Annotated in this window: 51 protein-coding genes (2 of these 51 running past the window's edge); 36 read left to right on the top strand and 15 right to left on the bottom strand. The window is 70.5% G+C overall.

Going from position 1 to position 56,396, the window contains the following annotated elements; genetic code table 11:
- The 19 genes from rpsB to AAFN86_RS13380 all read left to right on the top strand — a co-directional run.
- On the top strand, window positions 1–667 hold the 3' portion of the coding sequence (rpsB, locus tag AAFN86_RS13470) for a 30S ribosomal protein S2 (RefSeq protein WP_347543858.1). The gene continues 131 nt to the left of window position 1, outside the view; 667 of the gene's 798 nt are visible here — the last part of the coding sequence; its start codon lies beyond the left edge, outside the window; the stop codon is at window positions 665–667.
- A 74-nt stretch (window positions 668–741) separates the two neighbouring features.
- Complete coding sequence (gene tsf, locus AAFN86_RS13465) at window positions 742–1,680, top strand: translation elongation factor Ts (RefSeq protein WP_347543857.1); 939 nt, start codon at window positions 742–744, stop codon at window positions 1,678–1,680.
- Between the two features lie 133 nt (window positions 1,681–1,813).
- The gene (gene corA, locus AAFN86_RS13460) at window positions 1,814–2,797 is read left to right on the top strand and encodes a magnesium/cobalt transporter CorA (RefSeq protein ID WP_347543856.1); all 984 of its coding nucleotides are present in this window, start codon (window positions 1,814–1,816) and stop codon (window positions 2,795–2,797) included.
- 211 nt (window positions 2,798–3,008) lie between these two features.
- Complete coding sequence (gene pyrH, locus AAFN86_RS13455; RefSeq protein ID WP_347543855.1) at window positions 3,009–3,734, top strand: UMP kinase; 726 nt, start codon at window positions 3,009–3,011, stop codon at window positions 3,732–3,734.
- A gap of 13 nt (window positions 3,735–3,747) precedes the next feature.
- A complete protein-coding gene (gene frr / locus AAFN86_RS13450) occupies window positions 3,748–4,314 on the top strand; it encodes a ribosome recycling factor (protein WP_347543854.1) in 567 nt (188 codons plus the stop codon).
- Window positions 4,315–4,394: 80 nt separating this feature from the next.
- Window positions 4,395–5,138, top strand: a complete 744-nt coding sequence (gene uppS, locus AAFN86_RS13445; RefSeq protein WP_347543853.1) for a polyprenyl diphosphate synthase — start codon at window positions 4,395–4,397, stop codon at window positions 5,136–5,138.
- A gap of 14 nt (window positions 5,139–5,152) precedes the next feature.
- On the top strand, window positions 5,153–5,992 hold the full coding sequence (locus AAFN86_RS13440) for a phosphatidate cytidylyltransferase (protein ID WP_347543852.1): 840 nt from the start codon (window positions 5,153–5,155) through the stop codon (window positions 5,990–5,992).
- A gap of 91 nt (window positions 5,993–6,083) precedes the next feature.
- Complete coding sequence (gene dxr / locus AAFN86_RS13435; protein WP_347543851.1) at window positions 6,084–7,265, top strand: 1-deoxy-D-xylulose-5-phosphate reductoisomerase; 1,182 nt, start codon at window positions 6,084–6,086, stop codon at window positions 7,263–7,265.
- 27 nt (window positions 7,266–7,292) lie between these two features.
- Entirely contained in the window at window positions 7,293–8,393 is a 1,101-nt protein-coding gene (gene rseP, locus AAFN86_RS13430; RefSeq protein ID WP_347543850.1) for an RIP metalloprotease RseP, read from the top strand.
- Between the two features lie 449 nt (window positions 8,394–8,842).
- Entirely contained in the window at window positions 8,843–11,155 is a 2,313-nt protein-coding gene (gene bamA, locus AAFN86_RS13425) for an outer membrane protein assembly factor BamA (RefSeq protein ID WP_347543849.1), read from the top strand.
- Window positions 11,156–11,173: 18 nt separating this feature from the next.
- The gene (locus AAFN86_RS13420; protein WP_347543848.1) at window positions 11,174–11,989 is read left to right on the top strand and encodes an OmpH family outer membrane protein; all 816 of its coding nucleotides are present in this window, start codon (window positions 11,174–11,176) and stop codon (window positions 11,987–11,989) included.
- Between the two features lie 5 nt (window positions 11,990–11,994).
- On the top strand, window positions 11,995–13,038 hold the full coding sequence (gene lpxD / locus AAFN86_RS13415; RefSeq protein ID WP_347543847.1) for a UDP-3-O-(3-hydroxymyristoyl)glucosamine N-acyltransferase: 1,044 nt from the start codon (window positions 11,995–11,997) through the stop codon (window positions 13,036–13,038).
- Entirely contained in the window at window positions 13,035–13,517 is a 483-nt protein-coding gene (fabZ, locus tag AAFN86_RS13410) for a 3-hydroxyacyl-ACP dehydratase FabZ (RefSeq protein WP_347543846.1), read from the top strand. Before lpxD ends, fabZ begins: the two co-directional genes overlap by 4 nt.
- Before the next feature lie 4 nt (window positions 13,518–13,521).
- The gene (lpxA, locus tag AAFN86_RS13405; RefSeq protein WP_347543845.1) at window positions 13,522–14,364 is read left to right on the top strand and encodes an acyl-ACP--UDP-N-acetylglucosamine O-acyltransferase; all 843 of its coding nucleotides are present in this window, start codon (window positions 13,522–13,524) and stop codon (window positions 14,362–14,364) included.
- Window positions 14,361–15,215: a UDP-2,3-diacylglucosamine diphosphatase LpxI domain-containing protein gene (locus AAFN86_RS13400; RefSeq protein WP_347543844.1), complete on the top strand. Its 855-nt coding sequence runs from the start codon at window positions 14,361–14,363 to the stop codon at window positions 15,213–15,215. The genes lpxA and AAFN86_RS13400 overlap by 4 nt, the downstream gene beginning before the upstream one ends.
- Window positions 15,212–15,607, top strand: coding sequence for a lactoylglutathione lyase (gene gloA / locus AAFN86_RS13395; RefSeq protein WP_347543843.1), 396 nt, complete (start codon window positions 15,212–15,214; stop codon window positions 15,605–15,607). The genes AAFN86_RS13400 and gloA overlap by 4 nt, the downstream gene beginning before the upstream one ends.
- Window positions 15,608–15,694: 87 nt before the next feature.
- Window positions 15,695–16,057 carry a lipocalin-like domain-containing protein gene (locus tag AAFN86_RS13390; protein WP_347543842.1) on the top strand — a complete coding sequence of 121 codons (363 nt, stop codon included), beginning with the start codon at window positions 15,695–15,697 and terminating at the stop codon, window positions 16,055–16,057.
- 26 nt (window positions 16,058–16,083) lie between these two features.
- Window positions 16,084–17,472: a YcjX family protein gene (locus AAFN86_RS13385; protein WP_347543841.1), complete on the top strand. Its 1,389-nt coding sequence runs from the start codon at window positions 16,084–16,086 to the stop codon at window positions 17,470–17,472.
- Window positions 17,469–18,332 (top strand): DUF697 domain-containing protein, encoded by an 864-nt coding sequence (locus AAFN86_RS13380; RefSeq protein WP_347543840.1) that lies wholly within the window; start codon window positions 17,469–17,471, stop codon window positions 18,330–18,332. Before AAFN86_RS13385 ends, AAFN86_RS13380 begins: the two co-directional genes overlap by 4 nt.
- A gap of 299 nt (window positions 18,333–18,631) precedes the next feature.
- On the opposite strand, the gene AAFN86_RS13375 is transcribed toward AAFN86_RS13380, so the two are convergent.
- The 3 genes from AAFN86_RS13375 to AAFN86_RS13365 form a co-directional block, all read right to left on the bottom strand.
- Window positions 18,632–20,086: an alkaline phosphatase family protein gene (locus AAFN86_RS13375; RefSeq protein WP_347543839.1), complete on the bottom strand. Its 1,455-nt coding sequence runs from the start codon at window positions 20,084–20,086 to the stop codon at window positions 18,632–18,634.
- Window positions 20,087–20,204: 118 nt separating this feature from the next.
- The gene (locus AAFN86_RS13370; protein WP_347543838.1) at window positions 20,205–21,224 is read right to left on the bottom strand and encodes an amidohydrolase family protein; all 1,020 of its coding nucleotides are present in this window, start codon (window positions 21,222–21,224) and stop codon (window positions 20,205–20,207) included.
- Window positions 21,221–22,468 carry a flavin-dependent oxidoreductase gene (locus AAFN86_RS13365; protein WP_347543837.1) on the bottom strand — a complete coding sequence of 416 codons (1,248 nt, stop codon included), beginning with the start codon at window positions 22,466–22,468 and terminating at the stop codon, window positions 21,221–21,223. The genes AAFN86_RS13370 and AAFN86_RS13365 overlap by 4 nt, the downstream gene beginning before the upstream one ends.
- 101 nt (window positions 22,469–22,569) lie before the next feature.
- Here AAFN86_RS13365 and AAFN86_RS13360 point away from each other — a divergent pair, with 101 nt between their 5' ends.
- Window positions 22,570–23,376 carry an SDR family oxidoreductase gene (locus tag AAFN86_RS13360; protein WP_347543836.1) on the top strand — a complete coding sequence of 269 codons (807 nt, stop codon included), beginning with the start codon at window positions 22,570–22,572 and terminating at the stop codon, window positions 23,374–23,376.
- On the opposite strand, the gene AAFN86_RS13355 is transcribed toward AAFN86_RS13360, so the two are convergent.
- Window positions 23,362–24,462 (bottom strand): isocitrate/isopropylmalate family dehydrogenase, encoded by a 1,101-nt coding sequence (locus AAFN86_RS13355; protein ID WP_347543835.1) that lies wholly within the window; start codon window positions 24,460–24,462, stop codon window positions 23,362–23,364. The genes AAFN86_RS13360 and AAFN86_RS13355 overlap by 15 nt on opposite strands.
- Window positions 24,463–24,563: 101 nt before the next feature.
- Here AAFN86_RS13355 and AAFN86_RS13350 point away from each other — a divergent pair, with 101 nt between their 5' ends.
- Together AAFN86_RS13350 and AAFN86_RS13345 are read left to right on the top strand one after the other, a co-directional pair.
- Complete coding sequence (locus AAFN86_RS13350; RefSeq protein WP_347543834.1) at window positions 24,564–24,953, top strand: hypothetical protein; 390 nt, start codon at window positions 24,564–24,566, stop codon at window positions 24,951–24,953.
- Between the two features lie 23 nt (window positions 24,954–24,976).
- Window positions 24,977–25,960, top strand: a complete 984-nt coding sequence (locus AAFN86_RS13345) for a tripartite tricarboxylate transporter substrate binding protein (protein WP_347543833.1) — start codon at window positions 24,977–24,979, stop codon at window positions 25,958–25,960.
- Between the two features lie 390 nt (window positions 25,961–26,350).
- Here AAFN86_RS13345 and AAFN86_RS13340 read toward each other — a convergent pair whose 3' ends face one another.
- Window positions 26,351–27,988 carry a mechanosensitive ion channel domain-containing protein gene (locus tag AAFN86_RS13340; protein ID WP_347543832.1) on the bottom strand — a complete coding sequence of 546 codons (1,638 nt, stop codon included), beginning with the start codon at window positions 27,986–27,988 and terminating at the stop codon, window positions 26,351–26,353.
- 163 nt (window positions 27,989–28,151) lie between these two features.
- A complete protein-coding gene (locus AAFN86_RS13335; RefSeq protein ID WP_347543831.1) occupies window positions 28,152–29,228 on the bottom strand; it encodes a mandelate racemase/muconate lactonizing enzyme family protein in 1,077 nt (358 codons plus the stop codon).
- An 83-nt stretch (window positions 29,229–29,311) separates the two neighbouring features.
- On the opposite strand from AAFN86_RS13335, the gene AAFN86_RS13330 reads away from it, so the two are divergent.
- The gene (locus tag AAFN86_RS13330; RefSeq protein ID WP_347543830.1) at window positions 29,312–30,319 is read left to right on the top strand and encodes a hypothetical protein; all 1,008 of its coding nucleotides are present in this window, start codon (window positions 29,312–29,314) and stop codon (window positions 30,317–30,319) included.
- Window positions 30,320–30,331: 12 nt separating this feature from the next.
- Here the strand turns inward: AAFN86_RS13330 and gltX are convergent, their stop codons facing one another.
- Entirely contained in the window at window positions 30,332–31,726 is a 1,395-nt protein-coding gene (gltX, locus tag AAFN86_RS13325) for a glutamate--tRNA ligase (RefSeq protein ID WP_347543829.1), read from the bottom strand.
- Between the two features lie 204 nt (window positions 31,727–31,930).
- On the opposite strand from gltX, the gene AAFN86_RS13320 reads away from it, so the two are divergent.
- A complete protein-coding gene (locus tag AAFN86_RS13320) occupies window positions 31,931–34,114 on the top strand; it encodes a ComEC/Rec2 family competence protein (RefSeq protein WP_347543828.1) in 2,184 nt (727 codons plus the stop codon).
- Between the two features lie 45 nt (window positions 34,115–34,159).
- On the opposite strand, the gene AAFN86_RS13315 is transcribed toward AAFN86_RS13320, so the two are convergent.
- A complete protein-coding gene (locus AAFN86_RS13315; protein ID WP_347543827.1) occupies window positions 34,160–37,210 on the bottom strand; it encodes a calcium-binding protein in 3,051 nt (1,016 codons plus the stop codon).
- 119 nt (window positions 37,211–37,329) lie between these two features.
- Window positions 37,330–38,052: a transcriptional repressor LexA gene (gene lexA, locus AAFN86_RS13310; RefSeq protein WP_347543826.1), complete on the bottom strand. Its 723-nt coding sequence runs from the start codon at window positions 38,050–38,052 to the stop codon at window positions 37,330–37,332.
- Window positions 38,053–38,232: 180 nt separating this feature from the next.
- Between lexA and AAFN86_RS13305 the strand changes: the two genes are divergently transcribed.
- Window positions 38,233–39,075, top strand: a complete 843-nt coding sequence (locus AAFN86_RS13305) for a hypothetical protein (protein WP_347543825.1) — start codon at window positions 38,233–38,235, stop codon at window positions 39,073–39,075.
- Window positions 39,076–39,122: 47 nt separating this feature from the next.
- On the opposite strand, the gene AAFN86_RS13300 is transcribed toward AAFN86_RS13305, so the two are convergent.
- Window positions 39,123–39,323 (bottom strand): hypothetical protein, encoded by a 201-nt coding sequence (locus AAFN86_RS13300; protein WP_347543824.1) that lies wholly within the window; start codon window positions 39,321–39,323, stop codon window positions 39,123–39,125.
- Between the two features lie 200 nt (window positions 39,324–39,523).
- Between AAFN86_RS13300 and rpsD the strand changes: the two genes are divergently transcribed.
- The 7 genes from rpsD to AAFN86_RS13265 all read left to right on the top strand — a co-directional run bounded on the left by rpsD (window position 39,524) and on the right by AAFN86_RS13265 (window position 46,262).
- On the top strand, window positions 39,524–40,141 hold the full coding sequence (gene rpsD / locus AAFN86_RS13295) for a 30S ribosomal protein S4 (RefSeq protein WP_347543823.1): 618 nt from the start codon (window positions 39,524–39,526) through the stop codon (window positions 40,139–40,141).
- 164 nt (window positions 40,142–40,305) lie between these two features.
- Window positions 40,306–40,953, top strand: coding sequence for a class I SAM-dependent methyltransferase (locus AAFN86_RS13290; protein WP_347543822.1), 648 nt, complete (start codon window positions 40,306–40,308; stop codon window positions 40,951–40,953).
- 501 nt (window positions 40,954–41,454) lie between these two features.
- A complete protein-coding gene (locus tag AAFN86_RS13285; protein ID WP_347543821.1) occupies window positions 41,455–41,976 on the top strand; it encodes a cysteine dioxygenase family protein in 522 nt (173 codons plus the stop codon).
- Window positions 41,977–42,255: 279 nt separating this feature from the next.
- Window positions 42,256–43,146: a DMT family transporter gene (locus AAFN86_RS13280; RefSeq protein ID WP_347543820.1), complete on the top strand. Its 891-nt coding sequence runs from the start codon at window positions 42,256–42,258 to the stop codon at window positions 43,144–43,146.
- Window positions 43,143–44,441, top strand: coding sequence for an FAD-binding oxidoreductase (locus tag AAFN86_RS13275; RefSeq protein WP_347543819.1), 1,299 nt, complete (start codon window positions 43,143–43,145; stop codon window positions 44,439–44,441). Before AAFN86_RS13280 ends, AAFN86_RS13275 begins: the two co-directional genes overlap by 4 nt.
- The gene (locus AAFN86_RS13270) at window positions 44,434–45,285 is read left to right on the top strand and encodes a hypothetical protein (RefSeq protein WP_347543818.1); all 852 of its coding nucleotides are present in this window, start codon (window positions 44,434–44,436) and stop codon (window positions 45,283–45,285) included. The genes AAFN86_RS13275 and AAFN86_RS13270 overlap by 8 nt, the downstream gene beginning before the upstream one ends.
- A gap of 5 nt (window positions 45,286–45,290) precedes the next feature.
- Window positions 45,291–46,262 carry a hypothetical protein gene (locus AAFN86_RS13265; protein ID WP_347543817.1) on the top strand — a complete coding sequence of 324 codons (972 nt, stop codon included), beginning with the start codon at window positions 45,291–45,293 and terminating at the stop codon, window positions 46,260–46,262.
- 355 nt (window positions 46,263–46,617) lie between these two features.
- Here AAFN86_RS13265 and cysN read toward each other — a convergent pair whose 3' ends face one another.
- On the bottom strand, window positions 46,618–48,483 hold the full coding sequence (gene cysN, locus AAFN86_RS13260; protein ID WP_347543816.1) for a sulfate adenylyltransferase subunit CysN: 1,866 nt from the start codon (window positions 48,481–48,483) through the stop codon (window positions 46,618–46,620).
- A gap of 1 nt (window position 48,484) precedes the next feature.
- Window positions 48,485–49,459 carry a sulfate adenylyltransferase subunit CysD gene (gene cysD / locus AAFN86_RS13255; RefSeq protein ID WP_347543815.1) on the bottom strand — a complete coding sequence of 325 codons (975 nt, stop codon included), beginning with the start codon at window positions 49,457–49,459 and terminating at the stop codon, window positions 48,485–48,487.
- A gap of 70 nt (window positions 49,460–49,529) precedes the next feature.
- Here cysD and cysQ point away from each other — a divergent pair, with 70 nt between their 5' ends.
- Entirely contained in the window at window positions 49,530–50,303 is a 774-nt protein-coding gene (cysQ, locus tag AAFN86_RS13250; protein ID WP_347544010.1) for a 3'(2'),5'-bisphosphate nucleotidase CysQ, read from the top strand.
- Here cysQ and AAFN86_RS13245 read toward each other — a convergent pair.
- Window positions 50,275–50,712, bottom strand: coding sequence for a PaaI family thioesterase (locus AAFN86_RS13245; protein WP_347543814.1), 438 nt, complete (start codon window positions 50,710–50,712; stop codon window positions 50,275–50,277). The genes cysQ and AAFN86_RS13245 overlap by 29 nt on opposite strands.
- A gap of 114 nt (window positions 50,713–50,826) precedes the next feature.
- Here AAFN86_RS13245 and AAFN86_RS13240 point away from each other — a divergent pair, with 114 nt between their 5' ends.
- From AAFN86_RS13240 to AAFN86_RS13230, 3 genes are all read left to right on the top strand, one after another.
- Window positions 50,827–51,576, top strand: coding sequence for an SDR family NAD(P)-dependent oxidoreductase (locus tag AAFN86_RS13240; protein ID WP_347543813.1), 750 nt, complete (start codon window positions 50,827–50,829; stop codon window positions 51,574–51,576).
- Window positions 51,573–52,421 (top strand): GNAT family N-acetyltransferase, encoded by an 849-nt coding sequence (locus tag AAFN86_RS13235; RefSeq protein ID WP_347543812.1) that lies wholly within the window; start codon window positions 51,573–51,575, stop codon window positions 52,419–52,421. Before AAFN86_RS13240 ends, AAFN86_RS13235 begins: the two co-directional genes overlap by 4 nt.
- Before the next feature lie 354 nt (window positions 52,422–52,775).
- A complete protein-coding gene (locus AAFN86_RS13230; RefSeq protein WP_347543811.1) occupies window positions 52,776–54,281 on the top strand; it encodes a hypothetical protein in 1,506 nt (501 codons plus the stop codon).
- A gap of 671 nt (window positions 54,282–54,952) precedes the next feature.
- Here AAFN86_RS13230 and mscL read toward each other — a convergent pair.
- Window positions 54,953–55,453, bottom strand: a complete 501-nt coding sequence (mscL, locus tag AAFN86_RS13225; protein ID WP_347543810.1) for a large conductance mechanosensitive channel protein MscL — start codon at window positions 55,451–55,453, stop codon at window positions 54,953–54,955.
- Between the two features lie 128 nt (window positions 55,454–55,581).
- Window positions 55,582–56,396: the 3' portion of a TAXI family TRAP transporter solute-binding subunit gene (locus AAFN86_RS13220; RefSeq protein ID WP_347543809.1), read on the bottom strand. 559 nt of this gene lie beyond the right edge of the window; the window shows 815 of its 1,374 coding nt (coding positions 560–1,374); its start codon lies beyond the right edge, outside the window; its stop codon occupies window positions 55,582–55,584.

The following is a 56,396-nucleotide window of genomic DNA, read 5'->3' as shown; positions in this document are numbered from 1 at the left end:
CCTGCAGCAGACCGTGCCGATGATGGAGCGTGCGCTGAAGGCCGTGCGCGACACCGTCGCCGCCGGCGGGCGCGTGCTGTTCGTCGGAACCAAGAAGGCGGCCGCCGACTACGTCGCCGAATCCGCGACGCGCTGCGGCCAATACTACGTCAACCATCGCTGGCTCGGCGGCATGCTGACCAACTGGAAGACCATCACGGGCTCGATCAAGCGCCTGAAGCAGATGGACGATCGTCTGGGCAACGACACCAGTGGCCTGACGAAGAAGGAAGTCCTGATGCTGACGCGCGACAAGGAGAAGCTTGAGCGCGCGCTTGGCGGCATCAAGGAGATGGGCGGCCTGCCCGACATCATCTTCGTGATCGACACCGTGAAGGAAAAGCTGGCGATCGAGGAGGCCAACAAGCTCGGCATCCCCGTCATCGCCGTGGTCGATTCCAACGCCGACCCGGAAGGCGTGACCTTCCCGATCCCGGGCAATGACGACGCGATCCGCGCCATCACCCTGTATTGCGACAGCATCGCCTCGGCCGTGCTGGACGGCATCTCGGCCGAGATGCAGGCCTCGGGCGTCGATATCGGCGGTGCCGAGGAACTCGCCCCCGAGGAACTGCCGGAAGCCCTGCCGGAAGCCCCGGTGGAAGCGCCCGCCGAGGCTCAGCCCTAGGCCTGAACCTGACCTGCCGGGGCCCGCGAGGCCCCGGTTCCTCCTTTTCCACCTGGCAACCACGGAGCATTCCGATGGCCGAGATCACTGCGGCACTGGTGCGCGACCTGCGCGAGAAGACCGGCGCGGGCATGATGGACTGCAAGAAGGCGCTCGTTGAGGCGGGCGGCGACATGGAGGCCGCGATCGACTGGCTGCGCAAGAAGGGCCTTTCGGCCGCAGCCAAGAAGTCCGGCCGCGTCGCCGCGGAAGGGCTGGTGGCGGTTGCCTCCGCCCCGCGCACCGCGGCGATGGTCGAGATCAACGCCGAGACGGACTTCGTCGCCCGCAACGAGCACTTCCAGGCGTTCTGCGCCGCGGTGGCCGAGCTGGCGCTGACCGTCGGCGACGACATCGAGGCGCTGAAGAACGCCCGCTATCCGGGTTCGATGGACCTGGTCGAGGGCGGCACGACCCACCGCACGGTGGCCGAGCAGCTGACGCACCTGATCGCCACGATCGGCGAGAACATGTCGATCCGCCGCGCCAAGCGCCTGCATGTGTCCGACGGCACCGTCGCCACCTATGTCCACTCGGCGGTGAAGCCCGGCATGGGCAAGATCGGCGTGCTGGTGGCGCTCGAAGGCGCTTCCGAGGCAGCGGTCATGGAGACGCTCGGCCGCCAGATCGGCATGCATGTCGCCGCGGCGCGCCCCGAGGCGCTCGATGTCTCCTTCGTGGAGCCCTCGGCGCTCGAGCGCGAGAAGGCGGTGCTGACCGAGCAGGCCAAGGCTTCGGGCAAGCCGGATGCCGTGATCCAGAAGATGGTCGATGGCCGCATCCGCAAGTACTACGAGGAAGTCGTGCTGCTCGAGCAGGTATGGGTGCATGACGGCGAGACCCGCGTGAAGGAAGTGGTGAAGAAGGCCGGCATGACGCTGTCCGGTTTCGCCCGCTTCCAGCTCGGCGAGGGCATCGACAAGCAGACCTCCGACTTCGCGGCCGAGGTCGCGGCGGCCGCCGGCCAGGGCTAACCAGCCCCGGCCCCACGGGCCTGTATTGCGGGAGCGGGCAGGCGGTCATCGCCTGCCCGCTTCGCGTTTGTGGAGGTGACACCGGCCCGCTCCGCGATGGTAGCCTGACCGTCACAGGGAAGCGGAGGCCGCCATGGGCTCGGTGGTCGGCAGCGCGGTCTATCAATCCGGCCGCCGCGTCGAGGATGTCGAAATCGAACGGCTCGACATTGCGTGCGAGGCCGTGCCACCCGAGCCCGGACGCTTCGTCTGGATCGGCCTGTTCGAACCCGACGAGGGCGTGCTCGCCAAGGTGCAGCGCCGATTCGGGCTGCATGATCTGGCGATCGAGGATGCGCACAACGCGCATCAGCGTCCCAAGCTCGAAGCCTATGGCGATTCCCTGTTCCTGGTGCTGCGCACGGCCCAGCTGCTGGACGGGCATGTCCGCTTCGGCGAGACGCACATCTTCGCCGGTCGCGGCCATGTCGTGACGGTGCGCCACGGCTCCTCGACCTCCTATGCCGAGGTGCGCGGGCGTTGCGAGCGGACCCCGCGCATGCTGGCGCTCGGGGAGATCTTCGTCGTCTATTCGGTGATGGACTTCATCGTCGACAACTACTTCCCGGTGCTGCACGTGCTGGAGACCGAAATCGACGAGCTCGAGGACCGCGTCTTCAAGCAGCGCACCACCCTTGCCGACATCGAGCGCATCTACGAACTGCGCCATGAACTGATGACCATCCGACGCGCGATCCATCCGCTCGGCGAGGTCTGCGCGCGGATGATGCGCTTCGACACGCCGCTGATCGAGGAACGCGTCCAGCCCTATTTCCGGGACGTGCAGGATCACGTGCTGCGCGTGGTCGAGGCGGTGGACAGCCTGCGCGAATTGCTGACCTCGGCGCTGGAGGCAAATGCGCTGTTCGCCTCGCTGCGGCAGAACGAGGACATGCGCCGCTTCGCCGGCTGGGCCGCCATCCTGGCCGTGCCGACCGCGGTGGCCGGCATCTACGGCATGAATTTCGAGGACATGCCCGAGCTGAAGCAGTCCTGGGGCTACCCGGTCGTGCTGGCCACCATCTTCACGATTTGCGGGGTGCTGTACTGGCGGTTCAAGCGCGCTGGCTGGCTGTGATGCCCGCGGCCGCGACCGCCCGGGCAGCGCCCGGGGGACCGGCCGCTGGGCCCGCCGCCTATTGTCGCGGCAGGGCGCCTATGGCAAAGCCGGTGCGCCGGCGGCGAAGACGGTCCCGCCCGGCAGGGCCGCCGGCCGGGCTGCCTTGCCGGCGCCACAAGGCCTGACTAGCCTCCGCCCACCCTTCGATACCCCAGGATAGTGCCTCTCCATGGCTTCGCCGAACTACAAGCGCGTGCTGCTCAAGGTTTCCGGCGAGGCCCTGATGGGCACGCGCGATTACGGCCTCGACACCGCCGTGTGCCGCCGCATCGCCGAGGATGTTCGTGGCGTCGTCGCCCTCGGCGTCGAGGTCTGCCTGGTGATCGGCGGCGGCAACATCTTCCGCGGCGTTGCCGGCGCTGCGTCCGGCATGGATCGCGCCCAGGCCGATTCGATCGGCATGCTGGCCACGGTGATGAACGCGCTCGCCATGCAGGCGGCGCTCGAGAAGGCGGGCGTGCCGACCCGCGTGCAGTCCGCCATCCCGATGCAGTCGGTCTGCGAGCCCTTCATCCGCCGCCGTGCCGTGCGCCACATGGAAAAGGGCCGGGTGGTGATCTTCGCCGCGGGTACCGGCAATCCCTTCTTCACCACCGACACCGCCGCCGCGCTCCGCGCGGCCGAGATGGGCTGCGACGCGCTGCTCAAGGGCACCCAGGTCGATGGCGTCTATTCCGCCGACCCGCGCAAGAACCCCAAGGCCGAGCGCTACGTCTCGCTCACCTACCTCGATATGCTGGCGCGCGATCTCGCGGTAATGGACGCGGCGGCGATCAGCCTGGCGCGCGAGAACCACCTGCCGATCATCGTCTTCAACATCCACGAGCCCGGCGCCTTCACCGCGGTGATGCAGGGCGAGGGCCGCTTCACCACCGTCCACGAGAATCCGAACTGAGGGAGACGGGCCCATGGCTGCCGACTTCAACGCCCTGAAGCAGGACCTGACGCGCCGCATGGATGGCGCGATGGAAACGCTGAAGAAGGAATTCCAGGGCCTGCGCACCGGGCGCGCCAGCCCCGCGCTGCTGGAACCCGTCCGCGTCGAGGCCTATGGCTCGGTCACGCCGCTGAACCAGGTGGCGAACGTGTCGATCGCGGGGCCGGGGCTGCTGTCCGTCCAGGTGTGGGACAAGGGGCTGACCAAGGCCGTCGAATCCGCGATCCGCGAGGCCAATCTCGGCCTCAACCCGCAGGCCGAGGGCCAGGTCATCCGCGTGCCGCTGCCGCCGCTGACCACCGAGCGCCGCAATGAACTCGCCAAGGCCGCCGCCCGCTACGCCGAGAGCACCCGCGTCGCCATCCGCGGCGTGCGTCGCGACGGCATGGAGCAGGCCAAGGGCTGGACCAAGAAGCACGAGGCCAGCGAGGACGAGGTCAAGCAGGCCGAGACCGAGATCCAGAAACTGACCGACCAGTATGTGAAACAGGTCGATGCGGCGCTGGTCGAGAAGGACAAGGATATCCGCACGGTCTGATCGCCGTCGGGGAAGCAGGGGTCGGAGGGCGAAGTGCGGTTGAGCCTGGTCGAGGCCCGTCGCCGTGGGGAAGGGGGGGCATGAGCGCCGTCACCGGACCGGTCCGCGCGACCGCCGGCCCGGCTGAACCGCCCGCCCATGTCGCCATCATCATGGACGGCAACCGTCGCTGGGCGCAGGCCCGCGGGCTGCCGGCCGCACTCGGCCACAAGGCCGGCGCCGAAGCCGTGCGCCGCACCATCGAGGCGGCGGCCGAGCAGGGCATCGGCTGGCTGACGCTGTTCGCCTTCTCCTCCGAGAACTGGCGCCGGCCGCTCGAGGAAGTGTCCGCCCTGACCGGGCTGCTGCGGCTGTACCTGCGGTCGGAAGTGGCGAGCCTGGTCAAGGAAGGCATCAGGCTGCGCGTGATCGGCGACTATGAACGCTTCGGTCCGGAGATGATCCGCTCCATCCGTGCCGCCGAGCAGGCCACCGCGGCCGGCACGCGGCTCAACCTCAACGTCGCGCTGTCCTATGGCGCGCGGGACGAGATCCTGGCCGCCGCGCGCGCGGCCGCCCGCGCCGTGGCGGAAGGCCGTCTCGCGCCCGAGGCGCTGGACGAAGCGACCTTTGGCGGTTTTCTCCAGACCGCCGGCATCCCCGACCCCGACCTGATCATCCGCACCTCGGGCGAGCAGCGGCTGTCGAATTTCCTGCTCTGGCAGGCCGCCTATGCCGAATTCGTCTTTCAGGAGGTGCTCTGGCCCGACTACGGCGCCGACCATCTGGCCGAGGCGGTGGCCGCCTATATCCGGCGCGAACGCCGCTACGGGGCACGGCCCTGAGCGGCGCCGCGGCCGTGGCGGCGGAGCCCAAGCGCTGGAGGGATCTTCGCAAGCGCTTCCTCTCCGCCCTGGTGCTGGGACCGAGCGCGCTCGCCTGCATCTGGCTGGGTGCCGAGCCCTGGACGATGCTCATCGCCATCGCCGCGGCGCTGCTGTCGTGGGAATGGGTGCATCTGTGCGGATACCGGACGCGGGCACTGCCCGGCCTGGCCGTGCCGGTCGCGGTCTTCGCGGCGGGCACGCTGGCCGTGGCCGAACAGCCGCGCGCGGCGCTTGTGCTGTTGCTCATGCTGTGGGTGGTGGCGTGGTGGACCGCCGATCGCGGCCGCGACGTGGATGGGCGCGGCCAGCCGGCGGGCTGGCTGGCGGCGGGCGTGCTCTATATCGGGCTGGCCGGCATCGCGCTGATCGAACTGCGCCACGACAACGCCGCCGGGCAGGCGAATGTGCTGTTCCTGTTCCTGGTGGTCTGGGCGTCCGACATCGGGGCCTACATGGCGGGCCGGATGTTCGGCGGGCCGAAGATCGCTCCCTCCGTGTCGCCCAACAAGACCTGGTCCGGTGCGGTGGGTGGGCTGGCCGCGGCGATGCTGGTGGGCGCGGCGACGGCGATGCTGCTGGCTCCCGGCGGCGCGGTGCGCGCGGCGGCGGTCGCGGCGATGCTGGGCGTCATGGCGCAGGCCGGCGACCTGCTGGAATCCTGGATCAAGCGGCGCTTCGAGGTGAAGGACACCTCCGCGCTGATCCCCGGCCATGGCGGCCTGCTGGACCGGCTCGACGGCGTGCTGGCGGCGGCACCGCTGGCGGCGCTGCTGGCGCTGGCGCTGGGGCGGGGCCAGCCGCTGTGGTGGTGAAACGGACAGGCCGCGGGCGGCTTGATGTGCAGTATGCGGGGCCGCCGCGGGTTGCGGTTACCCGACGCTGCTCTGGTGGCGCGGTGCCCGCGTGACCCGCAGCGTCACCATCCTCGGCAGTACCGGCTCGGTTGGCCGCAGCACGGTAGCGCTGCTGGAAGACGCCCCAACCGGCGCCTTCCGCGTCGAGGCCCTGGTCGCCAACCGCGACGCCGCCGGCCTCGCCGCCCAGGCGCGGCGGCTCGGCGCGCGGCTCGCCGTCGTCGCCGATCCCACCTGCTTCACCGCGCTGCGCGATGCGCTGTCCGGGTCGGGCATCGAGGTCGCCGCCGGCGCCGATGCCGTGGTCGCCGCCGCCGCGCGCCCGGCCGACTGGACCATGGCGGCGATCGTCGGTGCGGTCGGGCTGCCGGCCACGCTCGCCGCCCTGTCGCGCGGCGGGGTTCTTGCGCTTGCCAACAAGGAAAGCCTGGTCTGCGCCGGGGAGATAGTGCTCGCCACGGCACGCGTGGCCGGCGCCACCCTGCTGCCGGTCGATTCCGAGCACAACGCTATCTTCCAGGCGCTCGAAGCCCGCGGTGGCGGCGCCGATCCCTATGCGACGGTCGAGAAGATCGTGCTGACCGCCTCGGGCGGCCCCTGCCGGACCATGTCGCTCGCCGAGATGGCGTCCGTAACGCCCGAAGCCGCGGTGCGCCACCCGATCTGGTCGATGGGGGCGAAGATCTCGATCGATTCCGCCACCATGATGAACAAGGGCCTGGAACTGATCGAGGCCGTGCGGCTGTTCCCGGTGCCCGAGGCGCGGGTCGAGGTTCTGGTCCACCCGCAATCGACCGTGCACGGGCTGGTGCAGTACGCCGACGGGTCCCTGGTCGCCCAGCTCGGCTCGCCTGACATGCGCACGCCGATCGCCCATGCGCTGGCCTGGCCGGCGCGGATGACGGCCGCGGTGCCGCGGCTGGACCTGGTGGCACTGGGGCGGCTCGACTTCTTCGCCCCGGATCCCGTGCGCTTCCCCGCGCTGCGCCTGGCGCGGGAGGCCTTGCGGGCCGGCGGCGGCGCAACCACCATATTGAACGCTGCGAACGAGGCAGCGGTCGGGCTGTTCCTGGACCACCGCCTCGGTTTCCTGGACATCGCCGCGGTGGTGGAGGAGACGCTGTCCCGTTTTGGTGCGCCGGTGGTGGCCGACCTGGCCGCCATCCTGGCACTGGACGGGGCGGCGCGCATGGAGGCGGCGAGGATCGCCGCGGAACGGGCGGCGGCCTGACGGCCCCGCGCAACGGATACGGACCCGATGGAATTCCTGCCTGAGCCCTTCCGCACCATCATTTCCTTCGCCGTGGTGCTCGGCGTGCTGATCTTCGTGCATGAGATGGGGCACTACCTGGCGGCGCGCTGGCGCGGCGTGCATGTCGAGCGCTTTTCCATCGGCTTCGGCCGGGCGGTCTGGACGCGGACCGACAAGCGCGGCTGCGAATGGCGGGTCGGCTGGATCCCGCTCGGCGGCTATGTCAAAATGCATGGGATGGAGCATGCGGGGGAGACCGATCCGGACCCCGCCACCTACCGCCCCGGCGAAGCCTTCCATGAGAAAAGCGTGGGCGACCGCGCCATCGTCGTCGCCGCGGGCCCGATCTTCAACTTCCTGCTCGCCGCGGTGCTGTTCGCCGGCATCTTCGCCACCGTCGGGCGCCCGGTGGGCACGACCGCGATCCAGACCGTCGTCGCCGGTTCAGCGGCGGAACGCGCCGGCCTGATGCCGGGGGACCGCATCCTGTCGCTGGACGGCGAACGGGTGACCCGCTTCGAGCAGTTGCAGCGTCACATCCAGCCGCGCGCCGGCCAGCCGGTCGAGGTGCTGGTCCGCCGCGGCGAGAGCGAAATGAAGGTCGTCGCCACCCCAGCCGCGCGCGCCGAGGACGGGCGCGGCATGCTGGGCGTGACCGGCGGAGCGATCGAGCGGGAGCGGCTGGATCCCTTCACTGCGCTGGTGGACGGCACCTGGCACATGGTCGTCGTCTCGGGCCAGACGCTGTCGGGCGTGTGGCAGATGATCTCCGGCCAGCGCGGCGCGGACGAGATCGGCGGCCCGCTGCGAATCGCGCAGATGTCGGGCGAGGTGGCGGAGATGGGGATGCTGTCCCTCGTCACCTTCATCGCGCTGCTGTCGATCAACCTGGCGCTGATCAACCTGTTCCCGATCCCGATCCTCGATGGCGGCCACCTGCTGTTCTACGCGGCGGAGGCGGTTCGCGGCCGGCCGTTGACGGCGCGGGCGCAGGAATATGCCTTCCGCGGCGGCTTCGCGTTGCTGGCGACGTTGATGATCCTGGCCACCTGGAACGACCTGACGCAGCTTGGCGTGGTGCGCTGGGTGACCTCCCTGATCGGGTGATCCAACCCGGGCGGCCGCCGCTGGGGTCGGTTGAATTCTTGTTGATCCCTCGGACGGCGGGTGCGGGCCGGCTTGCCTTCGCGCCCTGCACCGGCGGGAAGGCGGCGGCGTGGGGTCTGGGCGCGGTCGCGCTTTGCGCTCGCGGCCCGAGGCATCGCCTGGGGCCTGGCCCCGGGCGGGTTGGATTGCGCTTGAGGAAGGGGTGCCAGTGTCGCGCTTGCGGGCCGACGCGGGCCTCGTGCCGAAGGTCGGCAGGCTCGACGGCGGCGCAGGACCGGTCGGCGCCTCGGCCCTGGCCCCTTCGGCGCCGGGGGGGTAGGGTCCCGGCCGCCGTCCCCCAGGGGCTCGCCTTGTTCCTGCCGTCATCAGGCACCAAGGGGTGACGGCGGACGGGCACCTCGGGTAGTGTCCGCCCCCTCCGACCGCCCCCAAGATCAGGTGCCGATTCGTTGAACAGGCTGCGCACCCTCCTCTTCGTCCTCGCCGCGTTGATCGTGGCGCTTCCCTCCTCGGCGCAGGCACCCGGACGCGTGACCGCGATCGAGGTGCAGGGCAACCAGCGCATCGAGGCGGATACCATCCGGTCCTACCTGCTGGTCCAGCCGGGCGGCACGGCCGATCCGGATTCGATGGACCGCAGCCTGCGCGCGCTGTTCGCGACCGGCCTGTTCCGCGACGTCACGATCCGCGCCGAAGGCAGCCGCGTTATCGTGCAGGTGGTCGAGAACCCGATCATCAACCGCGTCGGCTTCGAGGGAAATCGCCGCATCACGAGCGATATATTGCGCACCGAAGTGCAATTGCGCCCCCGCGGCGTCTTTACGCCGGCGGCTGCGCAGACGGAGCGCCAGCGCATCCTCGAGATCTATGCGCGGCGCGGGCGCTTCGGCGCGACGGTCGAACCCAAGATCATTGAACTCGACCAGAACCGCGTCGACGTCATCTTCGAGATCAATGAGGGCGAGATCGCGCTCGTCGCGCGCATCAACTTCGTCGGCAACGCGGATTATTCCGACAGCCGGTTGAAGGAGATCATCGCGACGCGCGAACAGGCCTGGTACCGGATCCTGTCCAGCTCCGACAGCTACGACCCGGACCGCCTGGCCTTCGACCGCGAATTGCTGCGCCGCTTCTACCTGCGCCAGGGCTATGCCGATGTGCAGATCACCGGTGCGACGGCCGAGCTCGCCCCGGATCGCAGCGGCTTCTTCCTGACCTATACGATTGACGAAGGCCCGCGCTACCGCATCGGCGAGCTGACGGTGACCAGCACCCTGCGCGGCCTCGACCCCGCCTCGGTGCAGCGGGAGATCCCGATTTCTCCCGGCGAGTGGTATGATGGCGATGCGGTGGACCGTGCCGACACGCTGCTGACCGACCTGCTGGCCACGCGCGGCTTTCCCTTCGCCAATGTCGAGCCGCGCGTCGTCCGTCATCGCGACGAACGCAAGGTGGACCTGACCTTCGAGATCACCGAAGGCCCGCGCGCCTTCGTCGAGCGCATCGAGATCAGCGGCAACACCCGCACCCAGGACCGCGTCATCCGTCGCGAATTCCGCCTCGCCGAGGGCGATCCGCTGGTGACCCAGCAGGTGCGCCGCTCGCGCGAGCGCATTCGGGCGCTCGGCTTCTTCTCGGATGTGCAGGTGAATTCGACGCCGGGCTCGGCCTCGGATCGCGTCATCCTGAACACCCAGGTCACCGAACGCGCCACCGGCGAGTTCACCCTGGGCGGCGGCTACTCGACCGATGCCGGCTTCCTCGCCGATGTGGGCCTGCGCGAGCGCAACTTGCTTGGCACCGGCGTCGATGCGCGCGCCAACGTGACCCTGGCGCAGAAGCGCAGCCAGGTGGACCTGTCGGTGACCGACCCGCAATTCCTCGAGCGCAACCTCGCGGCCGGCGCGGATGTCTTCCTCGTGCAGCGCAACCTGCAGTCCACCTCGGGCTACAATGAACGCCGCGCCGGCTTCGTCATGCGCCTGGGCTACGAGATCAACGAGCGCCTGCGCCAGACCTGGTCCTACTCGCTGGTCAATCGCGACCTGTACGACGTCAGCCCGAACACGTCCCGATTCATCCAGGAGCAGGAGGGTTCGACCCTGCTGAGCCAGGTCTCGACCACCGTCACCTATGATCGCCGCAACAGCCGCATCGAACCGCGTGAGGGCTTTGTGGTGCGCGGCGGTGCCGACCTCGCCGGCATCGGCGGCGACGTCTACTACGTCCGCCTGCGTGGCGACGGGCAATACTACATTCCCTTCGAGCAGATGCTCGGCGATCCGGACTACGTCCTGGTCCTGGCCGCCGGCGGCGGCTGGATGCTGCCCTACAATGGCGGTGAGACCCGCATCGTCGACCGCTTCTTCCTCGGCGGCGAGAACCTGCGCGGCTTCGCGCTGGGTGGCGCCGGCCCGCGCGACGTGTCGTCGAACGATGCGCTGGGCGGGCAGGTGCTCTGGACCTCCTCGGCGGAATTCCGCTTCCCGCTGCCGCTGCCGTCCGAACTCGGCTTCGTCGGGCGTGTCTTCGTCGATGTCGGCGGCAATTACGGCCTGCCGACCAACGTCAACGATTCCGGCTGCCCGACCAGCGTGCCGAACTGCCTGCGCGACGATGCCTCGCCGCGCGTCGGCATGGGTGTCGGCCTGTCCTGGCGCAGCCCGATCGGCCTCATCAACATCGACCTCGCCCAGGCCGTGGTGAAGAAGTCCTACGACCAGACGCAGGTCTTCCGCCTCGGCTTCGGCACCCGTTTCTGAACCGGGATATCATCCGACATGTCACGTAAGCTTCCGGCCGTTCTCGCGGCAATGCTCCTCGCAGTTCCGGCCGCGGCCCAGCAGAACCAGTGGTTCGTGCCGGGCCAGCCGCAGGGTGGACAACCCGGCCAGCAGCCGCCGCGCCCGGCCCAGCAGGGCCAGCGCCCGGCCCAGGCGCCGGCCCAGCGCCCGGCCACCCCGGCGCCCCCGCTCGCGCCCGGCCAGCCGCCGCCCACCGCGGTCATCGGCATCGTCGATGTGCCCGAGATCCAGCGTGTCTCGACCGCCTTCACCCAGGTGCGCGAGGCGATCGAGCAGCGCCGCGGCCGGCTGAACGAGGACCTGCAGCGCGAGCAGCAGCGCTGGCGCGACGAGCAGCAGCGCCTGGCCAATGACCGCACCACCCTGACGCCGGAACAGCTGCGCACCCGCGAACGCGACCTGCAGGACCGCATCACCGACAGCCAGCGCGTGCTGCGCGAACGTGCCCGCGACATCGAGCAACTGGCCCAGACGGCGCTGCGCGAGATCGAGCAGGCGCTCGGCATCGTCATCCGCCAGGTGGCGTCCTCGCGCGGCGTGAACGTCGTGCTGCCGCGTCCGCTGGTGATCTTCAACGAGCCTCCCTTCGACCTGACCGAGGAAGTGGCCGCGCAGCTCAACCGGATGATCCCGAACGTGACCCTGCCGGCCGAAGGCGCCGAGGCCCCGGCCGCGCCGGCCGCGCCCCGTCCGGCCCCCCCCCCCCCCCCGGGTGCGGCGGCCGCGCAGCGTCCGGCCACGCCGCCCCGCCCTGGTGCGGCATCGCCGGCCCAGGGCCAGCGGCGGCCCTGAGCGGCATGGGCGCGGATCCGCGCTTCTTCCCCGCGCGCGGGCCGTTCGCCTTGTCGGCGATTGCCGCGGCGGCGGACGTGCCGCTCGACGGCGCCGGCGAACGGCTGTTCGCGGACGTCGCGCCCCTGACCGAAGCCGGGCCTGACGAAGTCGCCTTCCTGGAAGGCCGGCGGATGCTCGCGGCGCTGCGGGAAACGCGCGCCGGCGCTGTCCTTGTGGCCGCCGCGGCGGTCAAGGACGTGCCGGCGGGCTGCATCGCGCTGGTGACCGAGGCCCCGCAACTCGCCTATGCGCGGGTCGCCGCCCTGTTCCATCCGCGTCCGGTCCCGCTGGCCGGCATCCATCCGACCGCCGTCATCGCCGCGGATGCGCGGATCGGCGCGGGCACCGAGATCGGTCCCTACGCCGTCATCGGTGCCGCGGCCGAGATCGGCGCGGACTGCATCATCGGCCCGCATGCGATGGTGGGTGCAGGCTGCGTGATCGGGCCGGGCTCGGTGATGCGCGCCCATGCGTCGATGGAATTCTGCATCGCCGGGGCCGGCGTGGTGCTCCACCAGGGTGCGCGCGTCGGCAACGAAGGCTACGGCTTCGTCACCACCAAGACTGGCGAGCATGTGACGGTGCCGCAGATCGGGCGCGTCATCCTCGGCGACGGGGTCGAGATCGGCACCAATTCCTGCGTCGATCGCGGGGCGGGGGGCGACACCGTGCTCGGGCCCGGCACGCGCCTCGACAACCTGGTGCAGATCGGACACAACGTGAAGACGGGTCGCGGTTGCGTGATCGTCGCCCAGGTCGGCATCGCCGGGTCGGTGGAACTCGGCGACTATGTCGTGGTGGCGGCGCAGGCGGGTCTGGCCGGCCACATCAAGGTCGGCGCCCAGGCGCGGATCGGCGCGCAGGCCGGCGTGATGAACGACGTGCCTGCCGCGACCGACGTGGTCGGCAGCCCGGCCTGGCCGGCGCGCGAGACGCTGCGCGCCTTCGCCCGGCTTCGGCAATTGGCGGCAACCAAAAGGGATGGGACATCGGGCGGAACGCCATGACCAGCGAGAACGAAAAGCCGGCCGCGACGCCGCGCGTGATCGAGGCCTTCGACATCGGTCAGATCATGAACGCCATCCCCCACCGCTATCCCATGCTGCTGGTGGACCGCGTCGTGGACATGGTGCTGGGTGAATCCTGCACCGGCATCAAGAACGTCACCATCAACGAGAATTTCTTCCAGGGCCATTTCCCCTCCATGCCGGTGATGCCCGGCGTGCTGATCATCGAATGCATGGCGCAGACAGCGGCCGTGCTGGTGGTCACCACCCTCGGGCCGGACTGGCAGGGCAAGCTGGTGTATTTCATGACCATCGAGAACGCGAAGTTCCGCAAGCCGGTGGTGCCCGGCGACCAGATGCGCGTCGAGGTCGTCAAGCAGCGCCAGCGCGGCAATATTTGGAAGTTCTCGGCCGAGGCGAAGGTCGACGGCAAGGTGGTGGCCGAAGCGACCTACGCCGCCATGATACTGGACCGCTGACCGCATGACCGAGATCCACCCCACCGCGGCGGTCGCCCCCGGCGCCGTCATCGGGCAGGATTGCCGCATCGGCCCCGGGTGCGTCGTCGGTCCCGACGTCGTGCTCGAGGCCGGCGTCGAGCTGCTGTCCCATGTCGTGGTGGACGGGCATACGCGCCTTGGCGCCGGCGTGCGGGTATTCCCCTTCGCGACTATCGGCATGGCGCCACAGGACCTGAAGTACAAGAACGAGCCGACACGCTGCGAGATCGGCGCCGGCACGCTGATCCGCGAGGGTGCCACCGTTCATCGCGCCAGCGTCGGCGGCGGCGGCGTCACCCGCGTCGGCGCCAACTGCATGCTGATGGCAACGGCCCATGTCGCGCATGATTGCGATGTCGGCGACGGCGTGATCCTCGCCAACAACGTGATGCTGGGCGGCCATGTGCATGTCGCCACCGGCGCGTTCATCGGCGGCGGCGCGGCGGTGCACCAGACCGTGCGAATCGGGCGGCTGGCAATGGTGTCCGGCCTGGCCGGCGTGACCAACGACATCCCCCCCTTCGGCTTCGTCTTCGGCCTGCCGGCGCGCCTCGTCGGATCCAACCGCATCGGACTGCTGCGCCGCGGCGCCGCGCGCGACCAGCTGCGCACCCTGCGCCAGGCCTACAACCTGCTGTTCAAGGAAGCGGGCGAATTCGCCAGCCGCCTGGCCGAGGTCGAACAGCGCTTCGGCGGCGAACCCCTGGTCGCCGAGGTCATCGCCTTCATCCGCGACCCGGCGCGCCGGCGCCAGCTGGTGCGGCCGGGACGCATGGCCGCGCCGGAACTCGGCGGCGGCGATGAGGAGAACGGGGAGGCGGCGTGAACCCGCCCAAGGGTCCGCTCGGCATCATCGCCGGCGGCGGCGGCCTGCCGCTCCGCGTCGCCGAGGCGGTCGCCACCTCGGGCCGTCCGGTCGTCGTGGCTGTGCTGGAAGGCCAAGGCGATGCCTCCGCCTTCACCGCCTATCCCTCGCAGAGCTTCCGCTGGGGCCTGGCGGCGCAATTGCTGGCCTGGCTGAAGGGCCATGGCGTCCGGCAACTGGTGCTGGCCGGCAGCGTCTCGCGCCCCTCCGTCCTGTCGCTGCGGCCGGATGCGGCCGGGATGAAGCTGCTGGCGCGCATCGGCCGCGCCGCCTACACCGGCGACGATTCGGTCCTGCGCGCGGTGATGGGCGTGCTGGCCGAGGATGGCTTCGAGGTGATCAGTGCCCAGCAGGTCCTCGCCGGTCTGTTGCCGCCTGCGGCGTTGCTGGCCGGGGCGCCGCCGGATGACTTGGCGCGCGCCGACATCCAGCGCGGCATCGCGGTCTGCCGGGCGCTCGGGCTCGCCGATGTCGGGCAGTGCTGCGTCGTGCAGCAGGGCCTGGTGCTGGCGGTCGAGGCCATCGAGGGCACCGATGCCATGCTCGCCCGCTGCGGCCCGCTGCACCGCGAAGGGCCGGGCGGGGTGCTGGTGAAATGCGTGAAGCCCGGCCAGTCGCGCCTGGCCGACCTGCCCACCATCGGCCCGCGCACGGTCGATGGCGCGGTGGCCGCGGGGCTGCGCGGCTTGGCGTTCGAGGCCAACGGCACCATCGTCATGGACCGCGACGCCACCATCGCGCGGGCAACGGCGGCAGGGATGTTCCTGCTCGCCTTTGACCCCGCGGACTTCAAGGAAGGAACGACAGCATGAGCCAGGGCCGCTTCCTGCACACCATGATCCGGGTCGGCGACCTCGACCGGTCCGTGGGCTTCTACACGAAACTGCTCGGCATGAAGGAACTGCGCCGGCGCGACGTGCCGGATGGCAAGTACACGCTCGCCTTCCTTGGCTACGGCGAAGGCAATGCCGAAGGCCAGGGCGAGATCGAGCTGACCTACAACTACGGCGTCGAGAAATACGAGCAGGGCAACGCCTTCGGCCATCTCGCGGTGGGCGTGCCGGATGTTGCGGCCGCCTGCGAGGCCGTGCGCACCGGTGGCGGCAAGGTGACGCGCGAGGCGGGGCCGGTGAAGTTCGGCACCACCATCATCGCCTTCGTCGAGGACCCGGACGGCTACAAGATCGAATTGATCCAGCGGTAGTCCCGGCGCCCGCCCCGCGCGCGCCGTTGGACGCGCCCGGGTGCCGGGTTCTAGCCTGATCCGGCGGTCTGTGAACGGGAGGCATCGATGGGCACCCTGCTGGGCACTTGGCGATTGGTCGATGCTCGGGCCTTCGGCCCCGACGGGGCCGAAATGGCGCCACCGCTGGGCCCCGACCCGATCGGCATCATCACCTATGAGGCCGAGCGCATGATCGTCGCGGTGGCCAGGCCAGACGCACCGACTGTCTTCAGCGGCTATGCCGGGCGCTACAGCTTCGATGGCGAGACCCTCACCGTCATGGTGGATGCCGCGCCCGATCCCACCTCGCCCGTCGAGCAGGTGCGTCAGATCCGTTTCGACGGGCCCGATCGCTACGTGGCGACGCCGACCATGCGTGTCCTGGGTTACGATGCAGGGTTGCGTCTGACCTGGGAGCGTGTCGCCTGACGGCGCGCGCAGCGGGGTAGCTGCACTTGGATTTTCCCGCACTTCTGCGCGGTGTCTTCGACACCACCGAGGACGCGGCCCGCGCGCTGGTCGGCCGCGAGCGGCTGCGGCTTGCCGTCACCGGCCTGTCGCGCGCCGGCAAGACGGTCTTCCTGACGTCGTTGATCGCCAACCTGCTCGCGGCGGGGAGAGGCGCGCGCACCTTGCCGGCGCTGGACGAAGCCGTCGGCGGGCGCATCCGCCGCGTCCGCATCGTCCCCGCCGGGACCGAGACCATCCCCCGCTTCGACCCGGATGCGCATCTCGGCGCGCTGGCGGCCGACCCGCCGCGCTGGCCTGAACGCACCGAGGATTTCTCGACGCTGTCCATCGCCATCGATGTGGAGCGCCGCACCTCGCTCGGCGGCCTGCTGCCCGAACGGCGCGTAACGCTCGACCTGCTCGACTATCCCGGCGAATGGCTGCTCGACCTGCCGATGCTGCGGCAGGATTTTTCGATATGGTCGGCGGCCACGCTCGCGCGGCTGCGCCGCGGCGTGCGGGCGCAGGCCGCGCGGGAGTTCCTCGCCTTTGTCGATGCGCTTCCCGCCGACGCGGCGGCCGAGGACGCGCTGGCGAAGCGTGGCTACACGCTGTATCGCGACGCGCTGCGCGACTGCCGGGACAATCACGGGCTGCGTTTCCTCCAGCCCGGCCGTTTCCTCAATCCCGGCCCGCGGGGGGAGGCACCGCTGCTGTGGTTCTTCCCGCTGCCGGCCACCGCGAAGGGCGGGCTCGCGGCACTCTGCGCGCGTCGCTACGCCGCCTATCTGGACGACCAGCGCAGCAATTTCCTGGATCCCTTCTTCACCCGCTTCCATCGGCAGGTGGTGCTGGTCGACGTGCTCGGCGCGCTGCATGCCGGGCAGGAAGCCTTCGAGGACACGGCGGAAGCACTGGCCGCCGTCGCCGCGGTGGTGTCCGGCGGCAACTGGCTGGAACGGCTGCTCGGCGCGGCACCGACTCGCGTGGCCTTCGCCGCCACCAAGGCGGACCATGTGCCGTCCCGCGCGCGGGATGCGTTGGCCGCGCTGGTGGAACACATCGCCCTTGGCGCGCGCGGCCGGGCCGAGGCCTCCGGCGCCGCCACATCCTTCCATGCCCTGGCCGCGATCCGCTGCACCGAGGATGCGGTGGCGACGCTGGAGGGGCAGAACTTCGCCGCCGTGCGCGGCATCCTTTTGCACGAGGGGCGCGGCGCCACCATCTATCCGGGGGAGGTGCCGATGAAACCGCCTGAACCCGCCTTCTGGCAGTCCGGATTCTTCCGCATGCCGGAATTCCGCCCACCGCGGCTCGACCCTGCCGGCGGATCCGGCGTGCCGCATCTGGGCATGGATGGGCTGCTCGCCTGGCTGCTGGGGGATGCGCTGTGAGCGCCGCCCCACCGCCGCGCGTGATCCTCGAGGACACGGCCGCACCGGCCCAGCGGCTGGATTTCGGCTGGGATGCGGCGGTCGCCACGGTCGCACCTGTCCAGCGTGGCTGGTCGTCGCTCGGGCTGGTCGGGCTCGGCGTGGCGATCCTGGTGCTGGGCTTTTCGTTGCTCGAGGCCGGCAATTTCATCGCCGCGCAATTCGTGCAGGCGACGTGGTTGGGGTGGGTCACGCTCGGCGTCGCCGTGGCCGGCTTCGGGTTGGTGTTCACGGCGATCGGGCGGGAACTGCGCGGCTATCTTGCGCTGGGCAATGTGGATCGGGTGCGGGCGGCGCATGCGCGCGGCGATATCGCTGCCCTGCGCACTGCTTTGCAGGATTGGCAGCAACGCCTGCCGGCAGGTCGGGCGCGGGCCGAAGGGCTCGCCGAGATGCCGATCGACGCGGCCTGCGCGCTGGTCGAGGCAACCAGCCTGGCGCCCATCGCCCGCGACGCAGAGGCGCTCGGCCGCGCCGCCGCGATGCAGGCCTTCGCGATGACTGCGGTGAGCCCGTCGCCGGGGCTCGATGTGCTGGTGTTCTCCTGGCGCGGCATACGCCTGGTGCGGCAGGTCGCGGCGCTGCATGGGTTGCGGCCGGGCATCGCCGGTACCGTTGCGCTGCTGCGCCGCGTCGCGATGGATGCGGCGACGGTGGCGGCGACCGATGTGGCGGTGGAGGCGATGCTGCGCGGCGTGCTCAGCAGCCGCATCGCCGAGCATGTCGCCGGCGAGGCCGCGGCGGGCGCGGTAGCGGCGCGGCGGATGATCCTGCTGGCGCGCGCGACGGATGAGGCTTGCCGGGTGTTGCCCAGGCTGTAGCGGCGCGGTTGGTTCAGGTGTGAAGGTTGGAGGGGCCTTGCCCCTCCAAACCACCCCACCAAAGGGCTGCGGCCCTTTGGAATGCGGGATTTTGGCGCTGGGCATCGAGATGGTCCGTCGCCTGGGCTCGCGCGCCGTGCCCAGTGCCATGAGAATTTCCGTACCGCCGTGCGCAATGGGCATGCACCCAGGGCGACCGACAGCCCTGCCCGGCGCCAAGTGACGGCATTCCAAAGGCCCCCTGGCCTTTGGTGGGGGAGGTCCGGAGGGGGCAAAGCCCTCTCCGGTTCCCCCTGCGATCACTGTGCGAAAGCCGGCCGCCGCGGTGCCCGTGCCGCCCGGTGCATCGCCGACGGATAGAACCGCCCATTCGGTCCGCGCATCGCCTCCAGCACGAAGCCGCCAGGAAGGGTGACCACCTCCCGCGCCGGCGGTGCATCGGCGGTGGCATCAAACGCCGCGTGCAAGGGACGTCCCTCCATGCCTGCCGACGGCAAACCGAGAAGGTGCAGAACGGTCGGCACGATGTCGGTCAGGTCGGCCGCTTCCTGCGCCACCGCGCCGCGCCGGAACGGTCCGCCCTGCATCACCAGCACGGTTGCGAGTTCCGCCCGGTGCAGCCCGCCATGCATCCCGCCGCCTTCGGGCACGTCCGGCGCGTCGAAGGGTGCGAAGCCCGGCAGGCCCCATTCGTCGGCCGCTTCGTCGCCGGCGAAGGTCGCGACCAGGTCGGCGCTGCGCGCGTGGCCGCTGCCCAGCAGCGCGAGCGGCATCGCCCGGCCCTCCGGCAGGATGGAGGTGTCACGTGCCAGCAGCGGCCCGGCCCAGGGCTGCGATGCAAGGAACTCCGCGATCTGCGGGGCGATCCCGAGGTCGCGCAGCCACAGCCCCGGCGCGGCGGCGGGTGCGACGACGACATCGACATCGGGCCCCATGCCCGTGCCGGCGCGGAAGCCGGCGCGCTGCAATTCCGAGCGCAGGCAGCGCTTGCCACGGCCGGTGACATGGCCGTGGTCGGAAAGCACGATGATGGCGATCTCGGCTGCGTCGGGCTGCGCGTCGCGCCAGGCGCGGATGCGGCCCAGCACGGCATCGGCGGCGCGCAGCGCGTCCTGTGCGTGCGGCGCGCGCAGTCCGCCCCAGTGGAAGGAGACATCGGGCTCGGACAGCCACAGCAGCGCGACGTCGGGCGCGTGGCGCGGCAGGACGTGTTCCAGCAGCACGCGGCCGGCGAATTCCACGCGTGGGATGTTCGGGACCGCCGCGTCCGGTGTGGCGCCGAGGGCATCGCGAACCTCCGCCGCCGTCGCGCCGTCGCTATCCTCGACATTCCAGCGGAAGGAACCGAGGCGTTCGGCCGCCGGATGCAGCAGGCGCGCCGCCCCGGCCGTGCCGGCGCTGACCAGCGCGAAGCGCAGGCCGAAAGGCGCCATCCGCTCCGCCAGGCTGGCGCGCTGCAGCGGCGATTCCGCCCCGGCGGCCATGGCGAGGACATCGTCCACCAGTTTGGTGCGCAGCAGCCGGTCCGGTGCGACGGACGCGTCGAACAGCGTGTTCGCCACCATGCCGTGGCCACCCGGGCGACAGCCGGTGATCAGCGACGGCGTGGCGACGCGCGTTTCCGAAGGAAACACGCTGCGCGCATTGGCGAAGCGCGTTCCCTCGGCGGCCAGTGCGAACAGGTTCGGCGTCGCCGCGGCGTCCACCATGTCCGGTCGCATGCCGTCGAGTGCGACCATGATGACACGGGTCATCGGGCGTGGCCGGTCAGGCTGGTCTGCTGCGTCATGGTGGCATGTTCCTCGCAATGGAAAGTCCGGCCATCGCATGGTCGCCGCGATGGCCGGATGACAGAGCGATGAAGACGGCGTGTCAGGGCAGGCGGTAGAAGCGCGTCGCCGCGCGCCAGAACAGGTCGGCCTTCTCCTCGGCGCTGGCGCCGGCGGCGATGCGCTTGAAGGCGTTCCAGCCGGCGGCGTAGCCATAGCCGCCCTTGTCCACCGGGAAGTTGCTTTCGAACATGCAGCGGTTGCTGCCGAACAGGTCGATGCAGCTGTCCATCCAGGGCTTCCAGGCTTCCGCCAGCATCGCCGAGGATGGGGCGATCTCGCCCAGTTCCAGGCCAAGGCCAGGCAAGCGCATCCCCAGCCCGCCGACCTTGACCATCACATTCGGGCAGGTGGCGAGGTCGCGCATATTGGCCGACCAGGTCGCGAAGACCTCGTCCCGCCGACCGGCATAACTGCTGATGCCGAGGATGCCGCCGCAATGGTTCAGCACCATCGGCACCCCGGGGAAGGCGCGGGCGAGGGCGGTGAGCTTGGGGATCTGGTGGAAGTACATCCAGGAATCGAAGGACAGGCCGCGCCTGCCCAACTCCGCGATGCCGGCGCGGAAGGCCGTGCTGTCGAGCATGTCCTCGGCCGGGGTATAGGCCGGGTTCAGTACGACCGGATCGGTGTCCCAGGTGGCGATGTGGCGGATGCCGCGGAAGCGGCCATTGCCCGCGGCGAGATGCGCATCCAGCACGGCACCGGCAGCCGCGCCGCGCGTCAGATCCGCAAAGCCGACGATCCCCGCACAGACGCGCACATCACCGTAGATGCCGCTCTCGCACATCGCAGCGACCCCGGCGGCGTATTGCGTCTCGCCGACCGGGCGCAGTTCCTCGGGGCCATCGGCGCGGTGGAAGGCACGCGCCTGCACCAGCACCGTCGCATACACGTCATGGCCGGTGCGGAGATCGGCGAGGATGTCATCGAGCCGATAGCGCCAGCCAGGCCGTTCCCACAAATGGTGATGCGGATCGACGATGCGCTGGCCGGGGTCCAGGATCTCCTCCTGCCGTGCGGCGAGCCAATCCTCGCGGACGGGAATGTAGTGCTGGCTCATGCGGCTCTCCGGGGCGGGTTGAGGCTGGGGCGGGCGTTCAGCGTCGCCGGCTCGAAGCCCGCGAGGCGCTTGTAGCGGGCGGCGATCTCGGCACGTTCCGCCAGCGGCATCACGGCGTCGATGTCGGCGAAGCCCTGCGGTGCGCGTTGTTCCGCAAGGTCGAGCACGATGTCCGGCCCGTCGCCGCGCGTGGCGTGGACCAGCGCGGCGGTGGCTGGGCGGCGGATCGCCTCATAGGCCTCGAGGGCGGCGACCGGGTGTTCGATCGTTGCGATCTGCAACGCCAGCGTCCGCGCATCGATGATTGCCTGCGACGCGCCGTTCGACCCGATCGGATAGAGCGGATGCGCCGCATCGCCGAGCAGCGTCACGCGCCCATGCGTCCAGCGCGGCAGTGGGTCGCGATCAACCATCGGAAATTCGTAGACCGCGTCTGCTGAGCGGATCAGCGCGGGCACGTCGAGCCAGGGGAAGCGCCACGCTTCGAAGGCCGGCAGGAAATCCTCGATCCTGCCGGGGCGGTTCCAATCCTCGCGCCGCCAGGGCTGGTTCGGGTCGGTGCGAAGCTCGGCGATCCAGTTGGTCAGCTTGAGGCCATCCGGCGCGTCGCCGATCGGATAGACGACGAACTTCACCTGGCGACTGCCGATCTGCGCCATGGTCGCCCCGGTGAGGAAGGGTGCGGCGAGGCTGGTGGCCCGCCACAGGATCGCGCCATTCCAGATCGGCGGCCCTTCATTCGGATGGACGATGGCGCGCACGACGGAATGGATGCCGTCGGCCGCGACCAGCACGTCGCCGCGCGCGCTGCGCCCATCCTCGAAGCGCGCGGTCACGCCGGCATCGTCCTGTTCGAAGCCCGTCATGCGGGCGCCGAGCGTGATGCAGGCATCGCCGAGACGTTCGCGCGCCGCTTCCAGCAATGCCAGATGCAGCCGCCCGCGATGGATCGAAACCTGCGGCCAAGTATAGCCGGCTGAGAGCCCTCGCGGTTCCGACCAGATCATCTGGCCGAAGCGGTTCGCATAGGCGAGTTCCCGTGTCGCGACCCCGGCCGCCACGACGCAGTCCTGCAAACCAAGTTCGGTGAGTTCGCGCATCGCATGCGGCAGCACGTTGATGCCGACGCCGAGCGGCCTGATCTCGGGGCTCTGCTCGAAGACCTCGACCGCGATGCCGGCGGCGTGCAGCGACAGCGCGGTCGTCAGCCCGCCAATGCCCCCGCCCGCGACGATGACGCGCATGATCGTTTCCCCTTCCTGCCGGCAGGATAGCGGGCGGCCGGGCCTGGGCAAACCGGGGCCGCGGCGTCAGGCTGCCGGACGAGAAGGAACGGAGGAAACCCATGGGACGCAACGTCCTCATCACCGGGGCGGCGGGTGGGATCGGCCAGGCGATGGTCGCCGCGACGCTCGCTGCCGGCCATGCGGTGGCGGCGCTGGATCGCGACGAGGCGGGCCTGGCTGCCCTGGCCTCGGCGCATCCCGGCACGGCGCTGCACACCATCCGCGGCGATCTCGCCACCGAGCATGGCTGCCTGGCCGCCGTCACCGAAGCGGCCGTCCGCCTCGGCCGTGTCGATGCGGTGGTGAACAATGCGGGCATCGGTGTCTCCAGCCTGCGCCCGGATGCCGAGACGATACTGCCGTCCATCGAGGAACTCGACGCCGCCACCTGGGACCGCTTCTTCGCCATCAATGTCCGCGCGCCGATGCTGCTGTTGCGCGCCGCGCTGCCGATGATGCGCGCGGGCGGCTGGGGCAGGGTGGTGAACAACACCACATCCTTCCGCACCATGCTGCGCGTGATGCCCTATGGCGCGACGAAGGCGGCGCTGGAAGCCGCCTCAGCGGTCTGGGCGACAGAACTCGCCGGCACCGGCGTTACGGTGAATGTGCTGATCCCGGGCGGGCCGACGGATACGCCGTTCATCGGCGCCGGCGCGACCTGGCCGCGCGAGCAGATGCTGCGCCCGGCGGTGATGGGCCCGCCGCTCGCCTGGCTGCTGTCCGATGCGGCGGCCGGGGTCACCGGCCAGCGCATCACCGCCGGGCGCTGGGACGCGGCGGCACCGGAAGCCGCTGCCGCGATGCGCGCGATCGGTTGGCCGGAACTCGGCGCCGACGCGGTGTGGCTGTCAGCTGGGCGCTGAACCGATCTTCGCCGCCACGGCGCGCGCCGCTGCGACCGTGCCATCCGCACCGCCGATATCGGCGGTGCGCAGCCCTTCGGCGAAGGCCGCATCGACTGCCGCATCCAGTTCGGCGGCCGCATCGGCATAGGCCTGGCCGGCACCTTTGTCCGCCAGCCAGTCCAGCATCATCGCGGCGGACAGGATCGTCGCGGTGGGGTTCGCCAACCCCTTGCCGGCGATGTCGGGTGCGGTGCCATGCGCCGGCTGGAACACCGCATGGGTGTCGCCGACATCGGCACTCGGCGCGAAGCCCATGCCGCCGATCAGCCCGGCCGCGAGGTCGGAGAGGATGTCGCCGAACATGTTCTCGGTCGGCAGCACGTCGAAGGCCCAGGGCTTGCGGATCAGGTCGAGCGCCATCGCATCGACGTAATGCGCGCCATGCGCCACGTCCGGGTATGCCGCCGCGATTTCGGCGAAGATGCCGCGCATGAAGGCGAAGGCGCGGAACACGTTGGCCTTGTCCACCAGCGTGACCGTGCCCGGCTTGCCGCGCCGCGCCGCGCGCCGCTGCGCCAGGCCGAAGGAGAAACGCGCCAGCTTCTCGGTGACGGCGCGGGTGATGCGCAGCGTCTCCTCCGCCATGTCATGCGTCACCACGCCGCGGTCGCGGGAGAAGAACAGTCCCTCGGTGCTCTCGCGCACGATGACGAAGTCGATGTCGCGCGCGCGCGGATCGGCCAGCGCGACCGGGACGCCCGGCAGGGCGCGGAACGGCCGTACGCCGGCATACAGGTTCAGTCTGAACCGCAAATCGAGCTGCGGCGCGATCTCGGTGCCGTCATCCGTGCGGATCTCCGGCCAGCCCATGGCGCCGAGCAGGATCGCATCGGCCTTCGCTGCGCTGGCAAAGGTCTCCTCGCTCATCGCCGTGCCGGTGTCGCGGTAGCAGAAGGCGCCGGCGCGCAGCTGTTCGTAGTCGAGGCCGAGGCCGTGGCGCTTCGCCAGCGGTTCCAGCACGGCGAGCGTCGCCGCGGTCACCTCGGTGCCGATGCCATCCCCGGGGAGGACGGCGATGCGATGGGTGTTGGATGGCAAGGGCATGGCGCTTCCTCGGGTTTCTCCCAGCATGGATTTTCCCATGCGTGGCGGTGCGGCGCCAGCCTTCAGCCCCTGGTAAGCATCACGCGGCATGATGGCGCGCCATGCCCCGCGATCCCCTCTCCACACTGGCGAAGCTCCGCGCCATCGACGTCCAGGCCGTGCAGCGCGGCCTGGCGGAGGCGCGTGCCGCGTTCTCGGCGCAGCAACGCGCGACGGAGGCAGCCGAGGCCGTGCTCCACGCCGAACAGCCCGGCAGCCTGCCCTTCACCTACGGGGCCTTCCTCGCCTGTGGCCTGGCAGTGCGTCAGGCGCAGCGCGCGGCGCTGGCCCGCGCCGAGGCCGCGCAGGAGGCCGAGCGCGAGGCCTTGGCCCTGGCGCGCGGCGCCGAGAAGGTGCTGGGCATCCTGCGCGAGCGTCGCGCCGCGCAGCACCGTCGCCTCGCCGCCCGGCGCGAGCAGGCCCGCTTGGAGGATGCCCTGCCGAGGGGATAGATTGGCGCTCCGGAGGAGACGTCATGAACAAGCCCATCGCCCGCCGCGCGCTGCTCGGCGCCGCCAGCCTACCGCTGCTGCCCGTCGTTGCACATGCGCAGTCCGACTGGCCGAACCGCCCCGTGAAGATCATCGTGCCGTTTCCGCCCGGCCAGGCCGCCGATATCCTGACGCGGCTGGTCGCGGACGAACTCTCCAAGCGCTGGCCGCAGCGCGTGGTGGTCGAGAACCGCGGCGGGGGGGCCTCCGTGCCCGCGATGGAAGCCGGCGCACGGTCGCCTGCCGATGGCTACACGCTGATCGCGGGGTCGTCCGGGCCGCTTGGCATCAACCCTTCCGTCCTGCCGCGCCTGCCCTATGACGCGGAGAAGGATTTCGTCGGCATCTCTAACGTCGCGATGGTGCCGCTGCTGATCGTCGCCCACCCCTCGCTGCCTTACAACACGATGCAGGAGGTGGCGGCCGCGGCGCGTGCGGAACCCGGGGCGCTGAACATGGCATCCGCCGGGCCGGCGACGAGCCAGCACATGGCGGCCGAATTGCTGATGCTGCGCGCCAATATCCGCTTCAACATCGTGCACTACCGCGGCAGCGGGCCGGGGGTCGCCGACCTCATCGCCGGCAATGTGAAGCTGATGACGGATTCCGTCGCGTCCTCCCTGCCGCATATCCGCGACGGGCGGGTGAAGCCGATCGCGCTGTGTTCCGCGACCCGCGTGCCGCAGTTGCCGGAGGTGCCGACCATCGCCGAGACGCTGGTGCCCGGTTACGCCGCCGCGGGCTGGAGCGCGCTGGTGGCGCCCGCCGGCACCCCGGCGGATGTCGTGCGCAAGATCAACGCCGATGTGGTCGCGGTGCTGCGGGACCCGGCGATCAGCGGGCGCATCACCCAGATGGGCGCGGTGGCCGACCCGCAGACGCCGGAGGAATGCGCGGCGTTCATCCGGTCCGAGATCGCGAAGTGGCGTGAGGTGGCCCAGGCGGCGAATGTGCGGCTGGAAGGGTGAGCCGATGGGGCGGCGCCGCTGACGGCGAGCCCTCGCTTCCGCCCTCTCCAAGGGCAGTGCCTCATCTGCGCGACGGTAAGACGGAGGAATTGGAGGGGCTTTGCCCCTCCAAGCCACCCCACCAAAGGCCAACGGGCCTTTGGAATGCGGGGTTTTGGTGTTGGGCAGGCAGGGAGTTCTGTCGCTTGGGCTCGGGCGTCGGGCGCAGCGCCAAGTGACGGTTTCCAAAGGCCCACTGGCCTTTGGTGGGATGAGGTTTGGAGAGGGACAAAGCCCCTCTCCGAGACACTGCCGCACCGTAACGTCGCGCATATGGGGCGGTGTCCTCGCGCGGGGTTCAGGACGGCCAGGGGCGTCGGCGGTGATGCCGATCCGTCGTGATCGACCCGCTCAGACGGTCCCGGAGGTCGACCTGGGATCGTCGCTCGACGGGCCGCCAACGCGGGCTTCATCCAGGGCCAGGAGGATCATCAGGATCAACTCCTGCTGGATGGCGAGGAAGTTCGCCTCCTGGGAGGTCAGGATCTGCGCGGCGATGTCGATTTCGAGCGACGTGTCCGTTACCCCGACCAGTCGAACGCGAGGCCAGCCCGGTAGATTGGCGACGCTGTCATGCGCCTCCAGCTTCGCCTGAAGATCCGCCAGCAGGGCCAGCAGCCTGGTGCGCTCGGTGTGGCGCGCCACGCCGATGCGATGCTGGAAGGTCCATCGTTCGCGTGCGGACAGGTTGGTGACATGGGTCTTCGCCAGGTCGGCATTCGGGACGGTCGTGACGCGGCCATCGCTGGCGCGGATCCGGCTCGATCGCGGCCCGATGGAGATCACTTGCCCGGTCGCGCTGCCAAACGCGATGCTGTCGCCTACCCGAAAGGGGCGATCGGCGAAGATGGAGACGCCGCCATAGAGGTTCTCGACCGTGGACTGCGCCGCGAGGGCCAGCGCGACACCGCCGATCGAGACCCCGGCGAGCAGCCCAAGCGCCGGGATGCCGATGTCGTTTGCACCCAGCATGAGAAGGCCGCCCGCGGAAAACAGTGACCCGACGCGTGCGACGAGACGCATCAGGTTCGCATCGTAGACGTCGTTGGAGAACAGCGGCGAGGCGACCACCGCCTCGGCCAGCAGCCACCAGGCGAGCCAGGCCGCCCAAGCGGCGGCGATGTAGAGAATGATGACCACCGACAGCATCCCCGCATCGGCGACGATGCCGGTCGGGATGATTTCGAGCAACACGAAGGAATAGGTCAGCCCGGCCAGGATGGCCATCAGGATGGGGGTGGTCAGGGAGACGGCATTGGCCTTCCACGGCGACAGCGTCGCGCTCAACCGCCGCATGTAGCGCCACCACACGCTGGTGGCGCCGAGCGTGACCAGGAACGCCAGCAGGGTGGCGAGCGTCTTCCAAAGCGGCGTCTCGTCAATGGTGACCTGCAGGAATGCAGGGATCGAACGGGTTGGCAGATGCGTCAGAAGCGGTCCCGTCGCAGTCCGCTGCAGGCTGCGCCAGCTTGGCAGGCCGGTGTCGCGGATCGGCGGCTCGTCGATGATCTCGGCATGCCAGCGCGGCAGGTTGGCGAGGGTATAGGCGGAAAACACATAGTCGCCGGCGCGCGCGCCGTCGGTCAGGCGAACGAGGCGGATTTCCGTCCCCGGCAGGGTCCAATGGGCGGGCGTCCCGCTCGATACCGCGGGACCCGTATACTCGGGCAGCCTGTTCAGGATGTCCGCGAGATAGGCGACGCCCGTCGCGGCGTGCTTCAGCCGCGTCGCCGCAGGCACTTCGCGCAGGTCGAACACCGCTGTGCCGAGGCGAAGATTGGCGCGCGCCACCGCGATCTCATTCGCATAGGTCGGATTCCGCTGATAGGTGCGGAACAAGCTCTCGATGCGCCGCGTCTCCGCCAGGAAGGAACGATAGGTGGCGACCGGGTTCGAGGTGTCGAGCTCGGACTGCAATCCCGTCGCCGAGGCGGAACGGCACGCGATCAGGCAGGCGATGAGCGCCATCAGTAGGTGGAGTCGCCGCATCCGCCCCGATCCGTCAAGCCATCGCCCGACCCTAGCACAACGGTGCCGTCCCTGCTGCACTCTTGCCATCGGCGTAGGATGTGTGGGGCAAGGTCCACCGGGCGCTCGCCGGTGATGGATCCCACCGCCCGACGCCGCTGGGCAGGGACGCCTGTTGCGGCCCTCAGTCGAGAATGGGCTCATACCCCAGCCCGGGCGCCTCCGGCACCGCGATCATCCCACCCTTTGGCACCAACGCATCCCCATAGGGCGCGCGCAGCAGGTCGGCGAAGTAGATCTCGATCGGCTCGGCTTCCTCTGTCGCCGCCAGGAAATGCAGCGTCGCCAGCAGCCCCGGGCCGAAATACGGGCAATGCGGTACCAGCCGCACACCGGCTTCGCGTGCGAGTTCCGCGATCTCCAGCATCGCCGACATGCCTCCGATCTTGGTGATCGAAGGCTGTGCGACATCGACCGCGCGGGTTTCGAAGGTGCGGCAGAAATCCTCCACCGTGCCGTTGCACTCGCCTGCCGAGATCGGCGTCGCCGCCGCCGCGCGGATGCGCGCGATGGCAGGGATGTCCTCTGGCGGCCAGATCGGCTCCTCGACCCAGCCGATGTTGAGTCCGGCGACATCCTCGCAGAACTGCACCGCCTCGGCCTCGGTGTCCCAGACGCAGTTGATGTCGAGCATCAGAGGGATTTCGCGCGGGGCGGCGTCGCGCGCGGCGCGGATGCAGCGCAGGTCGAATTCATGCAGCTTGATGTGGCGGTAGCCGCGCGCCACGGCCTCCGTCACGTTACGCGCGACATCGTCGGGCGCGCCATAGCGCAACAGGGACGCATAAGCCGGCACCTCGCGCCGCGCGGCGTTGCCCAGCAGCGCATGCAGCGGCTTGCCCGCGGCCTTCGCGCGGATGTCCCACAACGCGATGTCGATCGCCGACAGGCCGAAGGTGACCGGCCCGTTGCGCCCGAAATTGTGGAAGCGGCGCGCCAGCATGCGCATCAGCGCGGCGATGTCGCGCACGTCCTGGCCGATGCAGGCCGGGCCGATCAGCCGGTCGATCGCATCCTTCGTCGTATCCACCAGCGTGAAGCCGAAGCCCTCGCCCCAGCCATGGATGCCGGCATCGGTCTCGACGCGCACCAGCAGCGTGTCCATCGCCTTGAGGTGCAGGTTGCCGCCCACCCCGCCGGCGCTCGCGCCATAGGTGAAGTCGGTGCGGTGGTGATGGGTGGTGACCCGGGTGATCTTCATCGGCATTTCCTTTCGCGCGCGGCGCGTTGGGTCGATACTGCCCGCAAGGCCGGGCGAGCAGAAGCCGGGCGCGGGAGGTCGCGATGGATGAACGCGCGGGGTGGGAGGCGGTGGGCGACTGGTATCATGCCTGGTTCACCGGAACGGTGCTCACCGCGGTGTCGCGCCGCGGACCTGCCGATGCCGCCGAACTGGTCTTCCGCGTGTTCCGCCGCCAGCAGCAGCAGACCTTCCTGGCCGGGCTGGCGAAGCTCGGCATCGACCACCTGCCACCGGCGGTGGCCGCGGCACGGTATCACTATCTGTCGAACTTCATCGGCGGCGTCGGCGTCGAATATGTCGAGGAGAGTCCGCGCAAGGCATGGATCCGCTATCCGCCGCCGCGCTGGATCTGGCCCGGTACGACGATCTGCGGCATCCCTTCGGAGGTGAATGCCGCCATGCTGCGCGGCTGGCACGCGAATAATGGCGTGTTGCTGGGCCGGCTTGGCCTGGGTTTCGTCTGCACCGGGCAGACGGTGGACGGCGATCCGGGGCTCGAGGGCTACTACGTCGAGCACGACCGCGACCTCGACGAACAGGAACGGCTGCGCTTCACGCGGGACGAACGCATGCCGCGCTTCGATCCGGCGAAGGCGCCCAAGCTGCCGGTGCTGGATTGGCCGGTGGAGCGCATCGCCAAGGCGAAGCGCGCTTACGCGATGGAATACGCCCGCACCGTGATGCAGGAAGCGGTCGCGCTATGGGGTGCGGGACCGGGAGGCGCGTTGCTCGGCCACGCGGCGCGCCTTGTCGGCATGCAGCATGTCCATGCGACGGCCGCGGCGCTGGGCGCGACCGACTTTCCGGACTTCATGGTCGCGATGGCGGCGGCGGAAGGCGATGTGGCGCACGCCGCACGGCAACGCGACGGCAGCGCGACTATCACGCGCGGGGCGCTGCCGCTGTTCCGCGGCCTGGCCGCCGACGACCCGGCAATGCAGGCCGCCTGGAACGAATTGATGGTCGGCGCGCTGGCGGCCTGGGATCGCTTTACCCGGCTGGAGCGAATGGGCCCGTTGGAATGGCGACTGGCGCCGGTCGAGGCCTGACGCCCGCCCGCCTCACGCCGCCGCCGCGTTGATCCTGAGCAGGCTCTCATCCCGTCCCAGCGCCCACAGGACCGAATTGATCGGCGGGCTGGTCGTGCTGCCCGACAGCGCGGCGCGCAGCGGCTGGGCCACCTGGCCCAACTTCACGCCCTTCACCTCGGCATAGTCGCGCAGCCACTGCTCCAGATCCGCCTTCTCCCACGGCGCGTCGGACAGGAACTCCGCCAGGTCCGCGAGCCGCGCCTTGGCCTCCGGCGTCAGCAGCGCGAGCGCCTTCGCCTCCATCGGCGGCGGGCCTTCATGCACGGCGAAGGCGGACGCCCCGGCCAGTTCCTCCAGCGTGCGGGACCGTTCCTTCAGGTCCGGCATCAGAATCTCCACCCGCTCCGCGCCATCCGTGCCGAACAGCACGCCGCGCTGGGCCAGGATGGTCAGCACCTCCTTCGCCAGCCGCGCATCGTCGGCCTGGCGCAGATAGACGCCGTTGAGATGCGTGAGCTTCGCATAGTCCATGCGCGACGCGGAACGACCGACATCCTTGATGTCGAACAGCGCGACCGCGCGGTCGTGGGGGACGATCTCCTCGTCGCCATGGCCCCAGCCGAGGCGCAGCAGGTAGTTGTTCACGGCTTCCGGCAGATACCCCTGGTCGCGGAAATCCAGCACCGAGACCGCGCCATGCCGCTTCGACAATTTCGCCCCGTCGGCGCCGTGGATCAGCGGGATATGCGCGAAATACGGCCGGTGCCAGCCCATCGCGTCATAGACCATGCATTGGCGGAAAGTGTTGGTCAGGTGGTCGTCGCCACGGATGACGTGGGTGATCGCCATGTCGTGGTCGTCCACCACCACCGCATGCAGATAGGTCGGCGTGCCGTCCGACCGCAGGATGATCATGTCGTCCAGCTCGGCATTGCCGACGCGGACCTCGCCCTGCACCAAATCCTTCACCACGGTTTCGCCTTCCAGCGGCGCCTTGATGCGGATGACGTAGGGCTTGCCCTCCTGCTCCGGGCCGGGCTCGCGGTCGCGCCAGCGACGGTCATAGCGCGGCGGGCGGCCCTCGGCCGTGGCGCGCTCGCGCATCTCGGCCAGTTCCTCGGGCGTCGCCCAGCAGCGATAGGCCTTGCCCATGGCCAGCAGGGCGCGGGCGATCTCGGCATGGCGTGCCTCGCGCGCCGCCTGGAACACCGGTGCCTCATCCGGTGACAGGCCGAGCCAGGCGAGGCTTTCGAGGATCTGGTCCACCGCCGCCTGGGTGGAGCGTTCCTTGTCCGTGTCCTCGATGCGCAGCAGGTAGGCGCCGCCGTGGTGGCGGGCGAAGAGGTAGTTGAACAGCGCGGTGCGCGCCCCGCCGATATGCAGGTATCCGGTGGGGGAGGGGGCGAAGCGGGTGCGGACGGTCATGTCACCTGGGCTCGGACGCGAAGGCGCCCCTTAGACCAGATCGGCCCGCCGGGGTGAACCCGTGGCGGTGCAAACCACTCCCGCGCCGGGGATGGCGGGCGTAGGATGAACTCATAAGTTGTGGAACTCGCCCCTGTTTAACGCCTTCGCGCGCATATCGTCGGGCCTGGCGCCGATCGTGCCTGACTGGACCCAGTCAGCCACGTGAAGATCCTCGCGCATATGGATGGCCAGGGCGGCCTGCGTGAGCGCGGTCGAGCGCAGGCCGCCCTGGCCATGAATCGGCTGCGCCGGCTGGCCGCCGCCGCCGGGGTGTTGCTGGCCGGTGAACGCGGCCGGCTCACCCCCTGGCTGGCGGTGGCGATGGGGGCGGGGGTACTCGTCTATTTCGCGCTGCGGGAGGAGCCGTCCGGCTGGACCCTGGCGCTGTCCCCGGCGCTGATCCTGCTGGCGATGCTGGTGGCCCGACGGGCGCCCCATGCGGGTTGGGTGATCGGCCTGGCGGGGGCGGGCGCCCTCGGCTTTTCGGCCGCCGCCTGGCACGCCGCGCAGGCGCCACCGCTGGCCACGCCGCCCGTCCGGGCGGTGATCGTGACCGGCATCGTTCAGGATGTGGACCTGCTGCCGGAGGGCCGCCGCCTGACCCTCGCCGAGGTCCGGTTCGCGCCCGACGATCCCATCCAGCCGCGAAGCATCCGCCTGCGCCTGCGCGCCAACGACCCGGCGCGGCCGGAACCCGGGGACCGCGTCAGCGTCCGCGCCCTGGTCCGCCCCCCCTCCGCCCCGGCCTTTCCCGGCGCCTGGGATTTCCAGCGCTCGGCCTTCTTCGCCGGGCAGGGTGGGTCGGGCTTCGCCATCGGCCCGTCCGAGGTCACCCCCGCCGCCGGCAGCGGTCGCCCGCTGTCGGGCCTGCGGACGACGCTGGAAGGGCGCGTCGCCGCGGTGGTGCCCGGTGCCGCGGGGGCCGTCGCCGCTGCGCTGCTGACCGGCGGGCAGAGTGCCATCCCGCGTCCCGACCTCGCCGCCATGCGCGATTCCGGCCTCGCCCACCTGCTGTCGGTGTCCGGCCTGCATATCGCCATCGTGATGGGCGTGACTTTCTGGGTGGTGCGGCTGCTGATCGCCTGCTGGCGCTGGCTGGCGCTGCGGGTGGACGGCAAGGCGTGGGCCGGCGTTGCCGCCCTGGTCGCCGGCGGCTTCTACATGCTGCTGACCGGGTCGCAGGTGCCGATGCAGCGGTCCTTCGCCACCGCCGTGCTGGTGACGCTGGCGCTGCTGACCGGGCGGCAGGCGGTGTCGATGCGCAGCCTCGCCCTGGCAGCGGCGGCGGTCATGCTGCTGTCGCCCGATGCGTTGCTCGGCCCGTCCTTCCAGATGTCGTTCGCCGCGGTACTCGCGCTGATCGCGGGGTGGGAGGCGCTGAAGGGCCCGATGGCGCGGCTGCGCGGCGATGGCACCTGGTGGCGCCAGGGCATGGTCTTCGCGGTGGGGCTGGTCGGCACATCGGTGCTGGCCGGTCTCGCCACGGCGCCCTTCGGGCTCGCGCATTTCGGCCGGCTGCAATGGTATGGCGTGGCGGCGAACGCGGTGGCGGTGCCGCTCACCTCGGTGCTGGTCATGCCGGCCGGGATGGTCGCCGCCGCACTGATGCCGTTCGGACTGGAAGGCCCGGCACTGACGGTGATGGGCTGGGGCTGCGAGGCCGTGCTGATGGTAGCGCGAGAGGTCGCCTCCTGGCCCGGTGCCGCGCAGACGGCGCGGCCCATCCCGTCCTGGGGCCTCGCCTGCACCGGTTTCGGCCTGGTCTGGCTGTGCCTGTGGCGGCTGCGCTGGCGCTGGCTCGGCGTGCCGCTGCTGGCGCTCGGGCTGGCCAGCCCGGCGCTGCACCGGCCGCCGGACCTGTTCGTCTCGGGCGATGCGCGGCTGGTCGGCGTGGTGGCCGGCGGGCAGATGTGGCTGCAGCGGCAATCGGGGGCTTCCGCCCTGACCCGTGAATCCTGGCTGCGCGCCCATGGATTGCGGGAGGCGCAAGCGCTGCCGCCGCAGGGCGGGGTGGCCGGTGGGGCGGTGGCCTGCACGCCCGGCGCCTGCCTGCTGCGCCCGCTGCCCGATGGGCCGGAGGCGCTGCTGCTGCGCGGCGGCGCGGCGGACGACGCCTGCGGCCGCGTCGCCCTTGTCGTCTCAGCCGAGCCGCTGCGTGGGCGATGTGCGGGCAGCCAAGTGATCGACCGCTTCAGTGTCTGGCGTAACGGCCCGCATGCCGCCTGGTTCCAGGCAGATGGCGTGCGCGTGATGTCGGACCGCGCCTGGCGCGGCGCGCGGCCCTGGGTGCCGCCCCCGCCCGTGCCGCGCGGGCAGGACGCATTGCCCCCCGCACCGATCGAATAGGCCGCGCGGCCTTGCCCAGCCCGGCGGGGCGCGCGCGTGCCGCGGCTACGGGATGAACCAGCCGCCGACGGCCGCGGTGCTCGACTGGAGCAGGATGGCGAAGTCCGCCGTGCCGTTGCCATCCACATCGCCCGCGGCAAGATAGAAATTGCCCCCCAGCGATTCCACCCGCAGATCGCCTGCCGCGCCGCCCGGCGTGAAGGCCGCGCCGCGATAGGTGAAGCCCTGGTCGCCGGCGAGGTTCGCATTGGCATCGATCAGGCTGAGATCGATCCGGTCGCCCTCGGTCACGAAGTTGAAGTCGGTGATGACATCGGGCGTCGCCACCGTGCTGTCGGCCACGGTCAGGAAGCGGAACCGGTCGGCGGCACCGCCGCCGGTCAGGAAATCCTGCCCCGTGCCGCCGATCAGGAAATCGACCCCGCCGCCGCCATCGATGGTGTCGCTGCCCGCGCCGCCATTGAGGATGTTGCCCGCCGCATTGCCGATGAGGGTGTTGGCGAGGCCGTTGCCGGTGCCGTTGGTGGCGGTGCCGGTCAGCACCAGGGTCTCGATGTTCGCGGCGAGGACGAAGGCGCCGCTCGACGATTGCACGGTGTCGATGCCCTGGTTCAGCGCCTCGACCACCACATCCCCGGTGGTGACGACATACAGGTCGTCGTTCAGGCCGCCGACCAGCCGGTCGATGCCGGCCCCGCCATCGAGCGTGTCGTTGCCGGCGAGGCCGCTCAGCGTATCGGCCCCGCTGCTGCCGGTCATGGCATTGGCCAGCGTATTGCCGATGAAATTATGCGCGATGGTGGTGGTCGCGACGATGTTCTCGACATTGACGGCGAGGGTGCGCGCGGCGAGGCCGGTCAGCACGGTGTCGATGCCCTGGTTCGCCAGTTCCACCGTGGTGTCGAGCGCGGCATCGACGATGTAGGTGTCGTTGTCGGCGCCGCCGACCATGCGGTCGTTGCCGGTGCCGCCATCGAGCGTGTCGGCGCCGGCGCGGCCCTCGATGGTGTCGTTGCCCTCCGCGCCATCGAGGATATTGGCCAGCGCGCTGCCGCGCAGGATGTCGCCCGCCGTGCTGCCGATGGCGTGCTCGAAGCCGATGATGGTGTCGATCGCGCCGCCGTAGTCGGTCGCGCGCAGGGTGACCAGGTCAACGGTGACGCCCTGCACGGGCAGCCGGTCCCCGGCCTCGTTCGCCGTGAACTGCGTGCCGTCGGGCGAGAAGCCCAGCGAGTAGGAGACGGTGTCCTCGCCCAGGCCCGCATTGACGAAATCCGCGCCGCCCGCCGGGCCGATCAGGTTGCCCGCGGTGCTGCCGTAGATGCTGTCGTCGCCGAAACTGGCGGAGACACCTTCGAAGCCGATGATGGTGTCGACGGCGCCGCCCGTGTCGCGCGCGCGGCCGGTCGCGAGGTTGACCGACACGCCGCCGACATCGGTGCCGCCATAGCCGACGATGTCGAAGCCGAGGCCGGCATTGATGCTGTCGGCGCCCTCCGACGGGTTGAACCACTCGCTGTTGGCGGTGCCGATCACGGTGTCGGCGAAATTGCCGAACAGGCTGACGCCGCGGATGTTGTTCAGCGTGTCGATGCCGCCGCGCCCGTCATTGGCGGTGCCGGTGCCGAGGTTGATCGACAGCCCCACCGTCTGGTCGGCGTAGTCGGCGAGCACGAACTGGCCGCCGATGCCCACCAGCGTGTCGTTGCCGCCGCCGCCGCGCAGCAGGCTTGTCGTACGGCCAAGCTGCGCCACGCCGGTCAGCCGGTCGGCGAAGTTGCTGCCGATGACGTTCTCGATCGAGATCAGCTTGTCGGTGCCGCCTTCGCCATCCGACGCGGTGCCGCTGGTCAGGTTGACCGTCACGCCGGCGGTGGCGTTCTGGTATTCGGCATGGTCGCTGCCAAGGCCGCCATCCAGCGTGTCGTCGCCCCCGCGTCCGCGGAAGCGGTTCGTCTCCGCGCCGCCCAGCATCGAATCGGCCAGCGCGGTGCCGGTGATGCGCTCGATGCTGATCAGCGTGTCGGTGCCGCCCCAGGCGTCGGTGGCCACGCCGGTCACCAGGTTGACGACGACGCCCTGTGTGCCCGCCGGGACATTGCCGGCGGTGAACTGAAAGCCGACGCGGTCCTGGCCGCTGCCGCCATCGATCGTGTCGTTGCCGTTGAAGGCGTAGAAGTTCTCGTCGATGCCCGACCCGGTCAGCGTGTCGTTGCCTGTGGTGCCCCAGATCTCCTCGATGCTGGTGAGCGTATCGGTGCCGCCCTCGCCATCCTGGGCGCGGCCGATCGCGAGGTTCACGCTGACCGCGCCGGTCGCCTGGCTGTAGTCGGCGATGTCGAAGCCGTCGCGGCCGTCGAGGTAGTCGTTGCCGCCGCGGCCGCGGAAGCGGTCGATCTCGGCGCTGCCCAGCAGCGTGTCGCCGAGGATCGAGCCGCGCACGGCGTAGAAATTGGAGATGGTGTCGATTCCGCCGAGCCCATCCGTCGCGCGCCCGAGCGTGAGGTCGACCGACACGCCCGAGGTGACGGCCGAACTGCGGTAGTCGAGGAACAGCGAGGTGTTCGGCGCCGCCGTGCCGGTGAGGATGTCGTTGCCGCCATTGCCGCGGACATTGAAGCCCAGCACCGTGTTGACCGAGGCGATGGTGATGGTGTCGTCGGCCGAGGAGCCGTTGATCTGCTCGAAATTGGTGAAGGTGTCGTTGCCCTGCGTCAACACCAGCGGCGCGGGCGCGGAGGTCCCGGTATTGACGCCGCCGACATTGGTAACCGTGACGGACACGCCGCCGGCCGTGCTGTCGGAATTGAAACTGACCAGGTCGAAGCCGGCGCCGCCATCCATGACGTCGTTGCCGGCGCCGCCATACAGTTCGTCATCGCCGGCATCGCCGAACAGGTAGTCATCGTCGTTGCCGCCGAACAGGCTGTCCCCGCCATTACCGCCGCGCAGCGTGTCGAGCCCGCTGCCGCCGGAGATGTAGTCGTTGCCGTCGAGGGCGATGACGCTGTCATTGCCCCCTGTCGTCAGCGGCCCGAAGGAGGAAGTCGTGGTGGTGACCGTGTCGTTGCCGTTGGTGCCGGTGATGATGGCCATGGGACCGAACCTCCGCGTTTCGCGGACATCATTCCCCAATCGTCACGGTGTGCGCCACGACGCGTCCGGCGCATGAATGTTTTGTAATGCTATCTATGCGTGTGGAAGGAAGCGCGGCGTCAATATCGCCGCAGCAGCCCCACCAGCCGGCCCTGCACCCGCACCCGGTCCGGCCCGAAGATGCGCGTTTCATGCCGCGGGTTGGCCGGTTCCAGGGCGATCGAATTGCCGCGCCGGCGGATGCGCTTCAGCGTCACCTCGTTCTCATCCACCAGCGCGACCACGATGGACCCGTTCTCGGCCGTCTCGGCGCGATGGATGATGACCGTGTCGCCATCGAGGATGCCGGCATCGATCATGGAATCGCCGGCGACCTCCAGCGCGTAGTGGTCGCCGCTGCCGATCAGCGCGGCGGGAACGTCCACGCTCGCACCATTGTCTCGCAGCGCCTCGATCGGCAGGCCGGCGGCGATGCGACCGTAAAGCGGCAGGGTGACCGGTGCGCTCTCATGCGTCTCGACCGCCGGGCGGGCCGGCGGTTGGGCGCCGAACGGGCCGCGGATGACATTGGGGCCGAGCGGCGCCTCGGGCGCCTTGGGCGCCGTGCGGCTGGGGCGCGGGGCGAGGTTCTCGGGCAGGCGGATCACTTCGAGCGCGCGGGCGCGATGGGCGCGGCGGCGCAGGAAGCCGCGTTCCTCCAGGGCAGTGATCAGCCTGTGGATACCTGACTTCGACTTGAGGTTCAGCGCCCCCTTCATTTCTTCGAAGGAGGGGGAGAAGCCTGTCTCGCGCAGGTGGCGGTCGATGAACATGAGCAGCTCGTGCTGCTTGCGCGTGAGCATTCCTGCTCTCCTCCTGGCGCCGGGCCGTGCGACTCGGTCGGAACAAATGGGCAACGTCAGCGTTGTTCTATTTAGGTTCCGGAGTCACAGTCAATTGCTTTCGCTTGTGGATGACTCTGTGGATGGATCCGGCGGCCACGGCCTCGCCTCCGGCCGCGGCGGCTGGCAATGATGCCCGCCATGGCCCCATGCGACCTGTCCGTCCTGATCGCGGCCCACCGCCTGCGCGGCGAGGTGCCCGTCGCCGTCGCCTCGGTGTTCGCGCGTGCCGCGGGGGCCGTGGTGGAGGTGGTGGTCGCCTCCGATGACGGCACCGACTATGCCGAGGTGCTGCCGCCGGATCCGCGCCTGCGCTTCGCCCCGATCGGCCCGGTGGCGAGCGGTGCCCATGCCGCGCGCAACCGGGCGCTGGCCTTGGCCCGCGGCGCCCATGTGCTGATGCTCGATGGCGACGACGCGCTGGAAGGTCCGGTGGATGCCATCGCCCGCGCCCTTGGCGCGATCGGCACCGCCGGCGCCATCCTGGTGCCGACCATTGTGCGCGATGCGGCAGGCGAGGCGATGCGGCGCATCCCGGCCCTGGGCACGCAGCGCTTCGGCTTCGGCGACTGGGCCTCGGCCTTCACCTCGCTGCATCTGTTGACACGGCGGGACCTGGCGCCGCCATTCCTGCCATTCCGGCTGATCGACGACGTGATGTTCGACCTGTCGGTGCTGGCGGCCGTGGGCGGGGCGGTGCCGGTCGCCGACGGGCTCGCCTATCGCTACCAATTGCGTGCCGGCCAGGCGACCGACACGCAAGGCGGCCGCTTCGATGCGGAATATGCGCGCGCGCTCGGCCTGATCGCCGCGGATGGTGCGGGGTTCGGCCGCCATGCCGGGGATGCGGCGGCCGTCCTTCGGCGATGGCGGGCGATGAACCGCCTGGCCGGCGGCGGCGGGTCGCGGCCCGGCCTTGGTGACTACCACCGGACCGTGGCCGCCTACCTCGCCGGCGCATGGCCGGCTGGACGGCGATGCTAAAGCGTGATGACCGCAGGTGCGAATGCACCGAAGGTCTGAATCACGCCCTAAAGCTGGCGAGCGAGCTTGCGCGCCAGCAGCAGCCCGATCCCGCCCCCGGCCGGTGCCGCGGGCAGTGCCAGCGCCCAGCCGGCATGGTTGCCGGCCAGCACCAGCGCCAGCCCGGCATACAACAGCAGCCCGCCGACCAGGCTGCCGACCACGCCCGCCGTCAGGCCGAGCACGAGGATGTCCGAACGCGATACCATGGCGCAGCGTGGTGGCGCGGCCGGCGGTGTTTGACAAGCCCCGCCCAGGCACCTAAGGGACCGCCACCTTCCGGGAACGTGGACGGACCTTCGGGGTCCGCGCCCGCCGCCGCCCAATCGGGGCGGGGGCCTACCGGGACAACAGCCCCTCGGGGCACAGCGAAGAAGGCCCGACCGTCTAACGCGGCGGGACGCAGCGCATGACCAAGCGCGCCGAATCCAAGTACAAGATCAATCGCCGCCTCGGCGTCAACCTGTGGGGCCGCGCCAAGTCCCCGATCGCCAAGCGCGAATACGGCCCCGGCCAGCACGGCCAGCGCCGCAAGCAGAAGCCGACCGACTTCGGCGTGCAGCTGATGGCGAAGCAGAAGCTCAAGGGCTACTATGGCAACATCGGCGAGAAGCAGTTCCGCAAGTACTACGAGGAAGCCGTGCGCCGGAAGGGCGACACCTCGGAGAACCTGATCGAGCTGCTGGAGCGTCGCCTCGACGCGGTGATCTACCGCATGAAGCTGGCGGTCACGCCGTTCGCCGCGCGCCAGTTCGTCAACCACGGCCACATCACCGTGAACGGCAAGCGCGTGAACATCCCCTCCTACCTGGTCAAGGACGGCGACCAGATCGAGGTGAAGGAAAAGTCGAAGCAGCTGGTGGCCGTGCTCGACGCCGCGCAGTCCGCCGAGCGCGACGTGCCGGAATATGTCGAGATCGACCACCGTGCGATGCGCGGCAAGTTCCTGCGCGCGCCGAAGCTGTCCGACGTGCCTTATCCGGTCCAGATGGAACCGAACCTGGTCGTCGAATTCTACAGCCGCTGATCCGGCTTCGGCCGGCCAGCCGCCGGCCGACCCACGTTGCACGCGCGCCGAGGCATCCGCCTCGGCGCGCGTTGCGTTTGCGGGACGGGTAGCCAGCCACCATCCCGGGTGGCAAAGATGCGCCGCTGGGCTTCCATCACGAAAACGACAGGCGGTATCCGCTGATGCAGGCCGTATCCGAGAACGAGGCGACCGGCGCGCCGCAGTTCACCGTGGATTGGTTCAGCCGGTCCATTCCGGCCTGGAAGCACCTGTTCCCGCGGGTCATGCCGCGGCCTGCGCGAATCCTCGAGATCGGCGCCTTCGAAGGCCGCTCCACCTGCTTCATGCTCGAACACATCCTGCCGGCGGATCTCGACGGGGAAATCCACTGCGTCGACACCTGGGAAGGCGGCGTGGAACATGGCGGCATCGCGATGAATGCCGTGTTCGACCGCTTCCGCGCCAATGTCGGCGCCACCGTGAAGCGGTTTCCCCGGCACAAGGTCATCCTGCACCGCAACCTCTCGTCGCTCGCACTGCGCGCCCTGCATGCCAAGGGCCATGGCGGCACCTTCGACTTCGTCTATGTCGATGGCTCCCACCAGGCGGCCGACGTGCTCGAGGACTTGGTGCTGTCCTTTCCGCTGCTGCGCAACGGCGGGCTGATGATCTGCGACGACTACATCTGGCAGCGCCAGCGCCCGGGAGAGGAGGACATCCTCGACACTCCCAAACTGGCGATCGACGCCTTCACCAACATCTTCCGCCGGCGCATCCGCTTCATCGACTGGCCCTCGACCTACCAGGCCGCCTTCCTCAAGACCGTCTGACACCGACGGCGGCTCGCTGCCCTGCTCGACCAGCCCGGGGCCCGGCGCGGCGGCCATGCCCCTCCGGCGTCGCCCCGGTCGCGCGTTGTATGGCTGGTGATACCCACGGCACGCGTTCCGGGTTCGTGCCGGGGCCTTGCATGCGCCCTGACTGTCCTCCGGCAACACGCCCCTCGCATGCCTCCGGCACGACGCCGAGGCCGCGCATGCCTTCGGCATGATCCGTCCAATGCCACGCACAGGCGGACGCCAGCGGCTGTCGGCATGACGCCGCCGGCCGCGCCGGGACGCGGTGCCCGTGTGCGCGCCCGGATCGCGGGGCCGTCCCGGCCTGCGGGCGAAGGGCTCCGGTCGCCATTCGCGGCCATCTCCGCTTCGGGGAGGATCATCTCTCATTGTTCGTGTGAGGGGATTGGATTTTCGTGATGAAAACCAATTGCAGAAAACTTCTCTCTCCTGATAACGTCCGACGTCGTCATCTTGCTCATCGGGATTCCACCCATGAACGTCATTGCCGGGCGCAGCGCCCTCCTCGCCATGGCCGATGGCATTTCTGCCGCGCTGCATGCGGTCCAGGGTGACCCTTCCGCCGCCGTGGCCGAGGTGCTGGGCCAGTTCGCCGTCGATCCCCTGCTGCTGCTCGGCCGCGACTGCCCCGGCCGCGCCGAGACCTATGTGCGGCATTTGCTGCACGAGGATGCCGAAGACGGCTGGGCGGTCGCCGCCCTGGTCTGGCGTCCCGGACAGATGTCCCCGGTGCATGCGCACAACGCCTGGTGCGCCGTCGGCGTCCATCGCGGCGTGCTGACCGAGACCTTCTACGAAGCGCCCGCGCAGGATGGCGCGCCGCCGTCGCTGTCCGGCATCGCCCTGCGCCGGCCCGGCGATGTCACCTTCGGGCCCGCGCGTGCCGATGCGATCCATCGCCTGGCCAATCTCGGCACCGAGACGGCGATCTCCATCCATGCCTATGGGCTGCCCTACGGGCGCTTCTGCACTGACCTCAACCGTCTCTTTGGCTGACGGCAGGCGCTGACGCTTCGGCTGGCGCAGGCCCCGCCCCGGCGCGATTCCCAGGCGAAGACGCCCGCCTTGCCATGGCTGGCGCGGCCGCGCAGCCCCGGGCAGATCGCTTGGGCCGCCGCTCCCTTTGCCATCGTGCCGGATCCGTGCGTGCGACGTCGCGCCGCCCGCGGTCGCCGACTGCAGGCGGGCCGGTGGCGGCCGGGTGGCCGCTGGCATGACTGATCCGCGCCGGCACGCCGTATCGCACCGCAACGTGACGGTGCAGTCTGGACGGCAATGAATCCCAGGATCCTGCTTGGCCTCGCCTTCGGCATCGCCTGTTCCATCATCTGGGGCGGGCATGCCGTGGTCGCACGACCGGCCTTGGCCGGGCAGGGGTTCCACCCGCTCGACCTCGCCGCCTTCCGATACGGCCCGGCGGCGTTGCTGCTGGCGCCGCTGGCGTGGCGCGCGCGGGCGGCGCTGTCGCGCATCGGGTTGGGGCGGTTGCTGGTCCTGGCCTGCTTCGGCGGCGCGCCGAACCTGCTGCTGTTCGTCTGCGCGCTGCTCTATGCGCCGGCCTCCCATGGCGGGACCATCGCGCCGATGATCATGCCGGTCGCCGGTGCGCTGCTCGCCATCCCGATGATCGGCGAATGGCCGAGCCGTGGCCGCGCGATCACGCTCGCCGTCATGGGCGCGGGCGTGCTGATGATCGGCTGGGATGGCGTGACGGGCACCTATCCGGGGGCCTGGCGCGGCGACATCCTGCTGGTCCTGGCTGGCACGACCTGGTCGATCTTCACCCTGCTGCTGCGCCGCTGGCAGGTGCCGGCCATCCCGGCGACGGCCGCGGTGACCATGATCTCGGCTGCGGCGGTGCTGCCGGTCTGGCTGCCCTGGCGGGGGGCGGCCGTGCTCGACCTGCCGGCGGGGCCGCTGCTGGTGCAGTTCCTCGCCCAGGGTATCGCCCTCGGGGCGCTGGCGATGTTCTTGTATGCGCGCTCGGTGGAGTTGCTCGGGCCGACGCGTGCGGCCACCCTGTCCATCATGGTGCCCGTGACCGCGCTGCTGCTCGCCGGCCTTCTGCTGGGTGAGCCGATCTCCCTGCTGCAGGCGCTCGGCGCGTCGCTGGCGGCGGGCGGCATGTTGGCCGCCGTGCTGTTCACCGGCAGGAAGACCGCATGACCATGCCGATGCCGGCGAGCCTGTGGGCGGCAACCGCACCGCCGGCGCCGTCCGCGACGCCGCTGGCCGGTGCGGCGCGCACCGCCGTCGCCGTGGTCGGCGGCGGCTTCACTGGCCTGTCGGCGGCGCTGCACCTCGCCGAGGCCGGCGTGCCCGTGACGCTACTGGAAGCCGCCGCGATCGGCTGGGGCGCTTCCGGCCGCAACAACGGCCAGGTCATCCCCACCCTGTCGCGCATCGACCCCGACGAGATCGTCGCCGCCGTCGCCCCCGAACATGGCGGGCGCGACAAGGGCGAGCAGCTGGTCGGCCTGATCCGCGACAGCGCCAGCTTCACCTTCGACCTGATCCGCCGCCACGGCATCGAGGCGGAGGCGGTGCAGAATGGCTGGATCCAGCCGGCCCACCGTGCCTCGCGCCTCCGGCTGTCCGAAGCGCGGGCCGACCAATGGGGCCGCCGCGGCGCCCCGGTGCGGCTGTATTCTCGCGCCGAGATGGCTGCGCTGACCGGCACCGACCACTGGCATGGCGGCTGGGGCAATCCGACCGGCGGGCGGATCAATCCGCTCGGCCTGGCGCGCGGCATGGCGGCGGCGGCGATCGGCGCGGGCGCGGTGATCCACACCGACAGCGCCGTGCGGGCCATCCGCCCCGGCCCTGGCGGCTGGCTGCTCGACACCGCGCGCGGCACGCTCACGGCCGACCGCGTCGTTGTGGCCACCCAGGCCTATACCGACGATGTCTGGCCGGGGCTGAAACGCACCATCGTTCCGGTGCGCTCCTACCAGATGGCGACCTCGGTGCTGTCGGACAACATCCGCCGCACCATCCTGCCGGAAGGCCATGCGCTGTCCGATACGCGGGGCGACCTGTATTTCTACCGCTTCGACGCGAATGGCCGGCTGGTCACGGGTGGCGGGCTGATCGTCCCGTTCGGCTGGGATGGCCGGATCCGCGCGCGCATCGCCGAACGCGTCCGCCGCGTCTTCCCGCAGATTGGTGAGTTGCGCTTCGACTACACCTGGTGGGGCTATATCGCCGCGACGGCCGACCGCATGCCGCATGTCTACGAATTGGCCCCCGGCGTGCTGGGCTGGACCGGCTGCAATGGCCGCGGCGTCGCGCTCGGCGTCGCGCTGGGGCACGAATTGGCGCGGGCCAGCAACGGCACGCCCCTGCGCGACATCGCCGCCCCGGTCGAGACGCGGCTGCGCAGCATCGCCGGCCACGCCTTCCGCAGCCTCGGCATTGCCTGGAATGTCGCGAAGGCGCGGCGGCTGGATGCGCGTGACTGACGTCGCCCTCGCCACCTCCATCCCGCCTGCCATGCGCCGGCCCGGGCCTGGCGGGCAGGATGCCGGTCCCGCCTGGCGCGCCGCCTGCGCGGCATCCTGGCCGGCACCGGGCTGGCGCATCCTGACCGTCAATCCGGCCGAGGAACTCGCCGCGCTGGCCGACCTGCCGCCGGGCATCGAGGCCATACCCGCCGCGCCCGGCGTCGCCGAGGCCTTCGGCCGGCCCGGCACCTGGGTGTGGGATGCGCTCGGCCAGGCCATCGCGACGGGCGCGCCGGTGGTCGGCATCGTCAACGCCGATATCCTGTTCGACCTCGATGACGCCCGCCGCGCCGCGCTGCTGGACCGCGCCCGGACGCGCATGGTCGCCTGCAACCGGATGGATGTCGGCCATCCGGCGCAGGATAGCGGCCCCTTCTATCGCTACGGCTACGACCTGGTGCTGATGCCGCGCGACGTCGCGCTGCGCATCGACATGCGCGGCTTCGCCCTTGGCGTGCCGTGGTGGGACTACTGGATCCTGCTCGATGCCCTGCTGGGCGCCATGCCGGTCGAGGTGGTGCAGACCCCCGGCCTGCGCCACCTCGCGCACAAGGCCGCCTGGCAGCGCCCGGCCTGGCTCGCGGCCCTGCGCGGGTTGATGGGGCATATCGCGCCGCGCCGGGCGGCGCTCACCGGCCTGCGCATGGGCATCATCGCCGAGGCGACGGCGGACCTGCTCATGGCCGTGGCGACGGCGCCCGAGGAAGGCTATCCCCTCGCGGACCTCGCCGAGACCGCCGGCACCCGCTTCGGCATCGAGGTCGTGCGCCTGGCCGAACGCCACGCCTGGACATTGGATTAGGGCTGATGGACGTGGTCACCTGGCGCCGGCGCTTCGTGCACGACATGCTGTTCAGCATCGAGGGCAGCGGCTGGCATCCGCCTGAACTGCGCGACGCCGTCGGCTATCGCTGGTCCGGCCCGGGGCATTTCTCGGTGCTGCGCGTGCCGCTGGCCGAGGACACCGCCGGGCGGGGGGAGGCGCATCTCGCCCTGGTCGATCCCGAACCGATCCCCGAGGTCGCGATCTTCCTCAATGGCCATCGCCTTGCCGTCACGCCGCGCCGTCTCGGCGCCATGGCGGTGCTCGACTTCGCCTGGGACGCCGCGGCGATGGCCGGGGAGGGGCGCGCCGAATTCTGGTTCCACGCCGCGACGCTGCAGCACCTGCCCGCACCGATGCAGGGCATGCGCGGCGTCGGCTTCCGCCTGTCATCGCTGGTGCTGGAATTACGCCCGGATGGTCCCGCGCCCGCGGCGGAAGCGCTGGCCCTGATAGCCGGCCGGCGCGTTCTGGATGACCGCCTGCCGGTGACGCCCGGGCGCGCGCGGATGGCTTTCCTGTCGGATGGCGCGGCACGGATGCTGGACATGCGGCTGGAGGCCGCGCGCCTTGGTCCGACAGCGAAGCCGCACCTGGCCTGCGCGCTGCGGGCCGAGGCGGAGGCGCTGGATCTTGCGCTGGCCGCGCCCGGCGTGCCGGCGCTGCGAGCGGAGATGTCGGAGGCCGGCGACCTGCGCCTGCCGGATGGGCTGACGCCGCGCGACGGGTTGCTGTTCGCGCGTCTGCTGGCCGCGCTGCCGGGTGCCTATGCGGCCTGGCTGGATGAGGCGATGGTCCGCGCCGCCCCGGATGCGGCGCTTCTCGCGGCCTGGCGCCGGAGCCTCGCCCGGCTGGCCATGGCCGCGCAGGGTAGCCTTGCCGCGGCGCTGGCCGACGGACCGGATCCCTTCGCCGTGGACCCCGCCACGCCCTTCGCCTGGCCGGGGGGGGACTGACGGCAGCGCCGCCTTCGGATCGCGGCGATGCCGCGATCCGGGAGCGCACAGCGCGACCAGGCCATCAGCGGTCGCCAACGCAACAGCCCAGGGCGCGCGAGCCAACCACGCGCATGCGTGCGCCGGCGCTTGATCCATCAGGGACTTCAGCAACCCATGCCCTGGGCTGCTGAGAGCATCGCCACCTTCGGATCGCGGCGATGCCGCGATCCGGGAGCGCACAGCGCGACCGCGCCCAGACCATCAACCGTCGCCAACGCGACAGCCCACGGCGCGCAAGCCAAGCACGCGCATGCGTGCGCCGGCGCTTGAGGACCATGAAAACGCCAGCAGCCCATGTCACGGGCTGCCGGGTTCAGCAGGCGACGCCGCGCGCGCGCAACTGCACCAGCACGTCCTCGGCACATTCCTCGGCGGTGCGGCCCGGGGTGGCGACCAGCAGTTCCGGCTGCTCCGGCGCCTCATAGGGGCTGTCGATGCCGGTGAAGTTCTTGATCTGCCCGGCCTGCGCCTTGGCATACAGCCCCTTCGGGTCGCGCGCGATGCAGGCCTCGATCGGTGTGTCGACGAACACCTCGACGAATTCGCCTTCGCCCAGCAGCCCGCGCACCATCTGCCGTTCTGCCCGGAAGGGCGAGATGAACGACGCCAGCACGATCATCCCCGCATCGACGAACAGCTTGGAGACCTCGCCGACGCGGCGGATGTTCTCGACGCGGTCCTCGGCGGTGAAGCCAAGGTCGCGGCACAGCCCGTGGCGGATGTTGTCGCCGTCCAGGCTGTAGGTCTGCCGCCCGGCGCGGTGCAGCGCTTGCTCGACGATGTTGGCGATGGTGGACTTGCCCGACCCCGACAGGCCGGTGAACCACAGCACCATCGGCTTGTTGCCAACCAGCGCCGCGCGCGCCGCCTTGTCCACCGTGAAGTGCTCATGGTGGATGTTCGACGCGCGGCGCAGCGGGAAGGCCACCATGCCCGCGCCGGCGGTGCGGTTGGTGAAGCGGTCGACCAGGATGAACGCGCCGGTGGTGCGGTTTTCCTCATAGGGGTCAATCGGGATCGGCTGCCCGGCGGAGAAGTTGCAGAAGCCGATCTCGTTGAGCGAGAGCCGCCGCGCGGCATGTTCCTCAAGCGTGTTCACATCCACCCGATGGCGGATCGAGGTGACCGAGCACGGCGTCCAGACATTGCCGATGCGCATGAGGTAGGAGCGCCCGGGCAGCATCGCCTCCTCATCCATCCACAGCAGGTGGCCGGCGAACTGGTCGGCGACCTCGGGGCGGTCGGCGGTGTGGACCAGTATGTCGCCGCGCGCGACATCGACCTCGTCCTCCAGCGTGATCGTCACGGCCTGGCCGGCCTCGGCGACGGCAAGGTCGCCATCGGCGGTGACGATGCGCGCGACGCGCGATGTCCGCCCCGACGCCGCGACCACCACCGCATCGCCCGGCGCCACGCGGCCGCTGGCGATCGTGCCCGCGAAGCCGCGGAAGTCGAGGTTCGGCCGGTTCACCCACTGCACCGGGAAGCGGAACGGGCGCACGGCCAGATCCTGCGCGACATCCACCTGCTCCAGGTGCTCGATCAGCGTCGGGCCGTGATACCAGGGCATGTTGCCCGACCGGGTCGAGACATTGTCGCCGAAGCGCGCGCTGATCGGGATCGGCACGATGGAGCGGAAGCCGAGCTCCGCCGCGAAGGTGACGTAGTCGCCGACGATGCGGTCGAAGGTGTCCTGGCTGAAGTTCACCAGGTCGATCTTGTTGACCGCCACGACGATGTCGCGGATGCCCAGCAGCGAGCAGATGTAGGAATGGCGGCGGGTCTGCGTCAGCACGCCCTTGCGCGCATCGATCAGGATGACGGCGAGCGAGGCGCCCGAGGCACCCGTCGCCATGTTGCGCGTGTATTGTTCATGGCCCGGCGTGTCGGCGACGATGAAGGCGCGCCCCGGCGTCTGGAAGAAGCGATACGCGACGTCGATGGTGATGCCCTGCTGGCGTTCCGCCTCCAGCCCATCGACCAGCAGCGCGAGGTCGATATCGTCGCCGGTGGTGCCGTGCTTGCGGCTGTCCTTGGTGATGGCAGCGAGCGTGTCCTCGAAGATTAGCTGGCTGTCGTACAGCAGCCGGCCGATCAGCGTGGACTTGCCGTCATCGACGGAACCGCAGGTTAGGAAGCGGAGAAGCTCGCGGTTTCCGGGCGCGCGGTGATGCGTCATCTCAGAAATACCCCTCGCGCTTCTTCTTCTCCATCGAGGCTTCCTCGTCGGAATCGATCAGGCGGCCCTGGCGTTCGGATGTCTTGGCGGCGCGCATCTCGGTGATGATGTCGGGCAGCGTCGCGGCGGTGCTTTCCACGGCGCCGGACAGCGGATAGCAGCCGAGGGTGCGGAAGCGCACCATGCGCATCTCCGGCGTCTCGCCGGGCTCGAGCGGCAGGCGGTCGTCATCGACCATGATCCAGGTGCCCGCGCGCTTCACCACCGGCCGCATCTTGGCGAAATACAGCGGCACCATCGGCAGGTCCTCGGCGAGGATGTAGTCCCACACGTCATACTCGGTCCAGTTGGACAGCGGGAAGACGCGGATGCTCTCGCCGTCGCGGATGCGCGTGTTGAACAGCGACCACAGTTCCGGCCGCTGCGCGCGCGGGTCCCACGAATGCCCCTGCCCGCGGAAGGAGAAGATGCGTTCCTTCGCGCGCGACTTCTCCTCGTCGCGCCGCGCGCCGCCGAAGGCCGCGTCGAAGCCGTGCCTGTCGAGCGCCTGCTTCAATGCCTCGGTCTTCATCACCTGCGTGTGCAGCGCAGAACCGGAGGCGATCGGATTGATGCCGCGCGCGATGCCGTCGGGGTTGGTGTGGACCAGCAATTCCATCCCCACCTTCTTCGCCATCATGTCGCGGAAGGCGATCATCTCGCGGAACTTCCAGGTGGTATCGACATGCAGCAGCGGAAATGGCGGCTTGCCCGGCGCGAAGGCCTTCAGCGCCAGGTGCAGCATCACGCCGGAATCCTTGCCGATGCTGTAGAGCATCACCGGCTTGCGGAAGGACGCCGCGACCTCGCGGATGATCCCGATCGATTCCGCTTCCAGCCGGGCCAGATGCGGCGTCAGCGGGGCTTTCCTGGAGGTGCTCTGCACGTGACCCTCGACATGATGGCAGCGCGGCGAATTGCGTGTGCAGCGCAGCATCGCCTCTTCCCATGGTGAACCGTTCCGCGCAAGTTTCCCGCCGCTTATGCAGGAGCCGCGCGACGTGACCATGACCCCCGATGCCAGGCTGCGGCTTGCCGAGCAATTCGCCATGATTGCCGAAGCCGCCGGCGCGCGCATCATGGCGGTCTATGGGTCGGCGGGCGTGGATGCGAAGGCCGATGGCAGCCCGGTCACCGAGGCCGACCTCGTGGCGCATCAGGCGATCCTCGAAGGGCTGGCGCGCGACTGCCCCGGCATCCCCGTGGTGTCGGAGGAAGATGCAGCGCACCGCGCGCCCGACCCGCATGACCGCTTCATCCTGGTGGACCCGCTGGACGGCACGCGGGAGTTCATATCCCGCAATGGCGAGTTCACCGTGAACATCGCCCTGGTCGAAGCGGGCTGCCCGGTCGCGGGCGTCGTCCTGGCGCCGGCATTGGGCCGCGTCTGGGTGGGTGCGGTCGGTGCGGGGGCACAGAAGCGCGCGATCGGCGAACCCGCCTGGCACCCCATTGCCTGCCGCAGGCCGGCCGATGATGGCGTGGTCTGCGTGGCCAGCCGGTCCCACCGCGATGCGACGACCGATGCGTTCCTGGCTGAACAGACGGTCGCCGGGCTGCGCTCGGTCGGGTCGTCGCTGAAGTTCTGCCTGGTGGCCGAAGGCCAGGCGGATGTCTATCCGCGCTTCGGCCCGACCATGGAATGGGACACCGCCGCCGGCCAGGCGGTGCTGGAAGCGGCCGGCGGCCAGGTGCTGACACCCGATGGCGCGCCGTTCCGCTATGGCAAGTCCGGCTGGCGCAACGGACCCTTCATCGGCTGGGGCGCGGTGCCGGGCTGACCGCCGCCCAACTGGTCGTCACATGGGCGGCGACCTCCGCCGACGCCTCCGAACGCATCTGCACCTCCCCCACGATGATGCGTCCGCGCTTGAGCAGCCGCGCCTCGGCGATCACCGCCCCGGGGTCGAGGCGGCGCAGGAAATGGATGGTCAGGCTGGTGGTCAGGCTCTCATCCCGCCCGCCCGTGATGCCGAGCAGCGCCGCCCACATCGCCACATCCGCCAGCCCCATCAGCGCCGGGCCGGACATGGTACCGCCAGGGCGCAGCAACTCCTCCCGCCAGGGCAGGCGGCAGGTGGCCGTCCCACCTTCGGCCGAGACCACCTCGATCCCCCAGGCGGCGGCCAGCGGCACGCCCCGGTGCATGACCGCCTGGATGGCGGCGGGGGAAGGGGGTGCGTCGTCCATACTCGCATTCTCCGGGCGGTGGGGCGCGGATGCTGCCCGAGGTCGGCCGCCTCCGCCATCTGGCCTCGCTGCCGGGGCGATGCGACGATGCGCGCGATTGCAGGGATGCGCAGCATGACGGACCTCGCCGGACAGATCGCCATCATCACCGGCGGCAGCCGCGGCATCGGCGGCGCCATCGCGCTCGCCTTCGCGCGGGCCGGGGCGGACATCGCCTTCTGCCACCTCGACGACGCTGCCGGCGCGGCGGCGGTCGCGGATGGCGTCGCGGCATTGGGGCGGCGCGTCCATCACGCCGGCCTCGACGTCGCCGACGGCGCCCGGCTCACGGCGTTCATCGCCGAAGCCGAGGCCGCCCTCGGCCCGCCCGACATCCTCGTGACCAATGCCGGGATGAACATGCGCGGCCCCTTCGAGACCCTGCCGGAGGAGACCTTCCGCCGCGTGATGGATGTCCACTACATGCACACGGTGATCGCCGCGCAGGCGGTCTATCCCGGCATGGTGGCGCGCGGGCGCGGGCGGATCATCACCATCTCCTCGCAACTCGCCTTCAAGGGCGCGCCCGGCATCGTGCCCTATTGCGCGGCGAAGGGCGCGATCCTGTCCTTCACCCGCGCGCTGTCGCTGGAAGCCGCGCCGCATGGCGTGCGGGTCAACAGTATCGCGCCCGGCCCGATCGACACTGCCCTGACCCAGGCGCGCGGGCCGGACTGGCGCGCGGCGATCGAGGCCTCGCTGCCCGCGGGACGGCTTGGCGTGCCGGAGGACATCGCCGCGACCGCCCTGCTGCTCGCCGGTCCGGGCGGCAATTTCTACGTCGGCGCCTGCCTGTCGCCCAATGGCGGGGACGTGATGCATTGAGCACCGCGACGATCCGCCCCATGGGCGCGGCGGACCTTCCGCTCGCGCTCGACTGGGCGGCGGCGGAGGGCTGGAATCCCGGCCTTGCCGATGCCGCCTGCTTCCTCGCCGCCGATCCGCACGGCTTCCTGATCGCCGAAGTGGCGGGCGAACCGGTCGGCTGCGTCTCGGCCGTACGCTACGATGATGGCTTCGGCTTCCTGGGCTTCTACATCGTCCGGCCGGAATTCCGCGGCCAGGGCCATGGGCTGGCACTGTGGCGCGCGGCGATGGCGCGGCTGCAGCCGGGCATGGTCGGCCTCGACGGCGTGGTGGCGCAGCAGGCGAACTACCGTCGCTCCGGCTTCGATCTCGTGCACCGGAACATCCGCTTCGGTGTGGCATCCCCCCGCGCGCCGCGCCTTGCCGCCGCACCGCCTGTCGTCGATGCCGCCACGCTGCCCGTGCCCGCGGTCGCCGCCTTCGACCGCACTTGCTTCCCCGCCCCGCGCGACGCCTTCCTGCGCAGCTGGCTGACCGCGCCCGGCCATGTCGCCCGCGCCGTGCCCGGCGCGGGCGGCCTGCGCGGTCTTGCCGTGCTGCGCCCCTGCCGGGAGGGATCGAAGATCGGGCCACTGTTCGCCGAGGATCCCGTCGTCGCGCGGGCCCTGTTCGCCGCGCTGCTGGCGGCGGCCCCGCCGGGGGCGGTGTTCCTCGACCTGCCGGAGCCGAATGCCGATGCGATCGCCATGGCCACCGAGGCCGGCATGGCCCCCGCCTTCGAGACCGCCCGCATGTATGCCGGGCCCGCGCCGGCCCTGCCGCTGGCGCGCATCTACGGCATCACCAGTTTCGAACTTGGATAGGGTCACAGTCGGCTGGCCGGTTGCCTCGGCGATGTGACGATGCCCCCGTTCGCGGCGGGTTCCGACCCTGTCGCGCCGGGCTCGAGCGTGATGGCCGCAGGTGCGAATGCACCGGAGGTCTGAATCACGCGATCAAACAATAGGTCAGAGCGTGATGGGTGAACGAATGTGAACCGATCTTGCTCTGGCAGGCGCGGCGCGGGCGGTTCGCATTCGACCCTGGCAAGCCGCTCCGGCGGATCGGCCCGCGCATGTTGGGAACGACGCCACGCGCCCGGCCGTCGCGCCGCCGAGATTGACCCCCATACCCCCCAAGCGCTAGCGCTGTGGCGCACCGAACAGGGGACCATCGCAATGCTTCGGCCGAACGCCCGCAAGGCGACGCGACATGCCGCCATGGCGGCAGCAGCGCTGCTGGGTCTTGCTGTCCTGCATCCGCTGCCCGCCGGGGCGCAGCCCGCCACGCCTGCCCTCGAACTGGCCGATGCGCTGTCGCAGTCGCCCCTGCCGGTCGGCGGGACCGTGTCCATCGACCTGGCGCGCGGGCAATCCGCCTTCATCCGCCTGCCCGAGGGGGCCGGCGAACTGGTGGCCGAGACGCGTCGCCTGTCGCGCAACGCCGACACGGTGATGGCGCTGCTCGATTCGCAGGGCCGGCAACTGGACGAGGATGATGATGGCGGCGAGGAGAACCTGTCCTCCCGCATCGAGATCGGCGCCGACCAGGCTGGGCCGCTGTTCCTGCGCATCGGCCTGCTGGACGGTGCCGCCGGGCGCTTCGACGTGACGCTCGTCGCCGCCCCCCCGGCCGATCCGAACGCCCCCCCGCGCACCCTTGCCGACGCAGCATCGCGTCCCCCGCTCGTGGCCGGCGTGCCGGTCAAGATGACCCTGCGCGGTCGGCAGGAAGCCTATTTCCGCCTGCCATCCGGCGCGCCCGACCTTGTCGCCGTCACTCGAGCGCTTTCCGCCGGCACCGACACGGTGCTGACGCTCGTCGATGCCAATGGGCGCGAACTCGCCACCGATGACGATGGCGGCGACGAACAACTCGCCTCCCGCGTCGAGATCCCCGCGGCCCAGAGGCGCCCGCTGTTCCTGCGCGCCGGCACGCTGGGCGGCGGCGGTTTCGAACTGGTGCTGCTGCCGGATGCGCCCGCCGCGACACCCGCCTTCCCGCGCTCGGTGCGGGAGGCGACGGCCGCCCCGGCGCTCGCCATCGGCCAGACAGTGTCGCTGCGCCTGCGGCGGGGCCAGGCGGCGGTGTTCCGCCTGCCCGAGGGCGACATCGCCGTGGTGACGCAGAACCTGCGCCGCGGCGCCGACACCGTGCTGACGCTGCTCGACGCCACGGGCCAGGAGGTCACCGAGGATGACGATGGCGGCGGTGGCCTCGCCTCCCGCCTCGAGGTCGCGGCGGCCGATCCCCGGCCGGCCTTTGTCCGCGTCCGCGTGCTCGGCGAGGGTGTCGGCGAGTTCGACCTGTCTGTCGAAGCCGATACCGCCGGCCCGGCCACCTTTCCGACGTCGCTGCGGGCCGCGGCGGCCGCGCCGATGCTCCAGCGCGGCATCGCCGTGCCGATCCGTCTGCGGCGCGGCCAGTCGGCGTACTTCATGCTGCCGCCCGGGGCGCATGTGGCGATGACGCGGGAGCTGCGCGACGGCACCGACACGGTCCTCGAGATCCTCGATGCGAACGGCCAGATGATCGCGGAGGATGACGATGGGGGAGAGGGGCTGGCCTCCCGAATCGCGATCGACGCGACGCGTAAGGGCGACATCTTCCTGCGCGCGGGGCAGTTGGGGGATGGCGCCGCGGCGTTCGAGCTGATCCTGTTGCCGCCGGACGCGCCGCGGTAGGTCGCACTGTGGAGAGGGGCTTTGCACCTCTCCGGACCTCACCCCACCGAAGGCTTAATACCAACGGCACGAGTCACTGACTCGTGCCGAGGCCGCGAAGGCGGTCCGGCGAAGCCGAGCAAACCGGAGGTTTGCGCGTCACGCCGTGGGCGTGCCTTCGGCACGACACGTCTGAGGGCACGCCGAAGCCGATACCAACGGGCGAAGAATTCGCCCTTGGCATGAGCATCCCTGCGGACGGTGAAGCCGGGCGTCGCGCCCTGGCCGCGCGGACCTGGCGCCGGATCAACGCGGACCCAGGGGCGGGATGCGGTGCGTGCCGGTCAACGGCGCGACGACCTGCTGCTTCGCCCCGGGGACAGGCTGCGCGATCGGCGCTATCGGCGCTCGGCCGCGCCCGCCAATTTCACGGGCCCCAGTGCTTGGGCGAGCCTCGTCGCGCGCCCGACTGATGCCAGTCCCGCGCGACCTGCTTCATCGCCACGTGCAGCCCGGTTCGGCCAGGGATCCGCCTGCGCGGGACAGGTCGCGGATGTCTCGCTGTCCAGCGCCGGGGCGAGGCACCAGACGATCGCATGGCCTCCGGTGGGGGCGGCCCGGAGGGATCCAGACCCTCCGGGTCGCTTCACATCGCAGCGCCGCCAGGCCCCGAAGGCCCTGGCGCACCGCCCTCACGCCGCGGGTGGCGTGCCCGCGCCACGCTGCGCCTTCAACTCGTCGCGGATCTCGGCCAGCAGGGTCTCGCTCGGCGTGGGGCCAGGCTTCGTGGTGGCCTTCTCGACCGCCTGCGACGCCTGCAGCTTGCTCAGCAGCTTGACCAGCCAGAACACGGCGAAGCCGACAATGACGAACTTGATTACCGCGTTGAGGAACGACCCGATCGCCAGCACCGAGGCACCGGCCTGGCGCGTCTCGGCCAGCGAGGCGCGGCGTTCGCCGAACAGCACGACGAACAGGTTCGAGAAGTCGATCCCGCCCATCAGGATGCCGACGATCGGGTTCAGCAGGTCCTCGACCACCGAGGTGACGATGGCGGTGAAGGCCGCGCCGATCACGACACCGACCGCGAGGTCGATGACGTTGCCGCGCATGATGAAGGCCTTGAATTCCTTGAGCCAGGCCGGCTCCTTGAGCGGGATCTGGCTGGTGAGCTTGTTTGCGAGGTCGCTCATGCGGTCTGGCCCTTTCAGGGGAATCGCGCGGCTGCCCCCTGGCCACCGGCGCCGGGATTATCTCGCGCCTTCAACGACATGACCAGAAGCGTGTCGCCGGACCGGTGCCGGTCCTGCCGCATCCGCGCTCAGGCCGCGGCTTCGCTGGCGTCGTCGAACTGCGCCACGGCCTGGTGCCGCCCGGGCGCGAGCTGCGCCCGCACATAGGCGATGTCGCGCCGCAGCGCGAAGACATGCCGGCGATAGGTGACCGGCAGGGACAGCCGCGCGACCCGGCCTTCCAGCGCCTCCAGCCGGTCGCGCAGGGCGGATCGCCCGGCATCGTCGCGGGTGGCCTCGGCCTGCGCCTCGATCCGCCGCAGCGTCTCATAATGCCGCCAGACCCGCGTCTCCATCTGCCAAGTGTAGAGCACCGGCCCGAAGCGGATCAGCGGCAGGGCGATGCCGACCACCGGCAGCAGGATGACCAGCAGGCGTTCCACCGTCACCGCCACCCAGAAGGGCAGCCAGGCCTGCAGGACCGTGCGGCCGCGCGCGTAGTACCGCTCGGCATCCGCGTTCATCGGCAGGTCCTGCGCCAGCGTGTTGGGGAAGACCCCTTCGGCCGAGAACAGGGTGCGCGGCCGGTGCACCTCCTGCATGATGCCGACCAGCAGGCTGACGACCTGGGGGTGGGTATCCTCCGGCACGACCACCGAGGCGACCGGGGCAACCAGCGCGACAGGCCGTGGCGGGCGGTTGTCCGCCAGCGAGAGCCCGCCCTCGGGCATCCGCACCGTGGTCAGGAACGGCAACCGCGCCTCATAGGCGTCGGCCAGGCCGGCGAAGTCGTCCAGCACGATGCCCGGCCTCGTCATCAGCGTGGCAACCGCGCCAGCCAACCGGGCCGTCACCAGGATGGCGGCGTCGGCTGTCCCGGCCAGCATCGCTTCGGCCGCCGCCG

Source organism: Roseomonas sp. CAU 1739, assembly GCF_039839775.1.
Classification (GTDB): Bacteria; Pseudomonadota; Alphaproteobacteria; order Acetobacterales; family Acetobacteraceae; genus Neoroseomonas.
This window is presented reverse-complemented; position numbering and strand designations above follow the sequence as displayed.

Bases quoted from the DNA above. Each gene is read 5' to 3' on its own strand.
- tsf (WP_347543857.1), top strand. From the start codon at position 742: ATGGCCGAGATCACTGCGGCACTGGTGCGCGACCTGCGCGAGAAGACC.
- corA (WP_347543856.1), top strand. From the start codon at position 1,814: ATGGGCTCGGTGGTCGGCAGCGCGGTCTATCAATCCGGCCGCCGCGTC.
- pyrH (WP_347543855.1), top strand. From the start codon at position 3,009: ATGGCTTCGCCGAACTACAAGCGCGTGCTGCTCAAGGTTTCCGGCGAG.
- frr (WP_347543854.1), top strand. From the start codon at position 3,748: ATGGCTGCCGACTTCAACGCCCTGAAGCAGGACCTGACGCGCCGCATG.
- uppS (WP_347543853.1), top strand. From the start codon at position 4,395: ATGAGCGCCGTCACCGGACCGGTCCGCGCGACCGCCGGCCCGGCTGAA.
- rseP (WP_347543850.1), top strand. From the start codon at position 7,293: ATGGAATTCCTGCCTGAGCCCTTCCGCACCATCATTTCCTTCGCCGTG.
- AAFN86_RS13420 (WP_347543848.1), top strand. From the start codon at position 11,174: ATGTCACGTAAGCTTCCGGCCGTTCTCGCGGCAATGCTCCTCGCAGTT.
- lpxD (WP_347543847.1), top strand. From the start codon at position 11,995: ATGGGCGCGGATCCGCGCTTCTTCCCCGCGCGCGGGCCGTTCGCCTTG.
- fabZ (WP_347543846.1), top strand. From the start codon at position 13,035: ATGACCAGCGAGAACGAAAAGCCGGCCGCGACGCCGCGCGTGATCGAG.
- lpxA (WP_347543845.1), top strand. From the start codon at position 13,522: ATGACCGAGATCCACCCCACCGCGGCGGTCGCCCCCGGCGCCGTCATC.
- gloA (WP_347543843.1), top strand. From the start codon at position 15,212: ATGAGCCAGGGCCGCTTCCTGCACACCATGATCCGGGTCGGCGACCTC.
- AAFN86_RS13390 (WP_347543842.1), top strand. From the start codon at position 15,695: ATGGGCACCCTGCTGGGCACTTGGCGATTGGTCGATGCTCGGGCCTTC.
- AAFN86_RS13375 (WP_347543839.1), bottom strand. From the start codon at position 20,086: ATGACCCGTGTCATCATGGTCGCACTCGACGGCATGCGACCGGACATG.
- AAFN86_RS13370 (WP_347543838.1), bottom strand. From the start codon at position 21,224: ATGAGCCAGCACTACATTCCCGTCCGCGAGGATTGGCTCGCCGCACGG.
- AAFN86_RS13365 (WP_347543837.1), bottom strand. From the start codon at position 22,468: ATGCGCGTCATCGTCGCGGGCGGGGGCATTGGCGGGCTGACGACCGCG.
- AAFN86_RS13360 (WP_347543836.1), top strand. From the start codon at position 22,570: ATGGGACGCAACGTCCTCATCACCGGGGCGGCGGGTGGGATCGGCCAG.
- AAFN86_RS13355 (WP_347543835.1), bottom strand. From the start codon at position 24,462: ATGCCCTTGCCATCCAACACCCATCGCATCGCCGTCCTCCCCGGGGAT.
- AAFN86_RS13350 (WP_347543834.1), top strand. From the start codon at position 24,564: ATGCCCCGCGATCCCCTCTCCACACTGGCGAAGCTCCGCGCCATCGAC.
- AAFN86_RS13345 (WP_347543833.1), top strand. From the start codon at position 24,977: ATGAACAAGCCCATCGCCCGCCGCGCGCTGCTCGGCGCCGCCAGCCTA.
- AAFN86_RS13340 (WP_347543832.1), bottom strand. From the start codon at position 27,988: ATGCGGCGACTCCACCTACTGATGGCGCTCATCGCCTGCCTGATCGCG.
- AAFN86_RS13335 (WP_347543831.1), bottom strand. From the start codon at position 29,228: ATGAAGATCACCCGGGTCACCACCCATCACCACCGCACCGACTTCACC.
- AAFN86_RS13330 (WP_347543830.1), top strand. From the start codon at position 29,312: ATGGATGAACGCGCGGGGTGGGAGGCGGTGGGCGACTGGTATCATGCC.
- gltX (WP_347543829.1), bottom strand. From the start codon at position 31,726: ATGACCGTCCGCACCCGCTTCGCCCCCTCCCCCACCGGATACCTGCAT.
- AAFN86_RS13315 (WP_347543827.1), bottom strand. From the start codon at position 37,210: ATGGCCATCATCACCGGCACCAACGGCAACGACACGGTCACCACCACG.
- lexA (WP_347543826.1), bottom strand. From the start codon at position 38,052: ATGCTCACGCGCAAGCAGCACGAGCTGCTCATGTTCATCGACCGCCAC.
- AAFN86_RS13305 (WP_347543825.1), top strand. From the start codon at position 38,233: ATGGCCCCATGCGACCTGTCCGTCCTGATCGCGGCCCACCGCCTGCGC.
- AAFN86_RS13300 (WP_347543824.1), bottom strand. From the start codon at position 39,323: ATGGTATCGCGTTCGGACATCCTCGTGCTCGGCCTGACGGCGGGCGTG.
- rpsD (WP_347543823.1), top strand. From the start codon at position 39,524: ATGACCAAGCGCGCCGAATCCAAGTACAAGATCAATCGCCGCCTCGGC.
- AAFN86_RS13290 (WP_347543822.1), top strand. From the start codon at position 40,306: ATGCAGGCCGTATCCGAGAACGAGGCGACCGGCGCGCCGCAGTTCACC.
- AAFN86_RS13285 (WP_347543821.1), top strand. From the start codon at position 41,455: ATGAACGTCATTGCCGGGCGCAGCGCCCTCCTCGCCATGGCCGATGGC.
- AAFN86_RS13280 (WP_347543820.1), top strand. From the start codon at position 42,256: ATGAATCCCAGGATCCTGCTTGGCCTCGCCTTCGGCATCGCCTGTTCC.
- AAFN86_RS13275 (WP_347543819.1), top strand. From the start codon at position 43,143: ATGACCATGCCGATGCCGGCGAGCCTGTGGGCGGCAACCGCACCGCCG.
- AAFN86_RS13265 (WP_347543817.1), top strand. From the start codon at position 45,291: ATGGACGTGGTCACCTGGCGCCGGCGCTTCGTGCACGACATGCTGTTC.
- cysN (WP_347543816.1), bottom strand. From the start codon at position 48,483: ATGACGCATCACCGCGCGCCCGGAAACCGCGAGCTTCTCCGCTTCCTA.
- cysD (WP_347543815.1), bottom strand. From the start codon at position 49,459: ATGCTGCGCTGCACACGCAATTCGCCGCGCTGCCATCATGTCGAGGGT.
- cysQ (WP_347544010.1), top strand. From the start codon at position 49,530: ATGACCCCCGATGCCAGGCTGCGGCTTGCCGAGCAATTCGCCATGATT.
- AAFN86_RS13245 (WP_347543814.1), bottom strand. From the start codon at position 50,712: ATGGACGACGCACCCCCTTCCCCCGCCGCCATCCAGGCGGTCATGCAC.
- AAFN86_RS13240 (WP_347543813.1), top strand. From the start codon at position 50,827: ATGACGGACCTCGCCGGACAGATCGCCATCATCACCGGCGGCAGCCGC.
- AAFN86_RS13230 (WP_347543811.1), top strand. From the start codon at position 52,776: ATGCTTCGGCCGAACGCCCGCAAGGCGACGCGACATGCCGCCATGGCG.
- mscL (WP_347543810.1), bottom strand. From the start codon at position 55,453: ATGAGCGACCTCGCAAACAAGCTCACCAGCCAGATCCCGCTCAAGGAG.